The organism is Streptomyces sp. NPDC025651 (assembly GCF_055558735.1).
Window position 1 is genome coordinate 110,358 of record NZ_JBVHLZ010000015.1, and the last position, 57,671, is coordinate 168,028.

The following is a 57,671-nucleotide window of genomic DNA, read 5'->3' on the forward strand; positions in this document are numbered from 1 at the left end:
ACGTCGTGCGCCGACGGCCAGGACGTCCGCCAGCCGGCCGCGCCCGCCATGGCGGGTGTGGGGAGCGACGCGCGGACCAGGAGCGTCGGCGTGGCGACCGGCTCGGGGGCCCAGCCGAGGAAGATCCGGTTGTAGGCCCCCAGCGCGGCCAGGGCGCTGTCGTCGTCACCGGTGAAGTCGGCCTGCCCGACGGACTGTTGAGGTGGGGCGGCCAGGGAGAGCAGCCAGTCCTCGCCGCTGTTGTCCGGGGTGATGTGGTACGTGTCCAGCAGCACCAGGCCGGCCGGTGCCCGGCCCGCGCGCTCCAGCCGGTGGGTCACCAGATGCGCCACGTTGCCGCCCGCCGACCGTCCCACGATCACGAAGGGGCCGTCCCCGATGTGCCGCAGCACGTTCTCGGCCTGGGTGTGCGCCAGCGCGTCGAGGTCCTCCGGCACGGCGGGGCCGGTGCCGATGCCGGGGTGCGGGAACTCCAGGTCGTCCTGGAAGGCGTTCCGGAGGGCGGCGTGGAAGCGGGGGAAGTCCCCACCGGGCGACGCGTACGACGGGTGGTACGCCGGGAAGTAGACGACGGTCGGCCTGCTGGGGCCGGGTCCGCCGGGTCGGCCGGGTCCGTCGGGCTGGCCGGGACCGTCGGGACGTCGGCCGGGGGAGCGGCGGATCGGGGGCAGCACGTGTGCGTGGCCCTGGGCCGCCGTGAAGGTGGGCAGCGCCCAGGACGCGGTGACGAGCAGGTGCATGGCCGCCACCGGTTGCCCGGCGGCACTGACTGAGCGGAACAGCGAGGAGAGGGTGTGCGCGGGCCGCTCGGCGGCTGTGACCTCGGGGGCGGCGTCGACACGGCCCGCCGGGCCGACCTCATCGCCGTCCTCCATGCCGAGCAGGTGGCGGGCCAGGTCCTCTGCGGTGCGGTGCTCGAACACCACCGCGACCGGCAGCCGGACCTCGAGCGCCGTGTTCAGCCGGTTGCGGAACTGCACGGCGGTCAGTGAGTCGAACCCGAGATCGGCGAGGGGCCTGCCGGCCGGGAGGGCGTCGGCGCTCGGGTATCCGAGCACTGCGGCCACTTCGGCCCGCAGGAGCACCGTGAGTTCCGACTCCCGTTCGTCTGTGGGTAGTTGGCGCATCCGCTTGCGCCAGGCTCCCGGCTCAGGGTTCTGGCCGGAGCCGGAGCCGGAGCCGGAGGTCGCCGTCGCCGCGGTCGGCCGCTTCCGGCGGACGAGTCCGCGCAGCGGCGGCGGCAGCTGTCCCGAACTCGCCCGGAGCGCGGCCCGGTCCAGCAGGATCGGCACGAGGACCGGTCGCGTCGAGCGCAGGGCGGCGTCGAACAGGGCGAGGCCCTGGCGGGTGGACAGAGGCGCGAGCACCTCGCGCGGCGGCGGGCGCTGTCCGGGCCGTCCGGAGGACGACCCCGCAGCCATGCCGCCGGCGTGCTCCCACGGGCCCCACGCCAGCGAGACCGTCGGCAGCCCTTCGCCGTCGCGGCGCAGGGCGAGGGCGTCGAGGAACGCGTTCGCGGCCGCGTAGTTGCCCTGGCCCGTCCGGCCGAGCAGACCGGAGACCGAGGAGAACAGGACGAGCGTCGAAAGCCCCAAGTCCCGGGTCAGTTCGTGCAGATGCCAGGCGGCGTCGGCCTTCGGCCGGAGCACGGCCGCCATCCTCTCGGGGGTCAGTGAGTCCAGTACGCCGTCGTCGAGTACCCCGGCGGCGTGCACGACGGCGGTCAGCGGCGGGTCGCAGCGCTTGACCACATCGGCCAGCGCCGCCCGATCGGCCACGTCACAGGCGACGACGTCGACCTTCGCGCCCAACGACACCAGTTCGGCGCGCAGTTGCCGGGCTCCGGGCGCGCCCGGCCCGCGTCGACCGGCCAACACCAGATGGCGCACGCCGTGTTCGGCGACCAGGTGGTGTGCCACCTCCGCGCCCAGCGCGCCGGTGCCTCCGGTGATCAGCACCGTGCCGCCCGTGCCGAAGACAGTCGATCCGCCGCCTTCGGCGGCACTGGCCGAGGCCAGACGCGGGACGGTCGCCCGCCCCTCGTGCAGGCGGAGTTGGGGCTCTCCGGTGGCGACGGCACCGGCCAGCAAGCGCAGTGACTCGGGCCGCCCGTCGGTGTCCACCAGGACCACGCGGCCGGGCAGCTCCGCCTGGGCCGCACGCACCAGCCCCCAGACCGTCGCGCCCGCCAGGTCCGGCACGGGGGCGGTGGCATCCCGCGTCACCACCACGAGCCGTGATCCCGCGGCGTCCGGATCGCCCTGCCAGTCCTGCAGCGTCGTGAGGACCCTGCCGGTCAACTCGTGTGCTGCCGACAGGGGATCGGATCCGTTCGCGACCGCGGTGGCGGCGACGAGGCCGGGGCGCGCGGCGAGGGGCAGGAACGCTGCGAGGCCCAGGTGGTCAGGCCCCCGTACGGCCCAGGCACGATCGTCGGAGGCACCGGAGGCATCGGGTTCGTCGGCGGGGAATTGGAGGGCGACCCATTCAGGGTGCAGCAGAGACCTTCGTACGAAGTCCTCCGCTCCGTCACCCGCCACGTCGCGCCCCATCTCGCCCTGATCGGCAGGGAGTTCCCTGGTCGTCAGGGATTCCACACGGGCGACAAGTCGACCGGCCGGGTCGGTGAGGGTGAGCGACACCGTGTCCGCACCGGTCCGCGCCGTCCGTACCCGCAGGTGCGTGGCCCCGGCCGCGTGCAGACTCACCCCGCCCCATGCGAACGGCACCCGGATGACGCCTGCGTCGGCGGGCGCGGCGAACAGCATCGCGTGCGACGCGGCGTCGAACAGCGCCGGATGGAGCCCGAAGCGGTCCGCCTCCGAGGTCTGCGACGCGGGAAGGCGGACCTCCGCGAAGACGTCGTCGCCGCGTCGCCAGACCGCGTCGACCGCCTGAAACGCGGGGCCGTAGGCGAGCCCGGCGTCGGCGAGGGCGGCGTACGCGTCGGTGAGATCCAGCGCGTCGGCGCCCTGGGGCGGCCACGGGACCGGCTCGTCCTTCGTGGCATCGTCCTCTGCGGGACGCCCCCGCCCCAGGTGTCCGGAGACGTTCCGGGCCCACGGCGCGCCCTCGCCGCCCTCACCGGATGTCTCGTACCCCTCGTGCCTCTCGGATGTCCCGTGCCTCTCGGACTCCTCGGACTCCTCGAACTCCTCAGGCCGCGTATGGATGTCGATTGTCCGCCGCCCCGTGTCGTCCTGTCCGCCCACCACGACCTGGACACGCACGGCCCGTGTCGTGGGCAGGGCGAGCGGCGACAGCATCACCAGTTCGTCGACCGCCGCGCAGCCCACCGCGTCGCCCGCCCGCACGGCCATCTCCACGAACACCGTCGCCGGCACGATCACCTTCCCGGCGACCACGTGGTCGGCGAGCCACGGGTGGGTCGGGAGGGACAACTGCCCGGTGAGAACCGTCTGTTCCGTGCCCGGAACCGTGAAGGCCGGGCCCAGCGGAGCCGGGGGTTCGGTGGTCGTCTTCGCGCGGGGTGCGTCCAGCCAGTACCGCTGACGCTGGAAGGCGTACGTCGGCAGGTCCACGCGCCGTGCGCCGGAACCCGCGTACACCGCCGCCCAGTCGACGGAGACCCCGGCCACGTGCAGCCGCGCAACGGCCGACAGGAGCGTCTCCGGCTCGTGTTCACCACCTCGGGTGGCCACGGCGAGCACGGAGCGGCCGTCGGACGCGTCGGCCAGGCAGTCGGTGGCCGCCGCGGTGAGGGCGGGGCCGGGGCCGAGTTCCAGGTGGGCCGAGACCCCGTCGTCCGCGAGTCGGCGTACGGCGTCGGCGAAGCGCACGGGCAGCCGGGCGTGCCGCGCCCAGTAGTCGGGCGAGCACAGCTCGTCGGCCCCGGCGGGCCTGCCCGTCACGGTGGAGATGATCGGGATCCGTGCCGGTCGATAGGTCAACTCGCGTGCTGTGGCGCAGAATTCGTCCAGCATCGGATCCACCAGGGGTGAGTGGAAGGCGTGACTCACCCGCAGTCGCACGGCCCTGCGGCCACGTGCCGCGAAGTCGTCGGCGACCGCGAGGACCACGCTCTCCGCACCTGAGATCACCACAGAGCGGGGCCCGTTGACGGAGGCGAGGGCGACCCGGTCCGCGAACTCGGCGACCACCGGCAGGACGTCGTCCTCGGCCGCGTCGAGCGCCACCATCGCGCCGCCCTCGGGCAGGGCCTGCATCAGCCGGCCGCGAGCGGCGACGAGCGTCGCCGCGTCGGGCAGGTCGAGGACGCCCGCGACATGCGCCGCGGCCAGTTCCCCGACGGAGTGGCCCACCAGCCGGTCCGGGCGCACGCCCCACGACTGCAGAAGCCGGAACAGCGCCACCTCGAAGGCGAAGAGACCGGCCTGGGTGAAGTCCGTGCGGTCCACGAGAGCCGCTTCCCGCGTGCCCGGATCCGCGGACAGCACCGTGCTCAGCGGCCGGGGGAGCAGGTCGTCGAGGTGTCGGCAGACCTCGTCGAAGGATGCGGCGAACACCGGGAAGGCGGCGCGCAGTTCGGCCCCCATCCGCGGACGCTGCGCCCCTTGACCGGTGAACAGGAAGGCCGTACGGATCCCCGGATCGGCAAGGCCCTGGGCGACTCCCGGAGCGCTCCGCCCCTCGGCGAGTGCGTTGAGCGCATCCAGCAGCCGCGCCCGGTCGCCACGGGGCACGATGGCCCGATGGGCGAGGGCGGCCCGCGACACGGCGAGCGAGTGGGCGACATCGGCGGGCAACAGGTCCGGCCGGTCCGCCACTTCGGACGCCAGCCGACGAGCCTGGGCGCCCAGGGCGGCCGGATCGGCGGCGGAGAGCAGCCACGGGGCGGGCGGCGTCCCGGCGCCTTCCCCGCGGCCCTCCGCCCCGTGTCTGGGCGGCGGTTCCTCCAGGATCACGTGCGCATTGGTCCCGCCGATCCCGAAGGCGGAGACCCCCGCACGCCGGGGCCGCCCGGAAGCGGGCCAGGGCCGGGCCTCCGTCAGGAGCTCCACCTGGCCCGACGGCCAGTCCACGTGCGGTGTCGGGGCGTCGGCGTGCAGGGTCCGCGGCAGCTGCCCGTGGCGCATGGCCTGCACCATCTTGATGACGCCCGCGACGCCCGCGGCCGCCTGCGTGTGTCCGAGGTTGGACTTGACCGAGCCGAGCCACACCGGCCGTTCGCGGTCCTGCCCGTACGTGGCCACGACGGCCTGTGCCTCGATGGGGTCGCCGAGGCGGGTGCCCGTGCCGTGGGCCTCCACCACGTCCACGTCCCGGGCGCGCAGCCCGGCGTCCGCCAACGCCTGTGCGATCAAACGCTGTTGGGCCGGTCCGTGCGGTGCGGTCAGACCGTTGGACGCGCCGTCGGAGTTGACGGCGGAGCCGCGGAGCACGGCCAGGACCGGGTGACCTGCCCGCCGCGCGTCGGACAGCCGCTCCAGGAGGACGAGCCCCACGCCCTCGGCCCAGGCCGTGCCGTCGGCGGCCGCGGAGAACGACTTGCAGCGCCCGTCCGGCGCGAGCCCGCGCTGGCGGCTGAAGGCGAGGAAGGGCCTCGGCGTCGCCATCACCGTGACCCCGCCGGCGAGCGCCAGCGAGCACTCGCCGGAGCGCAGCGCCCGCGCCGCCCAGTGCAGCGCCACCAGTGAGGAGGAACACGCGGTGTCGACGGTGATCGCGGGACCGCGCAGCCCGTACACGTACGAGATCCGTCCGGAGGCCACGCTGCCCGTCGAGCCCAGGCCCAGGTGCGCCTCCAGCGCGTGGTGGTCCGGGAAGCGGGTGGCGTAGTCGGCGTACATCACGCCGACGAACACCCCCGTGTCGCTCTCGCGCAGCGACGCCGGGTCGATCCCGGCCCGCTCCCACACCTCCCAGGACGTCTCCAGGAGCAGCCGTTGCTGCGGATCCATCGCGAGCGCCTCGCGCGGCGCGATCCCGAACAGTCCGGCGTCGAACTCCGCGGCCCGGTGCAGGAATCCGCCGTGCCGGGTGTACGAGGTGCCGACGCGGTCGGGATCGGGGTCGTACAGGGCGTCGAGGTCCCAGCCGCGGTCGGCGGGGAACTCCGATATGGCGTCCCTGCCCTGCGACACCAACTCCCAGAGATCCTCGGGCGATTGGACGTCGCCCGGGTATCGGCAGCCCATCGCGACGATCACGACGGGATCGTCGTCCTCGTGGGAGCGGACCGGCCCGACGCGCGACCGCGGGCGCTCTACGGGCTCGGCCCCGAAGAGCGCGACGTGCAGGTACCCGGCCACTTCGGCGGGTGTCGGGTGGTCGAAGACCAGTGTCGCCGGCAGGCTCAGTCCGGTCAGGGCGCGGAGCCGGCCGACCAGCTCGACCGCACCCACGGACGTCATGCCGAGATCGGCGAACGGGCGTTCCGGAGCGGGCAGTTCACCGGGTGCGCATCGGCACACCTCGGCCGCCTCGGTGAGCACTGCCTCGTCCAGCGCGCGTTGCCGCTCCTCGCGGGGGAGAGCGAGAAGCCGCCCGCGCAGCGAAGTGCCACCCGTGTCTGACGTACCACCCGTGTCAGATGTATCAGTCGTGTCAGACGTATCGGCCGTATCAGTCGGGTCCGGAGCGGCCGGTGCAGGGGCGGCGAGGCGGTGCCGGGCGATCTTGCCGGACGCGGTGCGCGGGACGGCGTCGATCTCGTGGATCCTGGTCGGCACCTTGTGGTCGGCCAGCAGGGCGCGGCACTCGGCGAGCACCCGCCGTGCGTCGACCCCGTCCGGACCCGGGACGACGAAGGCGACCGGCACCTCGCCGAGCACGTCGTGCGGCGCGCCCACGACCGCGGCGTCCGACACGCCGGGGCACCGCAGCAGAGCCTGCTCGATCTCCGTCGGGTGGATGTTCTCGCCGCCGCGGATGATCAGTTCGCTGACGCGGCCGGTGAGCCGCAGGTGGCCGTGCTCCACGCGGCGGCCCAGGTCACCGGTGCGGTACCAGCCGTCCCGCAGCGCGGCGGCCGTCGCCTCCGGCTGCCGGTGGTACCCGATCATCAGGTTCGGCCCGCGCACCCAGACCTCGCCCTCGGCCCCGTCCCCGACGTCCTCGCCGCTCTCCGGATCGACGACACGTACGTCCACGCCCGGCACGGGCGGCCCGCAGGACCCCTCGACCCTCATCCCTGCCCTGCGGTTCGTCGTGATCAGACCGCAGGTCTCGGTGCTGCCGTAGGCGTCGAGCAGCGGCGCGCCCAGGCTCTCCTCCACGGCCGCGCGCAGCGCGGGACCGCTCGGCGCGCCCGCCACGAGACACATCCGCAACGCGTGCGGCGCCTCGCCAGGGGAGCCGAGGGAGCCGAGGGGGTCGGGGGAGCCGGAGGAGTCGAGCAGGCGGTCACCGGGGGAGCCGGAGGAGTCGAGCAGGCGGTCACCGGGGGCGCCGGATGAGTCGAGCAGGCGGTGATACGTCGCCGGCACCCCGGCCAGCACGGTGAAAGGGCCACCGAGCCCCTCGTGCCCCGTACGGAGCTCCTGCCGCAGGCCGCCCGGCGCCGGGAGATCGCCGGAGATCCGCGCGCTCGCGCCCACGGCCGTGACGCCCAGGACGGCAAGCGAGTGGCTGAAGCTGTGGAACAGCGGGAGCGGCCAGAGCAGCCGGTCGTCGGGGGAGAGGCCGAGGACCGGGGCGTAACAGGCGGCCACGGACCACAGCGCGGCCCGCTGCGTGGAGAGCACGCCCTTGGGCCGGTGGGTGGTGCCGGAGGTGTAGAGCATCCAGGCGGGTGCGTCGAGCCCGAGCAGGTCGATCTCGGCGGCGCCGTCGTCCTCGTCGGCCGCGCTCTCGAAGAGCTGGGCGCCGTCCGGAGCCGGTCCTGTCCCGGTGACCAGCACGCCCAAGCGGTCGTACGGCGTTCCCAGGCGCCGCAGTTGTGCGAGGTGCGGGGCGTCCGTGATGACGAAGGCGGCGCCGCTGTCCTGGAGGAAGTGGGCCAGTTCGGCGTCGGAGGAGCGCGGATCGAGCGGGACGCCGACCAGCCCGGCCCGCAGCACGGCGAGGCAACTCTCCACCGCCTCCACGCGGTTGCCGAGCCGGATCACCACCCGGTCGCCGCGGCGGAGCCCCGCCCGGGTGAGGTGCGCGGCCAGCGTGCGCGTGCGGCGCTCCAGTTCGGCGTAGGTGACACGGCGCGAGGAGTCGGCGTAGGCGACCCGTTCCGGCGTGTGCTCGGCGTGCCCCCTCAGCAGCTCCGCCACCGGCCGGATCAGCTCGTCACGGCCCATGCCTCCGCCTCTCATGTCCCTTGTGATGCTCCGGAGTTGAGCCTACGTGGAGACATGTCGGTCCTGTCCGTCCCGGCGCGCGGGGCGACTCCCGGCGCGCCGGGCGACTGTCGGGAATCGGCCACCCGGAAACGTCCCGTAGCGGACCTGATGTCCCTGTGCGTACGGATGTATGCAAGGAGGAGGGGACGGGGAGGAGGCCTGCCGACGCCGTGAGAGAAGGTGACCGAGCACTTCCGGTGCACCCCGCCGACCTCGCTCTCGTCGACGCGACGATCGAGTGCGTCAGGACCGCCCGGACAGAGACCGTGGTGAGGCGGTTCGTGCCCCGGCTGACCCCGCCCGAACGGGCGGACCTGGTCCGGCACTGCGCGCTCGCGCACGCCGCCGTCCTCGTCTCGGCCCCCTCGGCGGACGTACTGCGCGCCGTGCTGCGGGCCCGTGGCCTGGAGGCAGGGACGGCGACGCCGAGCGTGATCGTGCGGCGCCGGGTCGCCGAGCGGTACGGGCGCGCGCCGGACAGCCTGCGGGTGGACATCGTCCGGGTGCCCGTCACCGCCGATGACGGCGCCCCGCGCGCGGTGGAGATCTTCGTGCTCGAAGTGCCGCCGGGCTCGGGCCTCGACGCGGTCGCGGCACGGGAGCGGTCCGCGCGCCACGAGTCGCACCTCGCGTTCGAGGTGACCGCACCCGACGGCGTGGTCATGGCGGGGCTGTGCGCGACCCTGGTCGAACGCGGCGCCATGGTTCCCGACGGCGGCGGCTACAACGCCCACGAGAACGCCACCGCGCTCTACTTCCGCACCGGGCCGGGCGGACCGGCTTCGGCGGGGGCTTCTGCGGCGCGGGCCGAACGCCTCGAACTGCACGCCCGCGGAGACCACCGCCAGGCGCTGGCCGCGCACCTGGCGGCCGGGCTGAGCCGCGACCCCGCCCGGCGGCTCCTCGAACTCTGCACCGGAGCCTGGACGACCCAGGCGCTCGCCTGCGCGGTACGTCTCGGCCTGCCCGACGCGCTGCCGACCGACGGAGAACCCCCGGCGGACACCGCCGACGTGGCGGGCCGGACCGGCACGGACCCGGACGGGGTCGGACGGCTCCTGCGGTATCTGGCGAGCATCGGCGTGGCCGCCGCGGAAGGCGGCCGCTACCGGCTCGGCGCGCTCGGCGCCGTGCTGCGCTCGGACGCACCGCACTCCATGGCACCCCTCGCCGAGCTCTACGGCGGGCCCTTCTTCGGCTCGTTCGGCGAGCTCGACCACGCGGTGCGCACCGGCCGGGAGTCGTTCGAGCACCTCCACGGCCAGGGGCACTTCGCCTACTTCGCCGAGCGCCCGGAACTGGGCGCGCTCTTCCAGCGGGCGATGGCGGCCAGCGCCGCGATGTTCGGGCCCGTCGCGGCCGCGGTCGCGGGGTCCGGCGCGCGGGTGGTCGTCGACGTCGCCGGGGGCAACGGCGAACTGCTGGGCCAGGCGCTCGCGGCCGGACCGGGGCTGCGCGGGGTGCTGCTGGAGCGCGAGCACGTCCTGGCGGCGGCGCGCGCACGGCTGACGGAGGCCGGGGTCGCCGACCGCTGCGCTCTCGTGGCGGGCGACTTCACGGAGTCGGTCCCGGCCGGCGGCGACGTCTACCTGCTCTCCCGGATCCTGCACGACTGGGACGACGACGCCTGCCTGACGATCCTGCGCCGCTGCGCCGAAGCCATGCCGCCCGAGGCCGAACTCATGGTGGTGGAGCGCCTGTTGCCGCAGGACGACCGCCCCTCGCTGGCAACCGCGTGGGACCTCCACATGCTGTGCAACGTAGGAGGCAGGGAACGCACGGCGGACCACTACGGACGCCTGCTCGCCAGGGCAGGCCTCGCCCTCTCCTCGGTCGTGCCGCTGCCTCTGGACGGTTTCCTGCTGCGGGCGGGGAGGACCGACGGTCGCAGGGGCGCGGGCGGGACCGTCGTCGGCGGTCGACCATGGCTCGATGGCACCCTTGACCATGACGAAACGTGACAGCGAGTCTGTTCGAGGATCGAAAGCCCAGTAACGTACTCCAGTTTCACGTTCCACTCGCGCATGGAGGTTCCATGGACATCGAGATGAACACAGAGACCGACGGCGACCTCGGTGAACTAGAGGTACTCGAGATGGATGAACTCCAGGTCAGCGGTTCGTCCACGGCCTACAACTACATCGCCAGGAACGCGGACCGTTCTTCGGGCATGTCGGCGGGCTGACCGGTCTGACCGAATCGCTTCACGAGGAGCTCACACGGCCTTCCGCAGGCTCCGGCGTCCCGCTCGTGGCCGGAGCGCGCGAAGGCGAGGACGCCACTGCGGCCTCGTGGCAGGTGCCCGGTGCCTGACCGCCGCGAGACCGGAGCGCCGCCCGCTCGTGAGCTCCTTCGGTTCTCTCTCCGCGGTCGTCGGGGATCGTTCACGCCCCTCTCGGGCAGGTTGCCCTCCGGTCGGCTCCACCGTCCGGACCAGGACGGATGGCATGGATCTACTGCTGCTCTTTCCCCCGCTGACGGAGGCAACTCTCTTTCCGTACCTGAGTCTGCCCTATCTCGCCGGCCACGTACGCAGGGCCGGCTACAGCGCACATCAGGTCGATCTCGGCATCGAGCTGGCCCATCGGCTTCTGGACGGCCCGGCGCTCGCGCGGCAGGCCGAGGCCTTGGACGAGGCGCAGGACCTGCCCGCCTGGTACCGGGCGGCGGTGGCCGATGCCGCCCTGCGGCATCTCGGTGAGATACGTGACTTCGTCCTGACGAAGAAACCGGCACCCCGACTCGGTCCCGTGCGCGCGGTGCGACTGGCCCGGAACGCCGGCCAACTGATGCTGCGCGCATCGGCGTTGTCGCACGTGTGGGACGACTTCGACTCGCTCGACCAGGCGGTGCTCCGGCTGTCCGCGTCGCGGGCCGGCTCTCTCGACTTCGCGACCCGGAATCTGCACGGTCTGCTGACGGAGGCCCTGGACAGGTCCACGCCGCGGGCGGTCGGCATATCCGTCGCCTTCTTCAGCCAGTTGGCGCCCGCGCTGCTGATCGCTCAGTGGATCCGGCTGCTCCACCCGGGCATGCCCATCTGTCTCGGCGGACAGCAGGTCATGCTGCGCCACGACGAACTGGCCGCGATGGCCTCCGTACGCGAAGCGGTGGACGCGCTCTGCGTCACGGCGGGCGAAGAGCCCTTGGAGCGCTGGCTGGCCCATCTCGGCGGAAACGCGCCACGCTCCGACGTGCCGGGGATGAGGTGGCTGGGCCCCGAAGGCGTGACAGCCCCCGGTCGTGCGCCCACTCTTCGCTTCAAGGATCTGGGGGCGCCTGACTACGACGGGTTGAAGGTGCGCTCCTATCTCAATGACACCGTCGTCCTCTCGATGGTGTCGTGCGTGGGCTGTTACTGGGGACGCTGCGTCTTCTGTTCCTACGGCAACCGGTCTCTCGAACGCGGGGCCTATCAGCAGGCTTCCCCGGGGCAACTCGCGGACACGGTATGCCGGATCGTGGAGAGCACCGGAATCGACTTCGTCACCGTTGTCGACGAGAACACCAATCTGCGGTTGCTCGCCCGTGCCATGCGGCTGGTGCGCGAGAGCGGTCTTCGCGTCCGGTTCAACACGCGCAACCGGCTGGAGCCGATCCTGCTCGACCCGGCCTTCTGCAAGGAACTGGCCGAACTCGGCTGCGAGGGAATGGCAGTCGGCTACGAAGGCGTCGCACAGCGCCTGCTCGACACACTGGACAAGGGCGTCCGGGCCGCGGACTTCCAGGCCATCCTCGACAACCTCGCCGCGGCGGACATCCAGGTCAACCTCTCGGTCATGGGAGGCCTCCTGGACGAGACCGAGGAGGAGGCCGAGGAGTCACTCCGCTTCCTCGAACGCAACCGCGAGAAGTTCGCCGTCGACGCGTTCGAACTCATGGTGGCCGAGCCGGGAACCCGTCTGGTGGCCGATCCGCGGACCTTCGGCGTGGGCCTCGACAACTCCGGTCTGTTCGCCGACAACCGCGAACTGAACTACTTGGGCGGCAGGGTGGGCAGGCGACATACCGTCGTCGGCGGACCCAAACGCTCCGCCATGCTGCAGCGGCTGAAGCACGGCATGCGCCGGATCTCCGCGGCCGCACCCGGCGGCCCCGCCGAAGCCGCGGCGCACGGCGCAGGGCAGGGAGCGGCGCAAGCCGCGGCGCGGTCCCCGGTGGAGCAGCACCTTGCGCTGCTCCCGCACCCGTGGATCCGGTGGGCTCCGGCACGGTTCGCCCGGCACGGCCCGGGCGGCGGTTCCTCCCTGTTGGCCGATCCGGTACGGGAGCAGGTGTACTCACTGCCGAAGCGCCATGTGACCCGAAGTGCCACGCCTGGCGGGCCGTTGATCGCGACCAGTGCGCAGGGCCGGTCCCTGCTCGGCAAACTCGCCGCCGCGGATGTCGGTGTCCTGTGCGGCGAACCCCTGCCGGCCGCTCGTCCATCACGCTGAAGGAGTCGCACGGTGCACATCACCCTGGTCAACATGCCCTGGGCCTCGATCGACTTCCCTTCGCTGGCCCTGGGAATCCTCAAGCGTCGTGTCACGGACGAGTTCCCTGAAAGCCGCGTCGACGTCGTGAACGCCAATCTGGACTACCTCGACTGGATCACCGGGCGAGCAGGTCTCACGCGGGAGGAGTACACCTTCTGCTGGGACTCCTACTTCACCGGCTACAGCGAGTGGATCTTCTCCTCCGCTCTGTACGACGATCCGCACTGGCGCAACGCGGAGTTCGCGGACCTCGTGGCGGGCGCGGTGCCGGGGGACATGCTCGACAAGGGGCGGCAACTGCACGCGCTCGCCCCCGAGTACATCGCATCCCTCGTCGGTCGAATCCTCGCCGACCGGCCCGACGTCGTCGGCTTTTCGACGACCTTCGCGCAGAACAGCGCGGTACTTGCCGCGGCGAAGCTCATCAAGAAGGCCGCACCCGACGTGTGTGTGGTGCTGGGCGGCGGGAACTGCGACGGCTCGCAGGGTGCCGCGCTCCACCGCGGCTTCCCGTTCATCGACTACGTGAATCGCGGTGAGGGCGAGGTGTCGTTCACGCGGCTGCTCGCCTGCCTGCGCGACACGTCGAACCCGGCGGACGTTCCCGGGCTGTGCTGGCGCGACGCGGACGGCGCCTCGCATGCCAATGCCATGAGCGCGGCCCCGTTGCCGCCGTCGGCACTGGTCACGCCGGACTACACGGACTACTTCGAGCAGCACGCGGCCTCGCGTGCCAGTGCCATGGCCGAGCCCCACCTGGTGGTGGAGAGCTCACGCGGCTGCTGGTGGGGGCAGAAACACCACTGCACCTTCTGCGGTCTCAACGGCTCGTTCATGGAGTTCCGCAGCAAGAGCCCGGACCGGTTCGTCGACGAACTGCTCGCGATGACAGAGCACTACCAGGTACTCAACGTCGCCGTGGCCGACAACATCCTGGACATGACGTATCTGCGCTCGGTGGTCCCGAGACTCGCGGAGGCCGAATGCGACCTGCGCATCAGCTACGAGATCAAGTCCAACATGCGCCGCGAACAGCTCGCCTCCCTCGTCGCCGCGGGCATCCACTACGTGCAGCCCGGCATCGAGAGCCTCAACAGCCGTGTGCTGAAGTTGATGGACAAGGGGGTGACGGGCTGTCAGAACGTCCGCATGCTGCGGGACGCGGAGTCGGTGAGCCTCGGCGTCGTGTGGAACTACCTCTTCGGTTTCCCCGGCGAGACGGAGGAGGACTACGACGCGGTGATCGACCAGTTCCCCGCCATCCACCATCTCGCCCCGCCGAACGGCGTCACCCGCATCGCCATCGAACGCTTCAGCCCCTACTTCAACCGCCCGGAACTCGGATTCGGCGACCTGCGTCCCGCCGCTCACTACGCGGTGATCTACGACCTCCCGGAATCCGAACTCCGCGACATGGCCTACGTCTTCGACGCGGGGCACCAAGGCATCTCCACCGCTCATGCGGAGCACTTGGAGAAGGCCGTCGAGACCTGGCGGCACGAGTTCCCCCGGGGGCGGCTCACCCAGTGCGACCTGACCGACTCCATCGTCCTCACCAACACCAGGCCCGGCTTCGCCTGGCGGACCCTGAGCATCGAGGAACCCTGGGAGTCGGCCGCGTTCCGTCTGCTGGAACAGCCGTGCACAAGCGATGTCCTGCTGAAGAAGCTCCGGGCGGGCAGTCACGACGTCGCCGCGGAGGACGTGTCGACCCTGCTCGCCCGCTGGCGCACGCTGGGACTGCTCTTCGAGGACGGCGGCCAGACCGTGCACGTCGTCCCGCACGCCGCCAACCAGGACCTCCTGCGCTGGGTGACCCACGACAGCAGCCCGGCGCTGGTGCCCGCCCTGCTGCACGGCCCAGCGGGCCGGACCCCGGAAGCGGGCGGGGCGACGGCTCTGCGGTGCTGGCGGGAACGCGACGAGGAGACGCGCGAGAAGGACGGCGTCTACATCGGAGAGGGCCCCTTCGAGGACACCCCCGTACAGACCGCGGCGGACCTGGTCGCACGGGGCACCCGGCATGTGGCCCTCCCCGAGCCGGTGGTCCTCGGCCGGGGAGATCTCCCAAGCGACCGGCAGGCGGTCCGAGGGCTCACTCACGTAAGGGAGTTGACGGGGCACGGTCTCTCCGTCGACTGGGAGCTGGACCTCGGCGCCGAGATCGGACAGTGGCGGCTGCTGAGCCACCTGTATCCCCCGCGTTCGGTGGGTGGCCCCGACGGCGACGCCGTCCTCGACCAGTGGCGCACCACGTTCCACATGAACAAGTGCGGCTACCGGCGTGGCAGGGGCTTCGTCGAAGTCACCGACCTGCGCCACGGAACACAACGGCGCGTCATCATGCGCAAGGTACACAAAGGGAAACTCGCGTCACTTCTGGACGGTGCGCCCGCCTCGGATTTCCGGCGACAGGAAATACAGGCGTTCATCACGTCAGGTCTGGTTCACCAGGTCGGCTCTCTCCTGTGGTGGCTGCCCTCCCGCATCACCCGCTGGCCGGTCGTGGGGTGAGGGAGGAACCAAGAACCATGCTTCACGGCGAAGCCGCCTTGCCGCTGCGCTCCCTCAACGCGGCTGAATGGGACCGCACGTACGCCTCCACGGTCCCCGGATGGGACGAGGAGCCGCCACCGGTCCTCGGCGAACTCCTCGCCGAGCATGCGCCGCCGCCGACCCGCATCCTGGACGTCGGCTGCGGACTCGGCACCACCGCGCGATGGCTCGCCGACCGCTCGTACACCGTGACGGCCTGCGACTTCTCGGCCCGGGCGATCAAAGAGGCCCGGCGCCGCACACCGGCCGGTCCGGCGGTGCGGTACGAGGTGCTGGACGTCACCGGCCACACGCCCGTGGACCCCTTCCCGGTGGTCATCGACCGCGGCGTACTGCACACCTGCCCCACTCGTCGCGAGCGTCGGACGTTCGCCGCGGCGATGTCCCGGATGTGCCGGCCCGACGGGCTGTGGGTACACGTCGGTGCCGCCGCGCTGAGCGAGGAGGATGCCGTGGACCAGTCCGGCGGACCGTCCTGGACCACTGAGGAGGCCTTCCTCGACGCGGTGGCTCCCTGGTTCACCGTCCTCGACCTTCGGATCGCCGATTTCGGCCGGCGGGCGGGTGTCACGGACTGGCCGGCTCGGTACGTGGTGCTCCGGCGGAGCCGGAACGGCGACCGCGGAGAGTCCTCGGCCGCCAGAATCCCCGGAAAGTACGTATGAGTTCGGAGGGTACGCATGAGTGATGTGAGCACCGGCACCGGCTCCGGCACGGGCACCGGCAAAGTGGTCGTGAACAGGGTGATGTCGCTGGACGGCTACATCGCCGGTCCTGACCACGCGATGGGCTGGATCGCCGAGTACCTGACCGCGGACACGTTCCCGGAGGTCATGGCGGCCACGGGCGCGATGCTCGTCGGCCGGGGCACGTACGAGGTCGCCAAGGGGATGGCCGAACAGGACACCGCCTACGACGGGGGAGCGCAGTTCGTCCTCACCCACGAGCCTCCCGAGGAGCCTGACCCCACCGTCACGTTCCTCACCTGCGGGCTGGAGGAGGCCGTCGCCACGGCGCGCGGCGCCGCGGGCGGCAAGAACCTGGAGATCCTCGGCGCCGACGTGGCCGCCCAGTGCCTGCGGCGCGGGCTCGTCGACGAGATCCTCGTGTACGTCGTGCCGGTGCTGCTCGGCGACGGTGTCCGCTTCTCGCCGCCGGGCCTCGGCAGGATCGACCTGGAACCCTTCGGCAACGAACAGGCGGGCGCCGTCACGATGCTCCGCTTCCGCGTGCGGAGGTAGGCGCGGAGGCGGGTGGCGAGGCCGCGTCCTCGGGGGGCCTCGGCCGGGCGCGCGGGAGACGACGGGCGACCGGGCCGCCGCCACGGGGGGTGCGGCGGCCCTGACGGAGCCAGGGGCCCTCGGTTGCCGGGATCCTTCCTCAGGATCCGTGGATTTCGAGGGCAGCGCGTACGGCGGATTCGAGCGCGCCCTCGATCCAGGCGGGTTTGAGTGAGGTGTGGTCGCCCGCGAAGTGCAGAGGGCCTTCGGGAGTGGCGAGGTGGGGGAGGAGTTCGGTGTGCTGGCCGGGCAGGAGGACGGCGGCCTCGCCGTAGGCGTAGGGGTCGCGCATCCAGCTCTGGGTGCGGCCCGCGCCCGTGTAGAAGACCTCGATGCGCTGGCCGTAGACGTCCTGCAGGCCGCGCAGGGCGTGCGGGTAGCGGGCGTCGTCGTCGAGGCAGTCCCAGCGCAGGGCGTCGTCGGCCCAGCTGTAGGAGGCGAGGATGACTCCGCCCGGGCTTCCGGGTACGGGGTGGGAGGGATGGAACATGAACCGGTTGGAGTTGTCGGAGACCGAGCCGCCGCCGATGGCCCCGGTCGCCTCGGGCTGATCGCGCAGGGTGGAGCGGCGGGCGGCGTACTGGGCGCGCTGGTCGCCGTTGAGCCAGCCGTCGGGCACGGAGGGGTGGGCACCCAGCAGGGAGCCGTCGGTGGGGGCCTTGCCGGTGCGGTAGGCGTCGTAGAGCCCGGGGCGGAAGGCGTCGAGTTCGCGCTTCCACTCCGCCTCGGTCCACTCCCACCAGCGGCGCGAGAACTCCAACAGGACCTTGGTGGCGGCGTCGTAGTGCATCTCGGTGATCGCGCGCCGCTTCCCGTACGACAGACGCGGGGAGACGGGCAGTTGACGCAGCCCCGAGAACGGCACGGTGATGATCGCGGCGTCGGCGGTGAACTCCTCGCGTTCCACCGGCCCATGGCCCCCTTCGGAGACCGTGTCGACCCACACGCCCGCGCCCGCGGGGGCCTCCTCGCCGTGGGCGATGCGGGTGACGCGGCGATTGAAGCGGACCGCGTCCTTCACCCGGCCCAGCAGGGCGTCGGCCAACAGCCCGGTGCCGCCGCTGATCTCGTAGAAGCGGGTCTCGGGGCGGATGAGCGCCGAGCCCATGAAGCTGTGCAGGAAGGCGAGCGGCAGCCGGGAGGTGAGGTTCTCCAGGGTGCCGAGCAGGTCGATCGTGTGCGGGTCCAGCCGTGCGTGCTCGGACAGGAAGCGGTACATCGACCACTCGCCGAACTGGTCGATCACGCGGGTCCAGCCCGCCAGGCACTCGGGCAGGGGTTTGTCGACGCGCTGCCCCTCGGGTCCCCTGGTGGAGAACTCGTCACGGATCGGGTCCAGGGCCTTGCCCAGGATCTGTGCGGAGGGGACGTCCCACAGGTGCCGCGGGACGCCGAAGGAACGGTTCACCGCACGCGGGTTCTTGAGGTAGTCGGAGCGCCGCGTGCGGACGCCGTTGACGTACAGCCAGGTGCGGGCCGCCGGTTGGAAGTTGTGGTCCACGTCGACGAGGTAGAACCGGCGGCGTTCGAGGCCGAGCTGGTCGATGAGCCCGCTGACCAGGGGATGGCTGTCGGGGATGCGCATGGCGCCGGCCTCGGCGTACTGCTTCGGATCGGCGAACGGCTGTCGGGCCTTTTCGTGGCCGCCGGTGCGGAACGTCTTGATCCGCCCGCCGGCCCGGTTGCCGTTGGCCTCCAGGACAGTGACCTCGTGGCCTGCCTGCCTGAGCAGGGCGGCGGCGCTCAGACCGGCCACTCCTGCCCCTACGACCAGCACCTTCTGGGGGCGCTTGCCGGTGCGCGGCAGGCCCCGCCCCAGCAGGACGCTTTGGTGGAGGGTAGTCAGCGGTCGGCCGTCGCTGTCCAGGACCAGCAGGGCTCGGGCCACCGCTTCGCATACCTCGCGGGGCGGGCGGGACCCTGTGCCAGAACGTTTCTCCTGGGCCGCTGCGGACGGCAGACCGACAGCTGATGTGCCCATCGCCGCCAAGGCGGCGGATGCGGTGAAGGTACGACGGGAGAGAGGCTGGTGTGTCATCTTTCCGGTGTAGGGGCTGAGGCACGCGCGATGGCGGAGACGCACGGGCCACCGCGGCACGCGCCACTCGCCCGGGGGCAGGAACGCCGCCGACGCCACCCGGGCCCTCCGGTGCAAGGAGCGCGCCGGAGTGCGCCGATCCCTCGACCGGCACCCCTCCGGTTCCGGGCGTCTTCGCCCGCTCCGCCCATGATCACGGGGCGTTCACGAGCCCTCGGGAAGGGCGGGTGGGACGAGGGTGCCCAGTGCCGCTTCGAGGGTGTGGGCCGCGGCGAGCGCCCGGTCGTCGCGGTGGTGGGGCGCGACGAGTTGGACGGCGAGGAGTGAGCGGGGCGGCGGTGGCCAGGACGGCGGACACCAGCAGGGTGTCGTCGAGGTCGAGCCCGGTCTCGGACAGGAGCGTGGGCGTCCAGGTGTTGAAGAAGGCGTACGCGAGGAGTCCGGTCACCCACATCGCGGTGACGGTGAGGAAGGCGCGGCGGTCCTCACCGGTCCACAGGTCGGTGATCCTCGGTCTGCGGGGCGCGAGGGCGGTGGGCAGAGGCGGCGCGGTCGCGGCGCGGGCGTCGGGGGCCGGACCGCCGTGGTGTTCGGCGGCCCCGGTGCCGGGCGCGCCCCCGCACTGCCGCTCGATCGACCGGACCGTGGCCTCGGCCTCCTCCGTCAGCCCGCGCATGACCAGCCATCGGGGACTCTCCGGCACCCAGCGATGGATCAGCCAGGCGAAGACGACCCCCGGCAGCCCGAGCGCGGTCACCAGGCGCCACCCCCGGTCCCAGCGCGGCACCAGGAAGTGGCCCGCCCACGCCGCGAGGGGGATCCCCAGGGAACCGGCCGCCACTTTGTACGTCTGCAGGCGCCCCAGTGCGGTGGCGGGACACGTGACCTCCCGGAGAAGAAGGGGGAGTTGAGGGAAGGGAGGCGCGGGGTCAGATCACGCCGTCGGCGCGCAGGCCCGCGATGTCCTCGGCGCTCAGGCCGAGCAGAGTTCCGTAGACCTCCGCGGTGTGCTCGCCGAGCGCGGGGCCGGTGGACCGGATCCGGCCGGGCGTCCTCGACATCCGCGGCAGCGGCGCCACCATCGGGAGCTCCCCGAGCTCGGGGTCGTCGACGGTGACGAGTGTGCCGCGCTCCCGGTAGTGCGGGTCGGCCGCGATGTCGGCGATGCTCATGAGCGGCGGGACCGGGACGTCGGCGTCGCTGAGCAGCTTCGTCACCTCGTCGGCCGGGTGTCCGGCGGCCCAGTCCCCGATGATCGTGTACAGGGCGTCGGCGTGTGCCGCCCGTGCGGCCCGCGTCGCGTACCGCGGGTCCACCGACAGCTCGCCGCGTCCCATGACGGAGGCCAGCCGGGAGAAGAGGGCGTCGGTGCCCGCGTGGAGGGACACCCGCTGTCCGTCGCTGGTGGTGAAGTCGCTGGCGGGCACGATCTGCGGATTGCGATGGCCCATCCGCTCGAGGCCCTTCCCGGCCGTGCTGAAGGCCGCCAGGGCATCCTCGCTGGCCCGGAACCCCGCCTCGTACAGGGCGAGATCGATCACCTGCCCGCCGCCGCCCGCCGTGTCGCGGTGGTAGAGCGCCGTGACCACGGAGAAGGCGCCCAAGAAGGTGGCGGTGACCGGGGCGGCCAGCACCGTGGACAGGTCGAGGACGCGGATGCCCTCCAGCGGAAGTGCCGGCATGTGTGCCCCTTCGCGCTATTCACGAACCGTTATTAACGGAACGTTGTTAGTGCGTGGGATCGCAATGTGGCCATCGGCGCACGACAAGGGTTCGAGCGCGGTCCATCGCACTGCTGGAGCGGGACGGAGTTCTCGCCGGGGTCAACCTCCGCGAGATCGCCGCCGAGGCCGGCGTCAACCACGGGCAGATTTACCGGTACTTCGGCACGCGCCGGCCCCTGCTGCGCGCCGCGGCGGCCGACCTGGTCGAGCGGCACACCGTGCAGGCGGAGGGGGACTGGGAACTCCCGTTCGCCGAGCGGCGCCTCGCCATGCTCCGCCACCGCCTCGCCGAACCCGAACTCGTACGCCTGGAGGCCCTGCTCGCCCTCGACCGCGACGACACCTTCAGCCCGATGCCCCACTTCTCCCGTACCGCGCAGAGCCTGGAGCGTGATCAGAGCGACGGGTCACTGTCCGAGGACGCCGACGCGGTCGCCGCCCACGTCCTGACCGCCGCGACGCAGTTGGGCTACGCCATCTTTCGGGAGGCCTACGCCCGCGACACCGGTGTCCCGCTCGACGAACTCGACGAACGCGTCACCCGCGCCTTCAGCGGCATGCTCGCCGCGCTCGGCGCGCCGCAACCCCGAACCGCGGGCGAGTGACCTCGCTTCTTTCCGGCCGGGCCCGCCGAGGTGCACCACAGGAAGGCCAACGGACACATCCGGGGGCGTGTGCGGTTGCGCTTCGCCTCGCGTGCCGTCATCGGCATCGCGTGGGCGGTGGCTGTGCGGTCCGGCCGGGCGGTCATGGGCGTCGTCGGGGTGTACGCGCGGTGGTGGGGGCCGCGCGGGCACTCCCCCGGCGTCTTCGCGTTCCCGATGTTCCTCGTTCCTCGCGGATGTTCTTCGCGAGGCCGAGCGGGCGGACGGTGGCTGTATCGGCCGGATCAGGGGGTGGCGCGCTGAAGGCCGGGGGAACCGACGGCGGCGTCTCCTTCGGAGCCCATGGTGGTCATCCCCAGGTGCTTCTCGTCGGTCCCCATGAGGTACATCTGGGCAGGCAGGGAAGCGGGACAGGCGGTGTCGGCGGAGTCGTCCGGGGGTGATCCCGGCTCCAGGTTCGTGGTGAAGGGGATGTCCTTCTTCTCGCCGGACACCGAGAACACGCCGCCCTGGTAAGACCACCAGGCGGCCTTGCCGGGCTTCCCTGCCTTGACGGCGACTGCGACCTTGCTGTCGAGGAGCACCTCTCCCGGATCGATGGTGACCGTCTGGAGCCGGAGCCGCCGGTCTCGCGAGAAGCCGCCGTCGTCCTCCCCGAGTTGCCAGTGCCCCGTGATCGCTGCCGGCACCTTCTGCCGAACGGCCATCTTCGGCTTCTTGAGCAGCGTGACCGTGTGGTCTCCGAACTCCCGCCTGAGCGTCGTCGCCTCGCTGCTTTCCGCCACAAGGCTGCCGATCGCTCGGAGTCGACGGTCTGCACGGAGATCCTCTCGTCGCCGGGCAGGATCTCGACCCGTACGACGCGATCGCTCCTCATCGTGCCCTCCTTGGCGAGCTGACCCTCCCATGTGCCCGTGAACTTGCCCGGGACGGTGGCCTTCGCGACTCCGCCGGCCGTGTTCCCCTTTCCGGCTCTGCCGTCCTCGGTGCGCTCGGTGATCTGGGCGGGTGTGGGGCGCCGCCGTGGGGCCTTCGCCAGGCAGTCCCGCACGAGATCCACCAGTGAAGACGGCACTCCGCTCAGATCCGGCTCGTCCTCGGCCCCACTGAACAGCTGGGCGGCGAGCCCGCTGGCACGGAGGCCGACCGCGACAGGTTCGCACCGTGGCGGTGCAGCAGTGCATAGCGTGCAGCAGCGCACAGCGGTGCTCGCCGGGCACCTGCCGGCCGCGCGAGGGAGATGGGCTCCCCTCCCCACCTCCCTCGCCCGGGTGTCCCCTCAGTCGCACGATGCGCGGGAGTCACCGTGCGGTGTCTGGAGGGGATGGGGCGGGACCGTGGTGCGTCCGGAATCGTTCACGGCCCCGGCCCGCCTGGAGGGCGGGGCGGTTGCAGCGCGGTGGGCAGATCGGGGTGCACGGGGAAGAGGCGGTCGGCGCCGGTGATGTGCAGCACCCGGCGGGCCAAGCCGTGACGGGCACTGACCCGCAGCTCCAGGCGGCGTCGCGCAGCCTCGGCGTGCGTGTCTTCGAGGACTTCGACACCGGCCAGGGTGAGAACGGCCGGGCGCCAGTCGATGACGAGCGAGCCGGTGGGCGCCCGGCACACAAGGCGCGCGAACTCCGCGCGCAGAGGCGGGGCGTTGGCAATGTCGATGATGTCGTCGACAGGGACGATCAAATGGCCGGGGACTTCGTAGGGGGAAAGCAACACAGCTGCTCCTGAGCAGGATCTGTCTCAGGGACGGCCTCTTCCTGACCACTCCACGGCACCGGAATGTAGCCGCTCGCTGCCCCACAGTGAAGAGGGTGCTCCTTTTCTCCCGCCCCGTGTGCTCCCGTGCGCCCCCTGTCTTTGCCGACCTTGAGGAGTTCCTCCAGGAACTCGTCCGTATCGCCGCCGACTTGTTGCCCACCCCGGTGTTCCGCTGTCCCGCGGAGACAGACGGAACGTGCGGGGCGCCGTTGCGGGTCAACCGGGTTGCACGGGGCTGTGGGGCGAGTGATGTGGGAGCGGGGACGGGTCCTCCGCGTCCTGCTTGTGGGCGGGACGGCCAAGAACCCCTCCCCGCGTGCGTGTCGGCTGTCGTCGGCGACACCAACATCCCCTTCTTCAGGGCCGTATCGGCAGCCGGCGTCGTTCCCCAGCGGATGCCGGTCCTCACCGTCGTGATGAACGAGTCGGAGCTTGCCGCCATGGACCCGGAAGTGATCCGCGAGATGGCAGGTCACTACGTCTCCATGACGTACTCCCAGTCCATCCCCACCGCGGAGAACCGCGACTTCGTCCGCAGGTTCCAGGCCAGATTCGGTGCCCGCAGCGTTGTCTCCGACCCGACCGAGTGCGCCTACAACAGCGTCATGCTGTGGGCCCAGGCCGTGCGCAAGGCGCGGGACGCCGCGCCCGGCCTCTCGGTGCTCCTGGTCGACTCGGGCCTGCCACTGGCCCGTTACAGCGTCCGCGACGTACTCGTGGAGTCCAACAGTGCCGCCCAGGGCGCGGTGTTCGCCGTCATCGGCACCGTCTACGCCACCCTCGTCGTCTTCGCCGTCGTGGTGGTCTGGGAGAACTACGCGGACTCCGAGTCCACGGTCGCCCAGGAAGCCAACGCCCTGGCCGACGTGGAACGCATGTCGCGCGGATTCTCCGTGCCCGTGCGCCGCCAGGTGCAGGAGGCCGCCCGTACGTACGCCCTCATCGTCATCGACGACGAGTGGCGCACCATGACCGACGACGGGCCCGCCCCCCCCGCGCCCACGCCGCGCTCACCGAACTGTGGACCGTCTACACCGACATGGGACCGGCGGAGAAGGAGAACCCGCTCTACCAGCCGTCCGTGGAGCGGCTCAACCAGCTCGACGACAACCGGCGCGTGCGACTGCTCGCCTCGCAGTCCGAAGTCCCCGCCGTCGTCTGGATCATGCTCTACTGCGGCGGCGTGCTCTCCGTCGTCATGGTCTATTTCTTCGGGGTGCGCCGCGACTGGGTGCAGCGCCTGGTCGTCTCCCCGCTCGACCTCCAGTCCGCCTACCGCATGCCCGAGCGGGACGACAGCGGCACTCTGGAGTACAACGAGATCCACGCAGCCGTCATCGAGGCGCCCTTCCACCTCTTCGTCGGGAGACTGCCCCGGGCTTCCGAGCTGCAACGGATTCGGCTTCCAACAGGCGGGCGAAAGGCAGCGAAGGCCGTAGTGCGCCGTCGTGAACGTGGGGCTGAACGAGTAGTCCAGTGTGAACAGACCGCCGGTGCCGTTGATGGTGTACGTGACGTAGTCGCTGATGCCCTGGCCGTCACAGGCAACCAAGACCCACGTCACATTCTGTGCGCCTGGCGAGGTGATGCTCGTGCGCTGCGGATTTCCCGGGTCCGCAGGCCGGGGATCGGTGCGATGTCTGGTGCGGGGTGTGGTGGCCGCGTCCGGGGTGAGGGGGGCATGGCGAGCGCTCCTCGTGTGGTCCGTTGGCCTTCTTGTGGTCCACTGTGATGCTGCTTGGGTGGGCCGTTGGCTCAGTTGGAGCGGGGTCGGTTGAGCCATGGGGTGCGTAGGTGGTGTGATGTGTCTGTCGATGGCGCTGCGGATCTCCGCGGCGCCTTTTTCATGCGGACAGATCGGGCAGGTCGTGAAAGGGGCGGGGAAGCCGTGCTGAAGAGGGTGTTCGTGGCGCCGGATCCGGGGGGTGTGCGGTTGCGCTTCGCCTCGCGGGCCGTCATCGGCATCGCGTTGGCGGTGGCCGTGTGCGGTCTGGCCGGGCACTCGCTCGTCGCGGCGATCACGGGCGGGCTCGCCGCTCTGCTCGCGCTCTTCACCGTCACGGATCCGACGGTGCGCGGCCAGGCGGTCACGACCGTGCTGCTGCCCGCCGTCGGCTTTCCGGTGCTGGCGCTCGCGGCGCTGTTGCACGACTACCCGGTCGCCCGGGATGTCGCCTTCCTCGCCGTCATGGGCGCCGGGGTGTACGCGCGGCGGTGGGGGCCGCGCGGGCACTCCCTCGGCGTGTTCGCGTTCATGATGTTCTTCGCGACGCAGTTCCTGCACACCGTGCCGGGCCAGCTGCCCGAGCTCTTCGCGGCCGTTCTGCTGTCGCTGTGCGCCTCGTCCACCGTGCGGTTCGGTGTGTGGTGCTACGAGCGGCGCATGCCGGTTCCCGCCGCGCCCGTTCCACCCGCCGGTACCGGGCTCGCCCGGACGACCACGCGGCAGGCCGTGCAGGCCGCGGCCGGCGGTGCCTTCGCGCTCGTGCTGGGGCAGGTCCTCTCGCACGAGCGCTGGTACTGGGCCGTGGGCGCCACCTGGTGGGTGTTCGTGAACACCGCGTCCAGCGGGGAGACCCTGGTGCGCAGCTTCCGGCGGGTGCTCGGGACCGTGATCGGCATCGGTGTCGGGTTCGTGCTCGCCGTGCCGTTGCACGGGGCGCCCGTGCCCTCGGCGGTCGTCGTCGCCGTCAGCGTCTTCGGGATCTTCTACACCGCCGCCGTCTCGTACACGTGGATGATGCTCGCCGTGACCGTGATGGCCGGGGTGCTCTACGGACTCCTCGGGGTGCTGAGCCCGGGGCTGCTCGCGCTGCGCGTCGCGGAGACCGGCGCGGGGGCGCTCGGCGCGGTCCTCGCGGTGCTCTTCGTGCTGCCCGTGACGACCCACGCCACCACGAACGCCTGGATCCAGCGCGCCCTGCGGTGCGTGCACGCCTGCACCGCGGAGGCCGCCGCCCGGCTCGCCGGTTCCGCGGCCGCCGATCCCGCGCCGCGCGTCGCCGAGCTGGAGCAGCTCCTGGGCAGGGTGCGGCTTGCCCTCGCGCCCCTGGTACATCCGCTCAGCCCGCTGCGGGCCCGCAAGGAGCGCGCCCGTCAGGTGCTCGCGCTGCTCGACACCTGCGCCCACGAGGTGCGCGGGCTCGCCTCGATCGCCGCCGACCCCGTGGCCTCGCACGACGACCGGCTCGCCGCCGCCTGCTGGCGCGTCGAGGCCGCCGTGGAGGCGGCCGTGGACGGACTCACCGCGCGGGACTCGGCCCGTCGCCCGGACGCCGCCTCTGCCGCGTCGGTGCCGCACGCCCCGGCCGTCGAGACCGCGCTCGCCCATCTGCACGGCCTGGAGAAGGCGCTCGCCGAGCTGGCCGTGCCGCTGAGCCACCCCACGAGGGCACCGCTCGGCACGTGATCCGGATCCATGCCTTCCGGTCAAGGCATGTGCATCTGGCACATACAGGGTGGATCACGCCGCCCGTGGGGTACCTCCGCGGCTGACGGACGCGGACCGGGCGGGAGCGGTTCGCGTCGTCGCCGTCCGGGACCGTCCCCTCCGGCGGAGGCTTGGTCTAGACCGACTGCTAGCGTCGGCCGCACGAGCGGCGCCACGCACGCGGCGCCCCGGTCGAGAGGGGACAAGCAGTGGTCGTCGGCAGCCACGCCGGTCGGGCGTACATCGGATCCTTCACCGCGGCCGGAGGGCCGGGTGTCCTCACCGCGGCCGTCGACCCGGACACCGGCGCGCTGACCGTCATCGGCGCCACGGACGCGGTCGCCGACCCGTCCTACCTCGCGCTCTCGCCCGCGGGCGACATGCTCTACGCGGTCAGCGAGACCACCGACGGCGCCCTCGCCGCGTTCCGGACCACGGACGGCACGCCCGAGCTCGCGGCGCCCCTCGTCCCGGTCGGCTCGGCGCCCACCCACCTCGCCCTGCACGCCGGTCACGTCCTCACCGCCGACTACCGCTCGGGAAGCGTCACCGCCGTGCCGCTGGGCGCCGACGGAACCCCCGCCCCCGCGGCGTCGGCGCAGCTGCGGCACACCGGCTCGGGCCCCCACCCGCAGCGCCAGCAGGGCCCGCACGCCCACCAGGTCCTCTCCGACCCGAGCGGCCGCTGGGCGGTCAGCGTCGACCTCGGCACGGACTCCGTGCGGGTCTGCGCCCTGGAGGACGCGGGGGAGCTCACGCTGCGCCGCGAGGTCGCGCTGCGCCCCGGCTCTGGCCCGCGGCACCTCGCCTTCCACCCGCGCGGCGACCGCGCGTACGTCCTGAACGAGCTCAGCCCCACCCTCACCGTCTGCGCCTGGGACGCCGAGGACGGCACGCTCAAGCCGCTGGGCGAGGTGCAGATCCTCGCGGACGTCCCCGACGGCGACGTCTACCCCTCCGAGGTCGTCGTCGCCCCCGACGGACGGTTCCTGTGGACCGCCACACGCGGCGCGGACGTCCTCTCGGTCCTCGCGCTCGACGAGGCGGGCGACGCGCCCCGGCTGACGGCGACCGTGCCGTGCGGCGGGCACTGGCCCCGCGACCTCGCCGTCGACCCCTCCGGGCGGCATCTGTACGCGGCCAACGAGCGCTCCGGAGACGTCACCTGGTTCACGATCGACAAGGAGACGGGGATCCCGCGGCAGGCGGGGGCCATCGCGGCTCCCGCGGCCTCCTGCGTGATCTTCGACTGAGCCCTCGACCTGCCCCCTGGCACGGAGCCCACGGGCCCGCCCCGACGGGGGGACGCGCGACGGGCCCGCCCCCCACATCGGGGGCGGGCCCGTTCACGTACGGACGGAGGGGCTCAGTGCACCGGAGCGCCCGAAGGCTGCTGCGGCGTGATGCCCAGCGTCGTCGTGTACTTGGACAGCGCCAGCTTGCCGATCGCCGGGTAGGGGCCGAGCGGCTCGGCGACGGAGCAGCCCGCCTCCTTCGCCGCGGCGTCCAGCAGACCCGCGTCGAGCTCGGGGCCGATCAGGTACGGCGCGAGCGCCAGCTGGGCCGAGCCCGAGCCGCGCAGCTGCTCGGCGGTCGCCGCGATGGAGCCCTCCTGGTCGAGCGCGGCGGCCATCACCGGCACCGCGAGGCGCGCGGCGAGCAGCATGCCGGTGATCCCGGCGGCCTGCACGGCCTCCTCGCCGCCGACCGTGGCGAGCACGATGCCGTCCGCGGCGGTCGCCACGGTGAACAGGCGGGCGCGGTCGGCGCGGGCGAGCCCGGCCTCCGACAGGCGCACGTGCAGGGCCTCGGCGAGCAGCGGGTGCGGGCCGAGCACGTCGGTCAGCTCGGCGGCGGCGCGGCTCTCCATGACGGCCTGGCGGATGCGGCGCATCAGCGCGCTGTCGGGGCCCGCGAGCAGCGGCACGACGACCGCGACGGGGCCCTCGGGCTCGGCGACGTCGGCGCCGGCGGCGCGGGCCTGCTCGAAGCGGGCGGTGCGCTCGGCGGCCGCGCGCGCGAGCACGGACCGCAGCGAGGGGAACTCGGGGAACGAGATGACGGTGGCGTCTTCCTCACCGTCGACGTAGCCGATTCGGGCGTCGAGGCCGGGCAGCTCGGAGCGGGCGATGCTCACGACTTCCTCGGCGAGGCTGCGCGTGGTGGTGCTGGGGGCGCCCGGCACGGCGAGGACCAGTGCGGGCGCGCCCTCGGGAGCCGCGACGGGCTCCGGGCGGCGGTGCCGGCCCGGCTGACGGGGGCGCGGCATTCGTACGGGCAGGCCGGATGCGGGCCCAGTGGGGGAGCTCATGCGCCCGCATGCTACTGGCTTGAGGGCCATCGCTGTTCGGGGAGGGTGCAGGTGGGCGGTATAAGTCCGTTTTTGTCTGATCAGTTACGTAGAGGTCAACTGTCGTCTTCTCCATGGACGGAGAGCATGCGCGCGTCGAGCGGGAGCCGCAGCCGGTCGAAGGCCAGGTCAACCGCTATGCGCAGGGAGCCGTCGAGCGGATCGCCCGCGGCCGTGACCCGCCGTGCCCGCGGCAGTCGGTCCGTCAGTTCCTCGTGCAGCGGGGCGAGCAGCGGCTCGCCCATCTTGAACAGGCCGCCGGTGAGCGCCACTTCGCATCCCTCGCCCTCGGGGCAGACCGCGACGGCCGCATCGGCGATGTGGCGGGCCGCGTCCCGCAGGATGCCCTCGGCCACGGGGTCGTCCGCCGCGCAGGCGGCCACTTCGGGGGCGAAGGAGGCGAGGACCGCGGGCCGGTCGGTGCGCGGATAGAGCTGTCCCGGCAGGCCCGCGAGGGGGCCGAACATCTCCTCCGCGCGCGTGAGGAGCGCCTTCGAGCCGCCGCGCCGTCCGTCGAACGCCCGCATCGCCGCTTCGAGTCCCGCACGGCCGATCCAGGCACCGCCGCCGCAGTCGCCGAGCAGATGCCCCCAGCCGTCGGCGCGGCGCCAGGCCGTCAGGTCGGTGCCGATCGCGATCATGCCGGTGCCCGCGGCGACGACCGCGCCGGGGCGGTCGCCCAGCGCGCCCGCGTACGCGGTCACGGCGTCCGCGGCGAGCGCCAGGCGGCGTACGCCGAGGGCCTGTTCGAGCGCGGACGGCAGCCGGGCGCGCAGGTCGTCGCCGAGGGTCGCGAGCCCCGCGGCGCCGACGGCGATGGCCGTGATCCGCCCGCCGCCCGCCCGCGCCAGCAACTCCTCGGCCATGGGCAGGAGTTGCTCCATGAAGTGCCCGGCGTCGATGCCGCGCGTCCCCGTGCGCACCGGCTCGGCCGAGCGCACCGGGTCGACCGGGCGCACCGGGTCGGGGCCGTGCAGGCCCTGCGGTGTGCGCAGGGCCGCCCGCAGCCCGGAGCCGCCCGAGTCGACGCCCAGGACGAACACCTCCGGTGTCACGGAAGCCGCCAGTCGACCGGCTGCGCCCCCTGCTGGACCAGCAGGTCGTTGGCCCGGCTGAAGGGACGCGAACCGAAGAAGCCGCGGTCCGCCGACATGGGGGAGGGGTGCGAGGACTCCACCGACGGCAACTGCCCGAGCAGCGGCCGCAGATTGCGGGCGTCACGCCCCCACAGGATCGACACCAGCGGCTTCCCGCGCGCGGCGAGCGCCTTGATCGCCTGCTCGGTGACCTCTTCCCAGCCCTTGCCGCGGTGCGCGGCCGGCTTGCGCGGGGCAGTGGTGAGCGCCCTGTTGAGCAGCAGGACGCCCTGCTGGGTCCAGGGCGTGAGGTCGCCGTTCGACGGCGGGGGCAGGCCCAGGTCGCTGTTCATCTCGCGGTAGATGTTGATGAGGCTGCCGGGCAGCGGGCGCACGTCGGGCGCGACCGAGAACGACAGGCCCACCGCGTGACCGGGCGTGGGGTAGGGGTCCTGGCCGACGATCAGGACGCGGACGTCGTCGAAGGGCTGCTGGAAGGCGCGCAGGACGTTCGCCCCCGAGGGGAGGTAGGTGCGTCCCGCGGCGATCTCCGCGCGCAGGAAGTCCCCCATCGAGGCGATCCGTTCGGCCACCGGCTCCAGGGCCTTCGCCCAGCCCGGTTCGACGATTTCATGCAAGGGTCGTGGTGCCACGGCGTCACCCTACTGCCGTAACGTCCGGGGCCTTCAACCGATGGCCGCGGCCCGCACGCAGAGCACGTCCGGCAGGTGGGACGCGAGCAGCTGCCAGCTGTCGCCGTCGTCCGCCGACGCGTACACCTCGCCGTTGCGATTGCCGAAGTAGACGCCCGCCGGATCGCAGTCGTCGCTGCACATCGCGTCGCGCAGCACCACGCCGTAGTGATCCTCCTGGGGCAGGCCCTGGCTCAGTGGCTCCCAGCTCTTGCCCGCGTCCTCGGTGCGGTAGACGCGGCAGCGGCGGTCGGCGGGGACGCGGTCGCTGTCCGCGGTGATCGGGAAGACGTATGCCGTGCCGCCGCGGTGCGGGTGTGCGACCGCCGCGAAGCCGAAGGTCGACGGGAGGCCCTCGCCGATGTCGGTCCAGTGCGCGCCCGCGTCGTCGCTGCGGTACACGCCCCAGTGGTTCTGCAGGTACAGCCGGTCCGGGTCCGCCGCGTCCCGCGCGACCTTGTGCACGCACTGCCCGAACTCCGGGTTCGGCTCGGGCAGGAACACCGCGGAGACGCCCTTGTTCGAGGGGGCCCAGCTCGCGCCGCCGTCCCGGGTGCGGAACACGCCCGCGGTGGACACCGCGACCGTCACCGCGCGGGCGTCACGGGCATCGCTCAGCACGGTGTGCAGGCCCTCACCGCCGCCGCCCGGCACCCACTTGGAGCGGGTGGGGTGCTCCCAGAGGGGGCGCACCAGCTCGAAGCTCTCGCCGCGGTCCTCGGAGCGGTACAGCGCGGCGGGTTCCGTGCCCGCGTACACCACGTCGGGTTCGGCGGCCGACGGATGCAGCTGCCAGACCCGCTCCAGCGACGCCCCGGTGTCCTTGGGGAACTTCACGGCGGGCTTCGCGGGCTCCGTCCAGGTCTGTCCGAGGTCGTCGGAGTGGAAGACGGAGGGGCCCCAGTGCGCGCTGTCGCCGCCGACCAGGAGGCGCGGGGTCGGGCCGCGGGTGTCGATGGCGACGGAGTACACCGCCTGCGCGTTGAAGTAGGGGCTGTCGTCGAACTCCCAGGCGCCACCTCGCCTGCGGCCGATGAACAGGCCTTTGCGTGTACCTACGGTCAGGATGATGTCGGCCATGCCGACCACCTCCGGGACGTCGTTGTCTCAGGTACGGCCAGTCTGCACCCCGGCACTGACAGTCACCCCCGGACGCGGCGTCCTCGCAGGTCAGCGCCGTGTCTACGGCCCGGAAGAAGGCGAGTGGGGGGCGTCCGCCGCCAGCTCGGACGCCACCTCGGCGATCGTCGCTGGGCCCACCCGGCAGCACCCGCCGATCAGCCGCGCGCCCGCCGCCCGCCAGGCCCCGACCTGTCCGGCCGCGAACCGCGCCGGGCCGCGCCAGGCGCGGGTTTCGGCGTCCCACGTCTCGCCGCTGTTGGGGTAGACGACCACGGGCTTTCCTGTGACGCGGGCGGCGAGGGCCACCGCCGCGTCGGCGTCGCGCGGATCGCAGCAGTTCACGCCGGTCGCGATCACCTCGTCCGCGTCGGCGGCGAGCGTGAAGGCCTCCTCCAGGGGCTGCCCCGCGCGCGTGTGCGTGCCCGAGACGCTGTACGACAGCCAGGCCGGGACCCCGAGGCCGCGCACCGCCCGCAGCAGCGCCCGCGCCTCGTCGGTGTCGGGGACCGTCTCCAGGGCGAGGACGTCGGGTCCGGCCCCGGCGAGGGTTTCGAGGCGGGGCCGGTGGAAGCGCTCCAGGGCGTCCACGCTCAGGCCGTAGCGCCCGCGGTACTCGGAGCCGTCGGCGAGCATTGCGCCGTAGGGACCCGCCGACGCGGCCACCCACACCTCGCGCCCGGTCCCCGCGCCCGCCCGCCGTGCCGACTCCACGCTCAGGCGCAGCAGTTCGGTGGTGCGGCGCGCGTCGATGCCGTGCCGCGCGAACCCCTCGTACGTCGCCTGGTAGCTCGCGGTGATCGCGACGTCGGCGCCCGCCTCGTAGTACGCGCGGTGGGCCGCCTCGATCGCCGCGGGCTCGTCGGCGAGCAGCCGCGCGGACCACAGGGCGTCGCCCAGGTCGTGCCCGGCGGCCTCCAGCTGGTTGGAGAGGCCGCCGTCGAGCACGAGCGGGCGGTGGGCCAGGGCGTCGGCGAGTGTCGTTCTCACCCCGCCAGTCTCACACCGCCGCCCCGGCCGGTCTCACACCGCCGACGCCAGTCGGGGCGCCGCCAGCGGGAAGTGGCAGGCCACCCGGTGTCCCGCGCCGTTCGGCGTGCTGACCGGCGGTTCCGTCGTGGCGCACACGTCCTGCGCGACGGGGCAGCGGGTGCGGAAGCGGCAGCCCGACGGCGGCTTCGCCGCGGAGGGGGTCTCGCCCTCCAGCGGTGTGCGTTCCGTACCGGACGCCGCCTCGGGGTCGGGCAGGTTGACCGTGTCCAGGAGCCCGCGCGTGTACGGGTGCAGCGGATATGCGTACACCTGCGCGGCGGGACCCGACTCCACGAGCTTGCCGAGGTACATCACGCCGACGGTGTCCGCCAGATGTCGTACGACGGCCAGGTCGTGCGAGATGAACAGATAGGTCAGGCCGCGCTCGCGCTGGAGCTCCCGCATCAGGTTGAGGATCTGCGCCTGTACGGACACGTCGAGCGCGGAGACCGGCTCGTCGGCGACCACCAGGTCGGGGGAGAGCGTCAACGCCCTTGCCAGGCCCAGGCGTTGGCGCTGGCCTCCGGAGAACTCGTGCGGGTAGCGGTGCACGGCGCCGCGCGGCAGGCCGACCGCGTCGAGGAGTCCGGCGACCAGTTCCTCCTGGTCGGCGCGGCCGCCCACGCCCTGGATGACGAGCGGCTCGCGCAGGATCTCGCCGACCCGCATGCGCGGGTCCATCGCGGCGGTGGAGTCCTGGAACATCAGCTGGACGCGGCGCCGGTGGGCGCGCCGCCGCGACCGCGACATCCGCGACGGGTCGGCGCCCTCGAAGTGCACCGCGCCGCCGGTCGGCTCCGCCAGGCCCGCGACGATCCGGCCGAGCGTCGTCTTGCCGCAGCCCGACTCGCCGACCAGCCCGAACGTCTCGCCCTTGCGGATCGTCAGCGAAACCCCGCCGACCGCGCTGACCGTGCCCCGGCCGCGCGAGAACGGGCCGCCCTTGAGAGGGAACTCCTTGACCAGGGAGTCGAGTTCGATGAGGACGTCACCGGGGGTGGCGGTGGTGGGCGCGGGCGGGGGAGCCGCGACGTCGGTCCCGGGCGCGGCTTCGGCCGGCACCGGATGGAAGCACGCGAACCGGTGCTCCGCGCCCCGCGCTTCGTCGTCGATCAGCTGCGGCTCCGTGTCGTGGCACTCGTCCGTGGCGAAGGCGCAGCGCGGCGCGAACCGGCAACCGGTGGGCGGCGCCGCGAGGTTCGGCGGCAGACCGGGGATGGTGTGCAGCTCGGTGCCGCTGCCGGCGGCGCGTTCGGGCAGCGCGGCGAACAGCGCCTCGGTGTAGCGGTGGCGCGGGCGTGCGAACAGGCCGCGTACATCCGCCTGTTCGGCGACCTTGCCCGCGTACATCACCGCGACCCGGTCGACGCGGTGGGCGATGACGCCCAGGTCGTGGGTGACCAGGATCATCGCCATGCCGAGGCGGGCACGCAGGTCGTCGACGAGCTCCAGGATCTGGTGCTGCGTCGTCACGTCCAGGGCCGTCGTCGGCTCGTCCGCGATGAGCAGCTTCGGCTCGCAGACCAGCGCCATGGCGATCGCCACGCGCTGGCGCATGCCGCCGGACAGCTGGTGCGGGTAGGCCTTCATGCGCTCGGCGGGCTGTGGCATGCCGACCAGGCGCAGCGTCTCCTCGGCGCGCGCCCACGCCTCCTTCCCGCCGATGCCGGGTCGGTGCAGGAGGAGGGGTTCCGCGACCTGCGCGCCGATCGTCATCGTCGGGTTGAGGGAGGTCAGCGGGTCCTGGAAGACCATGCCGATGGTGTTGCCGCGGACGTCCTGGAGGAGGGGCGCGGGGGCGGCCGCCAGGTCCTGGCCGTCGAACAGGACGCGCCCGCCGGTGACGTGGCCGCCCGGAGGCAGCAGGCCGAGGACGCTCAGCGCGGTCATCGTCTTGCCGCAGCCGGACTCGCCGACGACGCCCAGGGCCTCGCCGGGGGCGAGGGAGAGGGAGACGCCGTCGAGGGCGTGGACGGTGCGCTCGCGCGAGACGATGTCGACGCGCAGGTCTTCGATGGAGAGCAGGGGCTCGGTCATCTTCGCGGTACTCCCTCTCACTTCCGCAGCCGTACTTCGAACGCGTCCCGCAGCCCGTCGCCGATGAAGTTGAACGCGGCGACGACAAGGACGATCGCGATGCCCGGCGGGAAGATCAGCCACCAGTAGCCGTTCTGGGTGTAGGTGATGCCGGACGACAGCATCGAGCCCCAGTCGGCCGAGGGCGGCGGGATGCTCAGGCCGAGGAAGGCCAGGTAACTCACGTAGAGGATGGCGTCGGCGACCTGGAAGGTCGCGTTCACGATCACGGTGCCGACGGCGTTCGGCACGATGTGCTTGAAGACCGCACGCGCGCCGCCCCCGCCCATCATCCGCATCGCCTGTACGTACTCGCGGTCGCGGAGCGAGAGGGCCTCACCGCGCACCAGTCGGGCGGGCGACAGCCAGGCCACCGCTGCGATGATCATGATGAGGACGCCCTTGCCGGGCGTGACGATCGCGGCGACCACGACGAGCAGGAACATCGCGGGGATGGCGAGCGCCGCGTCCGTGATCCGCATCATCGCGGCGTCGACCCAGCCGCCGAAGTAGCCGGACACCGCGCCGTACACGGTGCCGAAGAGCGTGGCCAACAGGCCCGCCGCCAGGCCGATTTCGAGCGACGTCCGCCCGGCGACCATCAGGCGGCCGAGCATGTCGTAGCCCAGGTCGGTGGTGCCCAGGAGATGGCCGGGGCTGCCCGGCGGCAGGTTCGCCTGCGAGAGGTCGGTGTGCACCTGCTCGGTGTCGTACACCCAGGGGCCCAGATAGCTGAACGCGAGGAGCAGGAGCAGGACCACCACGCCCGTCAGGGCGAGCTTGTTGCCGGTGAAGACCCGCAGGGTGCGCCGGGCGAGCGAGGGCGTGGCCTGCGCCGCCTCCTCCTGCCCCGGGGCGACGACAGGGGTGACCGCGGTACTCATGCCACGCTCCGTATCCGGGGGTCGAGGACGGCGTACAGGATGTCGGTGAGCAGTGAGCCGACGACGGTGGCGACACCGACGACGAGCGTCACGCCGAGCAGGACGGGGAAGTCGGAGCCCTGTGCCGCGTTCCAGAACAGCAGCCCCATGCCGGGGTAGTTGAACATCGACTCGATGACGAGGGCGCCGCTGAACAGCGTCGGCAGATAGAGGCCGAGCAGCGTCGCCAGCGGGATCAGCGCGTTGCGCAGGACGTGCCTGACCATGATCCGGCGGCTCGACTGCCCCTTGGCCATCGCCGTACGCACGTATTCCTCGGTGAGGTTGTCGAGCACCGCGGAGCGCATGTAGCGGCTGAACATCGCGACGATGCCGAAGGCCATGGTGACCACCGGCAGGATCAACCCGGTGAAGTCGCCCAGGAGTTCACCGACCGTCTCGCCCTGGGGGGCCTCCGCCGGGAAGACCGGCATCACCTGCGCGAACAGGATGATCATGATGAGGCCGAGGAAGAACACCGGCGTCGCGTACATCAGGAAGGCGAGGCCCGTGAGGGCGTAGTCGGACGCCTTGCCGCGCCGCACGGCCTGCAACAGGCCCAGCGGGACCGCGATGACCACGGCGAGCGCCGTCGAGAGCACGGTCAGGAGAAGCGTCTTGGGCAGGCGCTGTTCGAGCAGGTCGAAGACCGGCGAGTTCAGCTTGAAGGACTCGCCGAGGTCGCCCGTCAGTAGCCGCTTCAGATACATCGCGTACTGCATCGGCAGCGAACGGTCGTACCCCTGCTGGTGGTTGAAGTGCTCGATCTGCTGCGGGGTGCCCTTCGGGCCGAGGATGGCGCGCGCGGGGCCGCCCGGCAGCATGTGCAGGAGCACGAAGACGATGACCGACACCAGGAAGAGGACGACGACCGCCTGGAGGAGGCGCTTGACCAGAAAGCCGGAGAAGCCGGTCACTTCGCGGCTCCCTTCTTCTTGACGTAGTACCAGTGCTGGGGGGTGAAGGTGACGGTCGGGTTCTGCGAGACGCCGCGCAGGTCGTTGCGGATCACCGAGACCTGGTACGCCGGGTTGGGCATCCACATCACGGGCAGCTGCTCGGCGAGGAGTTCGCCGTAGGCGTGCACGGCCTTCATGTCGGGGGAGTACTGCACGCCCCGGATGACGCGGTCGGCCCTCTTGTCGCTGTAGTTGCCGAAGTTGGCGGACGCCCCGGTCGAGAAGAGCTGCTCTCCGCTGGGGTTGAGCGGGTAGTACCAGCTGCCGGCGGTCCCGAAGAAGGACATGTCCCAGTCGCAGCCCGGGTCCTTCGCCTTGCAGGGCACGGAGTTGCCGAGCACCGAGTTGAGCGGCTGCTGACGGACGGTCAGGTCGATGCCCGCCTTCGACAGGGACGACTTGAGCTCCTGCATCATGTTCGTCGTCTCGGTCGAGCCCGACTGGGAGAGCAGGGTCAGCTCCAGCGGTGCGTCCTTCCCGATGCCCTTGCCGCACCGGTCGGCGCCGGTGCCGGGGCGCACGCAGCGCGCCCTGCCGCCCTCGATGCGCCAACCGTGCCGCGTGAGCAGCCTCTTGGCGGTGGCGACCGAGAAGGGTTACCGGTTCTTCTCCATCGCCTTGGAGAGGTACTGGCTCTTCGGGGTCACCGGCACCGGGCCGAGCGTCGGAGTCGCGCTGCCCTGCCAGACGACGTCGCTCATCGCCTTCTGGTCGACGAGGTGCTGCATGGCCTGACGGATGTAGAGCTGGTCCATCAGCGGGCCTGCGTGGGTGGAGTTGAAGTTGTAGACGATGTACGTCGCCGCCCAGCCCTCCCACGGATCGACGCGGTAGCCCTTCTCCTCGAACTTCTCCTTCTGCGCCATCACCGACGGCGGGATGTAGCCGTAGTCGACGCCGCCCGAACGCAGCACGTTGTACTCCGAGTCGGCGGTCGTGAAGGGCTTGAAGACCACCTTGTCCAGGTGCGGGCGCTCCGACTTCGGTCCGGTGAACTTCTCGTTCGGCACGATCGTCACCTGACCGCTGTCCCGCCAACCCGCGAGCTTCCAGGGTCCGTTGACGGTCTTCCAGAGCGGGTCGGAGCCGTACGAGCCGAGGCTCTTCGCGTGCCGGGTGAGTCGCGCGAAGACCGCCTTGGCCCCTTCGGGGGTGCGGTCCCAGTCGCCGATCCGCCCGCCGTCGGTCTTCGCGTCCCAGGCGTGCTGGGGCAGGGCCCGCATCAGCGTGAGCTGGTTGGCGGTGAACCAGTCGGGGTTGTAGGCGCGCGTCAGGTGCAGCCGTACGGTGTGGTCGTCGAGCGTCTCGAACCGCTTGACGTTGTCCGGCATCGTGCCGACCGAGTAGTTGCCCCAGTCCGCCTTGTTGGCCTTGACCAGGTGGAACCAGAACTCCAGGTCGCGCGCGGTGACCGGCTTGCCGTCGGACCATTTCACGCCCTCGCGCAGCGGCACCGTGACGGTCTTGTTGCCGTTGCCGTACGTCGGCTCCAGGCCCAGCGTGCTCGGGCCGTGCGTGGCCAACTCGCCCTTCTCCTTGTCCTCCACGGCGTCGTACACCGGCATGAACAGGAGTGACTGGATGCCGTAGTTGTACGAGGCGCCGTAGCCGGGCGCGCCGATCGGGAAGATCCAGTTGGGCGTCGCGGCGGGCGGGAGCGCCATGGTGGCCGTACCGCCCTCGACGGGAGTGCCGCCGGTGGGCCCCATGTCGATGCGGCCGCCCTCACGGGTGCAGCCGGTGAGGGCCGCCGCGAGGACGAGCAGCGCTGTCGCCGCGGACCTGAGTGAGCGCATGGCGATGGGCCTCCAAGGGGGACGGGGCCTGCCCCATGCCGGGGAACGACGGGGCGGCGCCCGAACGCTAGGCCGCGGGTGAAAAACAAGTCAATAGGTTCGTTCGGCAAGAAGCCGAAAACCCGGCAGGGGTAGCCAACTTGGTTCGAGCAAACCTAGAGTTCATGTCGTTCTCGAACGAAAGCTTCGAAGTAAATGGGGGCGGCATGGCCGGAACACCACTCGGCGAACCAGGTTCGGCGCAGCACATCGTGCACCTGGTCTCCTCGGGGGCGGCCACCTCCCGGGCCGATCTCGTACGGGAGTTGGGCCTCGCCCCCTCGACGGTCTCCCTGCGGGTGCAGGAACTGGTCGACGCCGGGCTGCTCACGGAGTCCGGCGAGGGCGCCTCGCGCGGCGGCCGCAGGCCACGGCTGCTGCGGGTGGCCGCGCACGGCGGCGTCGCCCTCGCCGCGGACATCGGCAGCCACCACGCGCGGCTCGGCGTGGTCGACCTCGGGGGCACCGTCACGGACGCCGTCGACCTGCCGCACGACATCACCGCGGGACCCGAGTCCGCCGTCGACTGGCTCTGCGGCCAGCTCGACGCGCTCGTGGACCGCCGGCGCGAGGAGGGCCGCCCGGTGCGCGCGTTCGGCCTCGCCTTCCCAGGCCCCGTGCAGCCCGGCACCGGACGGGTCCTCAGTCCGTCCCGCATGCCGGGCTGGCACCGCTACCCGCTGCGCGACGTCCTCGCCGAGCGCCTCGGCATCCCCGTCACCGTCGAGAACGACGCCACGATGATGGCCGTAGGCGAGCACCGCGTCGCACGGCCCGGACTCGAACACCTCGTCGTGGTCAAGGCCGGGCGCGGCATCGGCAGCGGCATCATCTCCGCGGGCCGTCCGCACGACGGGGCCAACGGCAGCGCGGGCGACATCAGCCACGTCCGCGTCGACGCCGCGGGCGAGCGGCCCTGCAGCTGCGGCAACATCGGCTGCCTGGAGACCGTCGCGAGCGGCGCCGCCCTGATCCGCGAACTGGCCCGGCAGGGCGTCGACGTGGCCGACACCACCGGCCTGCTGCGGCTCGTCGCGGACGGCGACCCGCAGGCCACCACCCTGGTCCGCACCGCGGGACGGCACATCGGCACCGTCCTGTCCGTCGTCGTCAACTTCTTCAACCCGCAGGTCGTGGCGCTCGGCGGCGTGCTCGCCACCGCCGAACCGCTGGTCGCCGCGGTGCGCGGCGTGCTCTACGAACGCTGCCTGCCCGTCGCCACGGCCGACCTGGAGATCACCACCACCGTCACGGGTCCCGACGCGGGACTGCTCGGCGCGGGACTCACCGCGCTGCGCCACCACCTCCCCACGGCCCCCGCCCCGGCCGCCCCCGCACCCCAGGAAGAGAGCGCACCCGCATGACCCCCTCCGCGAGCCCCCGCCGCCTGCGCATCGGCATCGGCGGCATCGGCATCGAGTCGTCCACGTTCTGCCCGCACCGCTCCACCACCGACGACTTCCACCAGACCCGCGGACAGGAACTCCTCGGCCGCTACACCTGGACACAGGCCGGCTCCGACCTCGCCGCCACGGTGGAATGGGTGCCCCTGCTGCACGCCACCTCGCTGCCCGGCGGCCCGGTGGAGGCGGAGTCGTACCTGATCCTCAAGAACGAACTCGTCACGCGCATACGGGAAGCGGGCCCCCTCGACGGCCTCGTCTACGACATCCACGGCGCGATGAGCGTCATCGGCCTCACCGACGCCGAGGCCGATCTGACGGAGGCCGTCCGCGCCGCCCTCGACTTCGTCGGCACCCCGGACGGCACGGGCCGCCCGATGATCTCCACCGCCATGGACCTGCACGGCAACGTCTCGCGCCGCTTCGCCGAGCCGATCGACCTGCTCACCGCCCACCGCCTCGCCCCGCACGAGGACGTCTGGGAGACCCGCGAGCGTGCGGCCCGCAACCTCGTGCGCTGCCTCCTGGACGGCACCCGGCCGCACCGCGCCTGGGTGCAGGTGCCCGTGCTGCTGCCCGGCGAGAAGACCAGCACCCGCCTGGAGCCCGCCAAGTCCCTCTACGCCTCGCTCGCCGAGATCGAGCGGCTCCCCGGCATCCTCGACGCCGCGATGTGGGTCGGCTACGCCTGGGCCGACGAACCGCGCTGCAAGGCCGCCGTCGTCGTCACCGGCGACGACGCCGAACTCGCCGCCTCCGAGGCCGAGAAGCTCGCCCGCCGCTACTGGGACGCGCGCCGCGACTTCGTCTTCGTCGGCCCCACGGGCAGTGCGGAGGAGTGCGTCGAGAAGGCGGTCGCATCGGACAGGCGGCCCTTCCTGATCAGCGACTCGGGCGACAACCCGACGGCCGGCGGCGCGGGCGACCTCCCGTACATGCTGGGCAGGCTCCTGGAGAACGACGCGATCCGCACCGGGCGGGTCACCGCCGTCCACCCCGGCATCACCGACCCGGTCGCCGTCGCCCGCTGCTTCGAGGCGGGCGTCGGCGCGGAGGTCACGCTGAGCGTCGGCGGCAAGGTCGACGCCGGCCACGGCGGACCGTACGAACTCACCGGCACCGTCGTCGCGTTGCAGCGCGCCACCGACGGCAAGGACCGCGCGGAGGGCGGTGCCTACGACCGCGGCGTCGACATGGCGGCGGTGCGCAGCGGCGGGCTGACGGTGATCCTCGTCGAGCGCCGCAAGCCGTTCCACACCCTCGCGGACTTCACGGGCCCCGACGAGGGCGGCCTCGGCATCGACCCGCGCACCTACGACCTGGTGGTCGTGAAGATCGGCTACCTGGAGCCGGAGCTCCACGACATGGCGGCGGACTGGCTCCTCGCCCTCACGCCCGGCGGCGTCGACCAGGACCTGCTGCGGCTCGGACACCACCGGGTGGAGCGGCCGCTGTACCCGTTCGACGAGGACGCGTACGACAGGGGGGCACCCGACCTGACCCCGGTCCTGCTGCCGCCGCTCGCCAGGTGAGAAGGGGGTTCATCCGCGGGAACGGGTCTGGGAGGGTGATCCCTTCGAGCCGCCCGCCGTGCAGAGGAGCCCCCCGTGAAGCGTGCCGCCACCCTGTCCGCCCTGGTCTGTCTGCTTGCCGTCACCGCCGCCGCGCCCGCGTCGCCCGACGCGGGCCGGCGGCCGGACGGCAGGCCGGACCGGCACCAGGGCAGCCTCCTGGACACCGTCCCGAAGAAGGGGGTCCTGAAGGTCTGCACGACCGGCGATTACCCGCCGTTCACCGAACTCGACCCCGCCGACGGCACCTACAGCGGTGTCGACATCAAGATGGCGCACGACCTCGCCAAGAGCCTCGACGCCGAGCCCACGTTCGTGGCCACCACGTGGGCGAACCTCACCAGGGACGTGGCGGCGCGGCGCTGCGACATCGGTGTCGGCGGCGTCTCGATCACCCTGCCGCGGGCCCGCCAGGTCTCCTTCGGCGAGCCGACGCGCGAGGACGGCAAGACGCCGATCGTGCGCTGCGCGGACAAGGAGAGGTTCGGGGCGGGCGCGCTGGCGGACATCGACAAGGCGGGCACGACCGTCGTCGTCAACCCCGGTGGCACGAACGAGCAGTTCGCCCGCGCCCACATCAAGAAGGCGACGATCAAGCTGCACCCGGAGAACACCACGATCTTCCAGGAGATCATCGACGGCCGGGCGGACGTGATGATGACCGACGCGAGCGAGACGCTCTACCAGTCGAAGATCCACCCCGAACTCTGCTCCCTCCACCCCGACAAGCCCTTCACCTTCTCGGAGAAGGCGTACGCGATGCCGCGGGGCGACGACGAGTTCACGGCGTACGTCGATCAGTTCGTGCACCTTGCCACGCATGACGGGACGTACGCGAAGTACGAGGCGGAGTGGATGAAGTAGGCGTCCACGCTTTTGTGCGCGATGCGCGCGGGTACCCGGCGCGCATGACTGCTATCGGTGTGCGAGAAGTGCGAGAAGCGGGAGAAATGGCGGCATCGGCGCCGCTCGGCGGGCTCGCGCCGTTCCTCGCCGGTCTGGGCGTGGCCGCCCTGCTGGTCTGGGCCGTGTGGCTGGGGATCCGGGTGCGACGGAGGGAGCCGCGGCCGCCGAGGCCCCAGGAGCAGCCGCGGATGCCGCGGGGCGGGCCGGTCGGGGACATCGTGGAGGAGCGCGAGCCGGACGAAGTCCCGAAGGACGGCGGTCGGTTGACGCCTCATCGCCTGAAGGGCTCGGGCAACGTGGGGTCCCGACGGAAGTGAGGTCACGTGCGACGCGCCCGCCGCAGCCTTCTGTGCAGCGCCGCCCGTTCCTCCGCGCAGGTGCCGCCCCACACGCCCCAGGCCTGACCCGTCCTGAGCGCCCAGGCCAGGCAGTGGCTGCGCACCGGGCAGCGGGCGCAGACCCGCTTGGCGGCGGCGGTGTCGCGCAGGGCGGGCCCGGCCAGGCCGACGGGAAAGAACAGGTCGGGATCCTCGTCGGCACAGGCAGCCTTCGTCAACCACTCCATGGGCGCGCGAGTTCCCTCGGCCGGTGTCCGGAAACCGTGCTTCCTGTTTCGGCGGCGCGGCGCGGGGGACTCGCCCGCCATGACCGTCCACAAGAACACCGTGCTCGTACTGGACTGCTCGGAGCCCGAGAAGCTCGCCGAGTTCTACGCGGGACTGCTCGGCGCCGAGACCCGGCTGAGCAAGGACCCCGAGTACGTCGAGGTCACGAACGAGAACGGGGTCTGCCTGGCGGTGCACAGGGAGCGCGACTACATCCCGCCGAGCTGGCCCCGCCCCGAGGACTCGCAGCAGGCGCACCTGAGGATCATGGTGGCGCGGGGCGACATGGACGAGGCGGAGCGCGAGGCGGTCGGTCTGGGCGCGCGGCCCGTGGACACGAAGGACAACAACGGGCCGCGGGACACGCGGACGTACTCCGATCCGGCGGGGCACTCCTTCACGCTGGCGGCCATTCCCGAGTGAACGGTCTCCGAGTGAACGGTCTCCTGCACGCCGGCGGACCCGAGAGCGAACGGGGCGAGAGCGGGAGGGCCCGGGGGAGGGCCACGAGGCGGACTGCCGCACCCTGGACCCGTGCCGGGGCCAGTAGGGGCTACCAGTAGGGGCTAGGCGTCCCTCCGCCTGAGCGACCACCACCCGGCGAGCACCGCCGCGCCCGTCCACAGTGCCGTCACCCCGAGGCCCGCCCACGGCGCGAGGTCGCTCGGCGGATCCACGTACAGGACCTGTTGGCCCGCGCGGTCGGGGAGGAAGTCGGCGGCCGAGCCCGATGTCTCGCCCAGGACCATCGAGACGATGAGGATGAACGGGATCAGTATGCTCAGCACGGCGAGGCCGCTGCGCAGGACCGCGGTCAGGCCCGCCGCGAAGAGGGCCATCAGGGCGAGGTAGACGGCGCCGCCCAGGCAGGCCCGCAGCGCCTCGCCGTCGCTCAGGCTCAGCGCCGCGTCGCCCAGGAAGGCGCTGCCGCCGAGGAACGACACGAACGTCGTCACCAGGCCCATCGCCAGCGCGAGACCCGCCACGTTCGCGAGCTTCGCGGCGTAGAACAGACCCCGGTTCGGCACCGCCGTCAGCGAGGCGCGGATGGCTCCGCCCTGGTACTCGGACGACATGGCCATCGTGCCGAAGGAGATCGCCGCGATCTGGCCCAGGTTGAGGCCGAGGAAGACGGAGAAGAGCGCGTCGAAGTCGGCGCTGTCCGCCTCGGAGTCACCGGTCGCCGCGTTGGCCGCGACGGCGAACCCCGCCGTCAGCAGGAAGACGGCGAGCAGGGACCACGCGGTGCCGCGCAGGGTCCTGATCTTGATCCACTCGGAGCGGAGTACGGCCGTGGTGGACATCGTCAGGCCTCCTGCGGGGCGCGGGCGGAGAATTCCGTGGCGGCGGCGGTGAGGTCGAGGTAGGCCTGCTCCAACGTGGCCTCCTCGGCGGCGAGTTCGAGCAGGACGATGCCCTCCTGCGCGGCCAGCGGTCCGATGGCGTCGATCCGGACGTCGTCGATCAGCATGCGCCCCTCGTCCGAGTCGACGGGGGTGTGGCCGTGCCGCAGCAGCACCTCGCGCAGCCGCGCGGGCTCCGTCGTGCGCACCCGCACGCGCGGCTTGACGCGGGCCGCGATGAAGTCCTTCGTCGCCGTGTCCGCCAGCAGCCTGCCCTTGCCCAGGACGATCAGGTGGTCGGCGAAGGAGGCCGTCTCACCCATCAGATGGCTGGAGACCAGCACGGTGCGGTTCTCCCGCGCGAGGTCGCGCAGCAGCTCGCGGATCCAGATGATGCCCTCGGGGTCGAGGCCGTTGGACGGCTCGTCGAGCAGCAGCACCCGGGGGTCGCCGAGCAGCGCCGCGGCGATGCCGAGGCGCTGGCGCATGCCGAGGGAGAACGTCTTCACGCGGCGCGAGGCCGCGCTCGCGATGCCCGTGAGTTCGAGGACCTCGTCCACCCGCCGGTCGGGGATGCGATTGCTGGCGGCGAGCGACAGGAGGTGGCTGCGGGCGGTGCGGGAACCGTGCGGCGCCTGCGCGTCGAGGAGCGCGCCCACGTGGCGCAGCGGCTCGGCGAGCCGTGTGAACGGGCGCCCGCCGATCGTCGCCGTGCCGGAACTGGGGCGGTCGAGGCCGAGGATGAGGCGCATGGTGGTGGACTTGCCCGCGCCGTTGGGGCCGAGGAACCCGGTGACCTGCCCCGGCCGGACGGTGAAGGTGAGGCGGTCCACCGCACGCACCTGTCCGTAGACCTTGGTCAGGTCCTTCACTTCGATGGCTGTCATGGTGACGACGGTGCCGTTCGCAGGGGATGATCCGCTTCCCCCGGCGGAGGGAAAGTCCTCCCCCGCGCGGGGGAGCCAACTGCCGTACACCGCTGGGATCATGGCGGTATGAAGCGTCTTCATCGGTTGCTGCGGCCCATGTCACGTGCGGTCACGTACACCCGGTGGCTTCATCTGTTCATGGGCGCGGTGGCCGCGGTGGTGCTGGTCGGGGTGGCCTTCCCCGGCCTCGACAGCCCCGGCGCGGCGATGTGGCTGCTGCCCTTCGTGCCGCTCCCGCTGCTCGCGCTCGCCGCCCTGATCCCCGGCACCCGGGTCGCCGAGGCGATGCAGGCACGCTTCCTGCTCTACCCCGGGCCACAGGCCCCGCAGGAGCATCCGGCGCCGGAGATCGCCGGTTCGCCCTCGGCCACGCGGGGCGACCGCTGGCGGGTCTTCGTGTGGCTGACCGTGCGGCTGTGGCTCGGCTTCGGGGTCACCGTGGTCACGCTCAACGGCGTCGTTTTGACGCTGGGGTTGCTGATGCCGTCCCTGTGGCCGCCGTTCGGGCCCCCTTCCGCCCTGCTGCCCGAGCGGTGGGCGTGGTGGTTCCCGCTCCTGGCCCCGGTGTCCTGCGCCGTGGTGGTCGCCCTCGTCCGGGGCGCCGGCGCGCTGATGGCCGACCTCGCGCCCCGGCTGCTCGGCCCGACCCCGGCGGAGCGGCTCGCGGAACTGGAGGAGCGGACCGAGCGGTTGCTGGAGCGCACCCGGCTCGCCCGGGAACTGCACGACACCATCGGGCACGCGCTCACCCTCGCCGTGGTGCAGGCGGGCGCGGCGCGCGAGGCAGGGACGCCGGAGTTCACCGACCGGGCGCTGGCCGCGATCGAGGACACCGGCCGGGAGGCCCTGTCCGAACTGGAGCGGGTGCTCAGGCTGTTGCGCGAGGACGCCGACCCGACGGCGCAGCGGCCCACACTCGCGCAGGCCGGACGGCTCGTGGAGTCGGCGCGCGGGGCCGGGGCCGACGTGACCACCCGGATCGGCGGGGATCTCGACGCCGTGCCGGGGCCCGTCTCACGCGAGGGCTACCGGATGCTCCAGGAGTGCCTCACCAACGTACTGCGGCACGCGGGCTCGGTGCCGGTGACCGTGGAGCTCGAAGTGGGCGAGCGCTGGCTCGAGTTGGAGGTGCGCAACAAGCGGCCCGCCGAGTGCGGCGGATCCCGCGGCGGCGGCTCAGGGCTGCGCGGGCTGCGCGAGCGGGCCGTCCTGCTCGGCGGCGCGGCCGCGTACGGGCCGCACGAAGGGGCGTGGCGGGTGCACATCACCCTGCCACTACAGTGACCGGCATGCCGATCACCGTCCTGCTCGTCGACGACGACGCGCTCCTGCGCGCCGGGCTGCGCGCCATTCTGGAGGCGCAGCCCGACATCGAGGTCGTCGGTGAGGCGGCGGACGGCGCGGCCGTCATCCCCCTGGTGGTGAAGGTGAGGCCGGACGTCGTCGCCATGGACGTACGCATGCCGCTGATGGACGGCATCGAGGCGACCCGGGCCGTCCTGCGGACCGTCGCGGACCCGCCGAAGATCCTCGTCATCACCACGTTCGAGGAGGACGAGTACGTCTACGGCGCGCTGCGCGCGGGCGCCGACGGGTTTCTGCTCAAGCGCGCGAGGCCCGCCGAGATCGTGCACGCGGTACGGCTCGTCGCCGAGGGCGAGTCGCTGCTCTTCCCGCCCGCGCTGCGCTCCCTCGCCGCCGCGCACGGCAACGAGTCGGCGCGACGCGAACTGGCGGAGGCCGCCCTCACCGAGCGCGAGGGCCAGGTGCTGCGGTGCGTCGCGCGCGGCCTGACGAACGCGGAGATAGCCGCCGAACTCCACCTGGGTACCGAGACGGTGAAGACGCACGTGAGCGCGGTGCTCGCGAAGCTCGGTGCGCGCGACCGCGTGCAGGCGGTGATCACGGCCTACGAGTCGGGCTTCATCACCGCGGGGGAGCAGGAGCGGCGGCCCTGACCGTGCCGGGCCCACGGGCCGCGCGGGGAGGGGCACTTGAGCGTGTAGTCCCGCGACAGAACCGCGCACGACGACCGGGCTAGCCTCCGTGTCCATCGAGCCCACGACGCGACACGTGAGGAAGCAGATGAGCGGTGTGCGGGAACTCCCGGATGACTGCACCACGGTGGACCTGGCCGACCCCCTGTTCTTCCGGCTCCACGACCAGTACGAGCTGTGGCGCAGGCTCCGGGCCCACCACCCGGTGTTCTGGACGGAGCCCCGCGAGGGCAGGCCGGGATTCTGGTCCCTCACGCGCTTCGCGGACGTGCAGCACGTCTACCGCGACAACCGGCGGTTCACCTCCGAGCGCGGCAACGTCCTGACCACGCTCCTCGCGGGGGGCGACTCGGCGGCGGGAAAGATGCTCGCGGTCAGCGACGGCGAGCGCCACCGGGAGCTGCGCAACGTCATGCTGAAGGCGTTCTCGCCCCGGTTCCTGCGGTCCGTGGAGCTCCGGGTGCGGGACATGGCCGACCGGCTGATCCGTGAAGTGGTGGAGCAGGGCGGCGACTTCGCCGCGGACGTGGCGGAGAGGATCCCGATGGGGACGATCTGCCACCTGCTGGGCGTCCCGGAGAGCGACCAGCCCTACCTGCTGACCCTCACCAAGTCCGCGCTGAGCTCCGAGCACGAGAACGCCACCGAAGCGGCCGCCGTACGCGCGCGCAACGAGATCCTCGTCTACTTCCTCGACCTCCTGGACGGCATCAGGAAGAGGCCGCGCGAGGGCGCCATCACCGCGCTCGCCCAGGGAGCGGTCGGGGGCAGGCCGCTCACCGAGGAGGAGATCGTCTTCAACTGCTACAGCCTCATCATCGGCGGGGACGAGACCAGCAGGCTCTCCATGATCGGCGCGGTCCACGCGCTGGCCGAGCACCCGGAGCAGTGGAAGCTGCTGCGCTCGGGAGAGGTCGGGGCGGACACGGCGGTGGACGAGGTGCTGCGGTGGACCACTCCGGCCATGCACTTCGGGCGGACCGCGCTGGAGGAGGTGACGATCGGCTCCCGCACGATCGCCCCCGGCTCCGTCGTCGTGCTCTGGAACACCTCGGCCAACCGGGACGAGGAGGTGTTCGAGGAGCCCGACCGGTTCCTGCTGTCCCGTAGGGCCAACCGCCACCTCACCTTCGGCTACGGACCGCACTTCTGCATCGGGGCCCAGCTGGGGCGCGCGGAGGTCGGTGCGGTGCTCGACGCCCTGCGCACCCACGCCTCGGACCTGGAGCTCACCGGTGAACCGCCGCGGGTGCACTCGAACTTCCTCAACGGCTTCAGCGGCCTTCCGGTCGCCTTCACCCCGGCCTGAGGCGGTCCCCCTCCCGCCCCGTCAGGCGAACCGCTCGCGGGCGTGCAGCCTGGTGAGCACCGGGAACACATAGCGTCCCGTGGAGTCGGGGCCCTCCAGGAGCTGGTGGTCGACGAGGGTCTCCGCCACGTCCTCGGCGGCGACCAGGCTGCAGCCGAGCGAGGCGGCGGCGGCCCGCAGGGTGAACGAGCCCCCGCAGGCCCTCGCCAGCGCGAGCAGGGCCCGCCGCGAGGCACCGGCCAGGGACACGAGATGGGTGTCGAGGCGGGCGCGGACGTCGAGTTGGCCGTGCGACAGCTCCGAGAGCCGGCCCTGTTCGTCGGTGAGCCGCAGGACCATGCGCGACAGGGACCAGTGGGGGCGGGTGACGAGGCGCTGGCCCACGATGCGGATGGCCAGCGGCAGGTATCCGCACAACTCGGCGATCTCCTCCGCCATCTGACGCTCGGCCAGCAGCCGCTCCTCGCCCACGATGCGGCTCAGCAGCCTGACCGACTGCTCGGCGGTGAAGAGCGAGAGCGGGAAGTGCCGGGCCCCGGGGATCGTGGACAGCGGCGCCCGGCTGGTGAACAGCAGGGCACTGGTGAACCCGCCGGGCAGCAGCGGTTGCAGCTGCTCGTCCCGTACAACGTTGTCGACGACGACGAGGACGCGCCGCTCGGCGAGCAGACTGCGATACGCCGAGATCCGCTCGGTGAGCCCGCGGGGGATGTCGGCCTCGGCCACGCCGAGCGCCCGGAGGAAGCGGTGCAGCACGGTGTGGGCGACCTGGCTGTCGGTCCGGGCGTCGCTGCGCAGGTCGGCGTAGAGCACCCCGTCCACGTACCGCAGCCGGCACGAGTTGGCCACGCGGACCGCGAGGACGGACTTGCCGACCCCCGGCGGGCCGTAGATGGAGGCGACCGGCGAGGGGCCGAACAGGCCGCCGGGCGAACCGCTCTGGGTGAGGTGCTGCAGCACCTGGTGGTGCTCGCTGCGGCCCACCAGGTCGGGGGTGTCCGGCGGCAGCCCGTAGGGGCGCTCGGCCTCCGCCCGGGACGGGTCGGCCTGCGCGGCCTGGTCGTCCATGGTGCGGCTGACGCCGCGGAGCACGGTCAGCTGCGCGGCGCGCAGTTCGGGGCCGGGGTCGATGCCGAAGTCGAGCCGCAGGGTGCGGTCCAGTCGGCTGAACAGGTCGAGGGCTTCGACCTGTTGACCGGCTCCGGCCAGCGCGACCATCAGCTGGGCGTGCAGTCCTTCGTGCAGCGGATGGTGCCGCACCAGGGGCTGCAGCTGGTCGATCGCCTTCTCGTAGTGGCCGTAGGCGACGGCGAGTTCGGCCAGGCGCAGCGCCGCGGTGATCTGCCGCTGGTTGGCGTCCAGGGCGAGCGGATGCTGTTCCAGGCGCGGCGACGAGCCGTGCAGGACCGGGCCCGACCACAGGTGGAGCAGGTCCGTCAGGATCCGCACCTCGAGGGCGAGATCCCCGCCGGCCCGGGCGTGTTCGGCCTCCTTGGCCAGCTCGCGGAAGCGGAGCAGGTCCAACTGGCCGGATGCGATGCGCAGTTCGTAGCCCGAGTTGCGGCGCACGATCGTCGAGGCGTCGGAGCTCGGGTCGCTGTGCTTGGCCAACAGCGCGCGCAGCCGGGAGACGTACGTGTGGACCAGCTGGTTGAAGGAGTTCGGGGGCGTCTCGCCCCACAGCACGTCGACGATCTCCGCCTGGGAGACGCTCTCGTTCGCGTGGAGGGCCATCAGGCCGAGCAGGCTCTGCTGCATGGGGGTGCCGGCGTTGAGGACGCTCCTGCCGCGCACCGCGCTGAGCGGGCCGAGGACCCGCAGCGTCAGCCGGTCGTCCGCTCCGTAGGAGTCCTCGTCCAGCAGGGACTTGGCTGCCGCCTGGTCGAGCAGGCGGGGCTCCTGGAGTACTTCGGCCAGGCGCTGCATGGAGTGCCGCCGGGGCATGCGGACCCGGCCGTTCTCTATCTCCCGCAGTGTGCGGAGGCTGATTCCCGACCTTTCGGCCACCACCCGCTGACTGAGCCGGGCTCTGTCTCTGGCGTCTCTCACCACCTCCCCGAGATCGTCGGTCTGGTCGTGCAATGCGCCTTGGACCGCCATCAATCCCCCGTCCGTCGACGAGCAGCCATTCCTGACACCCATTCCAGACAGGTATTTCACACGCCTGTACGACGGTGCGGAAGAGGCAGATCGTTCATCCAGTGTCTATCCAGTGAGACGCCTGAGGCGCGTGGAAATATTTCTGCGGGTCGACGGAAATCCGCTTTGAAAATGAATGTGCTGGATGATCCCTTGTAAGCGAGGCGTCAGGGTGGGCGTGCCCGGGTGGGAGTGACTCAGCCATGCTGATTCGCGAAAGCAGTGCGCGACTGACCTTGATCGAACTGGGTGACCTCGCGCGAAATGATCTTCCAGCGGAGCTGGAGAAGTACGAGGAGCCCCTGCGTGAAATAGTCGAGTGGGCGTCCAACTACCTCGCCCGACCCCACCCCGAAGTGGGGCGAAGGGGGCATGTCTGCCCATTCGTCAAGTCGTCGATGAACAGAGGCCTGTTCTATCTGGCGGTGGAATCGGGGGTTCCGAAAAGCACGGCGGAGACCGCGGACGTGCTGCGCGGATACCGCGACTGGTTCGTCGAACTCGCCCGCAGTCAGGGGAGTGCAGCGCAGTATACGACGATTCTTGTGCTCTTTCCCGATCTGCCGAGGGACAGGGTGGTCGAAATTATCGACAACACCCAAGTGTTACTGAAAGTGGACTATGTCTCGCACGGCCTCATGATAGGCGAGTTCCATGACGGTCCACCGGCCAAGGGCGGCCTATGGAATCCAGAATTCCGCCCGTTGAACAGCCCCGTTCCGATGCTGGTGATACGGCACATGGTGCCCACGGATCTGCCGTTTCTGAAGGACGACCCGGAGCACCTGGCGGAGTATCTGCGCCGCCACGGCAAGGAAACGCCGCCCGCTCCCGAAGAGGGGCCCGCGGCGCGGTGAGGCGGACGGCCCCGGCCGTCAGCCGCAGAGCTCCTTGAGCCGCGACAGCAGCCCGGCCTCCGTCTGGCCGTCCCGCGGCACGGGGACGACCTGGAGGTCGGTCACCCCGGCCGCGCGGTACGCCGCGATCCGCTCCTTCACATAGCCCTCGGGCCCGCAGAGCGTGGTGGCTTCCAGGAGTTCCGCGGGTACGGCGGCCGCCGCCCCCTTCCGGTCGCCCGACCGGAACAGCCGCGCCACGGTCTCGGCCCGGTCCCGGTGGCCGTACCTGCAGACCAGGTCGTAGTAGTAGTTGTGGCCCGGTGCGCCCATCCCGCCGATGAACAGGGCCAGTTGGCCGCGCGCCAGCTCCCTGACCCGGGCCGCGTCCGGGCCGATGGCGAGCAGCCCGCCCGCCGAGATCCGCAGCGGGCCGAGTGCCGGGTCCCGCCGCGCCGCCCCGGCCCGCAGGTCCTCGCCCCAGACCTCCTCCCACCGTTCGGGGTCGAAGAACATCGGCAGCCAGCCGTCGGCGACCTCGGCGGTCATGCGGACGTTGCGCGGGCCCAGCGACGCCACCCAGACGGGGACGGCGGGACGCACCGGAGGGGAGAGCAGCTTCATGGCGGTGCCGAGCCCCGTGCCGCCGCCCTCGCCGGGCGGCAGCGGCAGACGGTGCACCCGGCCCTCGTACGTCACCGGTTCCTCGCGCCGCCAGAAGGCGCGCAGCACCGCGATGGTCTCCCGGGTCCGGGTCACGGGGTCGCGGTACGGGACGCCGTGCAGGCCCTCGACGACGCGGGGCCCTGAGGTGCCAAGTCCCAGATGGCAGCGGCCGCCTGACAGGGCGTCGACCCCGGCGGCGGTCATCGCGAGCAGCGCCGGCGTGCGGGTGTAGACGGACATGATGCCCGAGCCGATCCCCACCTTCCGGGTGCGGGCCGCGATGAACCCCATGAAGCTCGGGGCGTCGTGGCCGTAGGCCTCGGGCACCCAGATCAGGTCCAGACCGGCGCGCTCGAGCTCCGCCACCTGCTCGGCGGCGGCCACGATGTCGCCGTCGTACCGCAACTGCATGGAAATCCGCATGGTGCGCTCCGGGGTGAGACGAGGGTGAGACGAAGGTGAGGCAGGGGGCGGGGGAACGTGGGGAACGTGGGGTTCAGGAAGGGGAGATGCCGCTGTCGAGGCGCTCCAGGCCACCGCTGACGACGAGTTCGGCGACGCGGAACCGCTGGATCTTTCCGGACGCGGTGAGGGGGAGGTCCGCCGCCAGGAACCAGTGGACCGGGATCTTGTACGGAGTCAGCCGCCCCTCGCACTGGGACAGCAGCGCCTCCAGGCAGAGCGCCGCACCCGGCACGGGCTGCACCACGGCCGCGACCTCCTCGCCCCACACGTCGTCGGGGACCCCCACGACCACGGCCTCCCGCACCCCCGGCACCTCCGAGAGGACCTTCTCGATGGCGGCGGGCGCGATGTTCTCGCCGCCCCGGATGATGAGGTCGTCGATCCGCCCCGCCATCCGCAGGGCCCCGGTGGCGTCCATCGAGCCGAGGTCGCCGGTGTGCAGCCAGCCCTCCGCGTCCACCTTGCCCGCGGTGGCGGCGGGGTCTCCGTAGTAGCCGATCATCTGCTGGTAGCCGCGGGCGCAGATCTCGCCCTGGACGCCGAGCGGCTGCACGGCACCGGACTGGGGGTGGACGATCTTGCACTCGGCGTGCGGGAGCGGCCGTCCGACCGTACTGGTCTTGTCCTCGACGGTGTCGTCGGGCCGGGTGAGGGTGAGGACGGAGGCGAGCTCGGTCTGGCCGTAGAGGTTGAACACCGTGGTGGAGAAGAGCTGTTCGGTCTCCGCGATGAGGCGCGGGCGGACCGGGGCGGCGCCGGTCAGGACGGACGAGAGCACCGGGCGGTCGGGGACGTCGCGGGCGACCTCGTTGAGGGTGCTCAGCACCGTGGGCACGCTGGTGAGCACCGCGCCGGGCGCCTCGCTCAGCGTGCCGAGCAGCACCTTGGGATCGAACCGTTCGAGCAGCACGAACGTGCCGCCGCTCCAGAGCGGCCCCAGACAGGAGATGACGCAGCCGGCCGTGTGGAACATGGGGAGCGGGCTGACGACCGTGGCGCCCGGCGGCACCCCGAGGGCCTCGAACGTCAGCCGGGGGACGTTCACCACCGCCTGATGGGACAGGAGAACGGCCTTGGGGGCGCCCGTCGTTCCTGAGGTGAACTGGATCTGGGCAGGCTCCGACGGGGCCGGTTCGTGCGCCGCGGCCGGCGGCCGGTCGCCCTTGAGGTCCTCCCACTGGGCGAGGGAGACGACATGGCGTAGCCGCGGCAGCCCGGCGGCGACCGACGACGCCACTGCCGCCATGTCGTACGCGCGGCTGTGGTCGGCGTGGACCAGCATGTCCGCCTCGGAGACCCCGAGGGCGTGCGTGAGGTCGTCGGCGCGGAACGCCGGGTTCAGGGTCACCAGGGTCACCCCCGCGAGCGCCGCCGCGTACGCGAACACGGGCCACTCGGGGACGTTGGGCGCCCAGACGGCGACCCGGCTGCCGCGCGGCACCCGGGCGAGGATGCCGGACGCGACGCTCTCCGCCTCGGCGAGCAACTCGGCGTACGTCCACTGCCGGTGGGCGCCGCCGCCGTCGGGGACGCTGCGCAGGGCGACGGTCTCTGGGTGACGGGCCACGGTCTCCCGGAGCAGCGCGCCGATGGTCCGCTCGGCCAGCGGACGGCGTGCGTCCGCGCGCCGGACCGAGCCCGGCCGCGGTCTCGGGCTTCCGTTCACTGCGTGTACGGTTCCGCCGGTCACTGTGGCTCCTCACGTCGTCGGTCTGCGGCGTCGATCTCCGCCAGCACCTCGGCGGTGTGTTCCCCGTGTGCGGGAGCCGCGCCCCGCAGGGATTCCAGCCCCGCCCCGAAGAGCACGGGGAAGCGGACCTGGGGCTGCGGGGTGCCCCCGGGCGGGGCGGGCACGGTGCCGACGAGACCGCGGGCCGCCACGTGTTCGTCGGCGAGGAACTCGTCCGCCGACTCGTAGACCGGGGCCCAGGGCACGTCGAGGTCGGAGAGGGCGGCCGTCCACCAGGCGAGGTCGTGGCGCGCGAACACGTCCGTGAGCAGCGCCCTGACCTTCTCCTTGGCCCGGGTGCGGTCGGCCCGCCGGTCGTACGCGTCGTCGGCGAGCGCGGGGAACCGCGCGGCGAAGCGGCGCCGGAAGGCGAGCCAGAACTTGTCCTCGAAGGTGGCCAGGGCGAGCCGCCGCCCGCACGCCAGGACGAACACGTCGTTGTCCCCGGTGACCAGCGGATTCCCGCCGGGACCCGCCCGGCCGAGCCTGGACAGGGCGAGCGGGGCCGCCCAGGCGGCCGCGGCCTCGTGCAGCGAGACGTCGAGGTGTTGGCCCTCGCCGGTGGCCCGCGCCGCGGACACCGCCACGGCCGTGGAGAGCGCCGCGTACATCGCGCCCGCGGTGTCGGCGATCCGGACGCCGACCCGGTCCACGGGGCCCGCCTCGCGGTGCGGCACCGCGAAGAACCCGGACAGGGCGAGGAAGTTGAGGTCGTGGCCGGGCCGGGTTGCGTACGGACCGCTCTGGCCGAAGCCGCTGATCGAGCAGAGCACGATCCTGCGGTTGGCGGCGCGCAGGTGCGCGTAGCCGAGCCCCAGTGCGTCGAGGACGCCCGGCCGGTGGCTCTCCACGACGGCGTCGCTGCGCCCGACCAGGCGCAGCAGCGTGTCGCGGCCCCCGGGCTCCCGCAGGTCGAGGACGACCGAACGCTTGTTGCGGTTGAGCGCGGCGAACGTGTCGGGATCCACGAGCCTGCCGTAGTCGCCCCCTTCGGGGCTCTCGATCTTGATCACGTCGGCGCCGAGGTCGGCGAGCAGCAGTGTGGCGAAACCGCCGGGCAGCAGGCGGGACAGGTCGAGCACCCGCAGCCCGGTCAGCCCCGGCCACCCCGCGGCCCCTGGTGTCGCTTCCATGGCTGTTCCCCCGTCGGTGTCGGTTGTCAGTGCGCGAGCCGCGTGCCGAGGCCCAGTTCGGCCGCCCTGGTGTGCACCGCGGCGGCCACCGCGATGTCGTGCACGCCCATGCCGAACGGATTGATCACCACGCGGTCCCGGTCGCCGACCTGCCGCCGGTAGGCGCCCGCGAGCAGGTCGGGGAGCGCGGCGTCGACGGACCGGCCTGTCTCGGGGGCGGGTTCGCCGGGAGGGGTGACCCGGCCCGCGCCGGCGAGTACGCCGAGGAGGCGGTGGTCGTCCTCGGAGACCAGCCGCCAGTCGTCGACGAAGAGGTGGTCGCAGCCGAGCAGCAGGCTCTCGGCCGCGTCGTCGAGGGAGACGTTGACGAAGGTGGCGCCCTCGGGCACCCAGTCGAGTTCGACGTACGGCTCGGTCGTGGTGGTCACCGCGAAGGTCAACTCGGCGCGGGAGACGGCCTCTTCGGGGCGTGCGACCACGGACACCGTCACGTCGGGACGGGCCGCGGCCCAGGTCGCGGCGGCCTGTTCGGCGCGGGCCCCGTCCCGGTCGTGGAGGACCACCTCCCGCAACCCGGGGGCGTGGGGTGCCAGGAGGCCGTGGTGGACCTCGGCCTGCCGGCCGCAGCCGAGGAAGGCCACCCGGGCGATCCCGGCGAGGTCACGGACCGCGCCCACCGCGGCGAGCGAGACCCCGGCCGTGCGCAGGGCGCTGATCAGGGCGCCCTCCATGATGCACAGGGGGCGTGCCGTCTCGGGGTCGTCGAGCACGATCAGGCCCGCGGCCCGCGGCAGCCCGCGGGCCTGGTTGCCCAGCGAGGCGTTGATGATCTTGCAGCCGTAGCTGTCGCCGGCCCACCCCGGCAGGATCAGGCTCCGGGCCGAGTCCCCCGAGGGCGTGGTCCACCGCAGGGCGGCCTCGGGGGTGAGCCCGGCCTCGCCCGCCCGCACGGCAAGGAGCGTCCGGCGCACCAGCTCGACGACGGGCAGCCCGGCACAGACGCGGGCCACGTCGGCGCTCGCCAGATAGGTGATCGGGGGCGGACTCTGCGGGGTCATGGCTTCGCTGCTCCTTCGGTGACCGGGGGTGTCCCGGGGTGCGCGCACTCCTCGGCGCGGGCTCGCGCCAGGGCGTCGAGGGCCGCCCCGACCCCGGCGGCGGTCCCGTCCGGCAGCCCCGTCACGGCGCCGGTGAGCTGCGGGTACTTGTCGCCGCCGTCCGGGCACACGCAGGCCGCTTCCGCCGTGCCCGGGTGCCGGGCCGCGTCCATGACGGCGGCGAGCACCGCGGCGCCCGCGCTGCCGCCCAGCGACAGGCCGGTGCGCTCGCGCAGCCGCGCGCAGGCCGCGACGGCGTCCAGGTCGCGGACCCGGACCAGGCGGTCCCAGTGGTGGCGCGCCACGAACCGCGAGGCCCGCCCCGAGCCGAACCCCGCGAGTTTGTCCGGGCGGTGGGCCGGGCTCCCGCCGAGCGCCGCCGACCCCACGGCGTCCACCGCGACGATCCGGGTCGAGGGCCGGTGCGCCCGGAAGTGGTCGGCCACCCCGGCCAGCGTCCCGCCCGTGGAGACCGCCACGGCGACCGCGTCGAAGCCGCGGGGCGGGGCGGCGCGGGCCAGCTCCACGGCGGTGCGGTCGGTGTGGACGCGGGGGTTGGCGCGGCTCTCGTACTGATCGGTCCACACGGCGGTGTCGTCCCGCCGCAGGATGTCCCTGACCGCGTCGAGGCGGGCGTCGAGCGTTCTGCCGGACGGCAGTTCGGGCACGGTCACCACGTCCGCGCCGTACTCCGTCATCCGCGTGACGCTCGTCCGCGGGGTGCTGGGCTCGACCACGAGGGTGCAGCGGTAGCCGCGCTCCGCGCACAGGCCCGCCAGCGCGATGCCGAGGTTCCCCGAGGTGGACTCCACCACCCGGTCCCCGGGCCGCAGCCTGCCGGACTCCTCCAGCGCGTCGAGCAGCGCCTCGGCGGTGCGCGCCTTGATGGACCCGAAGCGGCCGTGCGCCTCCAGCTTCAGCCACAGGCGCAGCGACCGGCCGGCCAGGGGTATCCGGACGGGCAGCAGGGGAGTGGGTACGTGCGTCACGGTCCGCTCAGCTCTCCCGGTTCTCGGCGGAGGGGTGGCCGAGCGTGAGGGGGCCCTGGTGGGCGCCCCGCGCGTGCTCGGGGCCGATGTCGCTGATCCGGTAGCCGCGCGGGTATCCCGGGTACGTCCTGGCCGTCGGCCGGGTCATCAGCCGCGCCATCAGCGCGGGCGCCGCCCGCTCGGCCCGCGCGTGGGCACTGAGGCCGATCCGGTGCAGGGCCCTTGCGGGGTGCGACGCCCGCGGTATGCCGAGCGTCTGCCGGGCGTGGGCGTCCAGCCGGCACGGCAGTGTGGCGGCCACCAGGTCCGAGACGGGGCGCGGATACCAGGACGAGTACAGCTTCATGACGGCGCTGCCCACCCGCGCGCTG

General features: G+C 72.4%; 42 protein-coding genes and 3 pseudogenes (2 of these 45 cut by a window edge). 20 read left to right on the forward strand and 25 right to left on the reverse strand.

The features are described from left to right. A protein-coding gene (locus ACZ4D5_RS38200; protein ID WP_467777076.1) for a type I polyketide synthase crosses the window boundary here: on the reverse strand, nt 1-8,213 show its 5' portion. 109 nt of this gene lie to the left of the window's left edge; 8,213 of the gene's 8,322 nt are visible here — the first part of the coding sequence; it begins with the start codon at nt 8,211-8,213; its stop codon lies off the left edge, out of view. Between the two features lie 239 nt (nt 8,214-8,452). Here ACZ4D5_RS38200 and ACZ4D5_RS38205 point away from each other — a divergent pair, with 239 nt between their 5' ends. From ACZ4D5_RS38205 to ACZ4D5_RS38230, 6 genes are all read left to right on the forward strand, one after another. Beyond that, nucleotides 8,453-10,216 (forward strand): methyltransferase, encoded by a 1,764-nt coding sequence (locus tag ACZ4D5_RS38205; RefSeq protein ID WP_467777077.1) that lies wholly within the window; start codon nt 8,453-8,455, stop codon nt 10,214-10,216. Between the two features lie 86 nt (nt 10,217-10,302). Continuing rightward, a complete protein-coding gene (locus tag ACZ4D5_RS38210; protein WP_467777078.1) occupies nt 10,303-10,440 on the forward strand; it encodes a hypothetical protein in 138 nt (45 codons plus the stop codon). Between the two features lie 262 nt (nt 10,441-10,702). Next, nucleotides 10,703-12,691 (forward strand): B12-binding domain-containing radical SAM protein, encoded by a 1,989-nt coding sequence (locus ACZ4D5_RS38215; RefSeq protein WP_467777079.1) that lies wholly within the window; start codon nt 10,703-10,705, stop codon nt 12,689-12,691. Between the two features lie 12 nt (nt 12,692-12,703). Further along, nucleotides 12,704-15,247 carry a RiPP maturation radical SAM C-methyltransferase gene (locus ACZ4D5_RS38220; protein WP_467777080.1) on the forward strand — a complete coding sequence of 848 codons (2,544 nt, stop codon included), beginning with the start codon at nt 12,704-12,706 and terminating at the stop codon, nt 15,245-15,247. A 17-nt stretch (nt 15,248-15,264) separates the two neighbouring features. Next, nucleotides 15,265-15,954 (forward strand): class I SAM-dependent methyltransferase, encoded by a 690-nt coding sequence (locus ACZ4D5_RS38225; protein WP_467777081.1) that lies wholly within the window; start codon nt 15,265-15,267, stop codon nt 15,952-15,954. Between the two features lie 15 nt (nt 15,955-15,969). Next, nucleotides 15,970-16,530, forward strand: a complete 561-nt coding sequence (locus ACZ4D5_RS38230) for a dihydrofolate reductase family protein (protein ID WP_467777082.1) — start codon at nt 15,970-15,972, stop codon at nt 16,528-16,530. Between the two features lie 139 nt (nt 16,531-16,669). Here ACZ4D5_RS38230 and ACZ4D5_RS38235 read toward each other — a convergent pair whose 3' ends face one another. The 3 genes and pseudogenes from ACZ4D5_RS38235 to ACZ4D5_RS38245 all read right to left on the reverse strand — a co-directional run bounded on the left by ACZ4D5_RS38235 (nt 16,670) and on the right by ACZ4D5_RS38245 (nt 20,289). After that, nucleotides 16,670-18,607 carry a flavin monoamine oxidase family protein gene (locus tag ACZ4D5_RS38235; RefSeq protein WP_467777083.1) on the reverse strand — a complete coding sequence of 646 codons (1,938 nt, stop codon included), beginning with the start codon at nt 18,605-18,607 and terminating at the stop codon, nt 16,670-16,672. A 193-nt stretch (nt 18,608-18,800) separates the two neighbouring features. Beyond that, nucleotides 18,801-19,499 (reverse strand): annotated as a pseudogene (locus ACZ4D5_RS38240) (MFS transporter); the annotation flags it as partial. Nucleotides 19,500-19,536: 37 nt separating this feature from the next. After that, nucleotides 19,537-20,289 (reverse strand): CoA transferase, encoded by a 753-nt coding sequence (locus ACZ4D5_RS38245; protein ID WP_467777084.1) that lies wholly within the window; start codon nt 20,287-20,289, stop codon nt 19,537-19,539. Between the two features lie 53 nt (nt 20,290-20,342). On the opposite strand from ACZ4D5_RS38245, the gene ACZ4D5_RS38250 reads away from it, so the two are divergent. Further along, nucleotides 20,343-20,936, forward strand: a complete 594-nt coding sequence (locus ACZ4D5_RS38250) for a TetR/AcrR family transcriptional regulator (RefSeq protein ID WP_467777085.1) — start codon at nt 20,343-20,345, stop codon at nt 20,934-20,936. 284 nt (nt 20,937-21,220) lie between these two features. On the opposite strand, the gene ACZ4D5_RS38255 is transcribed toward ACZ4D5_RS38250, so the two are convergent. After that, nucleotides 21,221-21,721 (reverse strand): hypothetical protein, encoded by a 501-nt coding sequence (locus ACZ4D5_RS38255; protein WP_467777086.1) that lies wholly within the window; start codon nt 21,719-21,721, stop codon nt 21,221-21,223. A 571-nt stretch (nt 21,722-22,292) separates the two neighbouring features. Continuing rightward, nucleotides 22,293-22,649: an STAS domain-containing protein gene (locus tag ACZ4D5_RS38260; RefSeq protein ID WP_467777087.1), complete on the reverse strand. Its 357-nt coding sequence runs from the start codon at nt 22,647-22,649 to the stop codon at nt 22,293-22,295. A gap of 362 nt (nt 22,650-23,011) precedes the next feature. Here ACZ4D5_RS38260 and ACZ4D5_RS38265 point away from each other — a divergent pair. From ACZ4D5_RS38265 to ACZ4D5_RS38280, 4 genes and pseudogenes are all read left to right on the forward strand, one after another. Beyond that, a pseudogene (locus ACZ4D5_RS38265) lies at nt 23,012-23,602 on the forward strand (transporter substrate-binding protein); the annotation flags it as partial. A 47-nt stretch (nt 23,603-23,649) separates the two neighbouring features. Next, on the forward strand, nt 23,650-24,423 hold the full coding sequence (locus ACZ4D5_RS38270; protein WP_467777088.1) for a bestrophin-like domain: 774 nt from the start codon (nt 23,650-23,652) through the stop codon (nt 24,421-24,423). A 156-nt stretch (nt 24,424-24,579) separates the two neighbouring features. After that, nucleotides 24,580-26,100, forward strand: coding sequence for an FUSC family protein (locus ACZ4D5_RS38275; RefSeq protein ID WP_467777089.1), 1,521 nt, complete (start codon nt 24,580-24,582; stop codon nt 26,098-26,100). Between the two features lie 230 nt (nt 26,101-26,330). Then, on the forward strand, nt 26,331-27,374 hold the full coding sequence (locus tag ACZ4D5_RS38280) for a lactonase family protein (RefSeq protein WP_467777090.1): 1,044 nt from the start codon (nt 26,331-26,333) through the stop codon (nt 27,372-27,374). A 113-nt stretch (nt 27,375-27,487) separates the two neighbouring features. Here ACZ4D5_RS38280 and ACZ4D5_RS38285 read toward each other — a convergent pair whose 3' ends face one another. The 9 genes and pseudogenes from ACZ4D5_RS38285 to ACZ4D5_RS38325 form a co-directional block, all read right to left on the reverse strand. Beyond that, nucleotides 27,488-28,432 (reverse strand): sirohydrochlorin chelatase, encoded by a 945-nt coding sequence (locus tag ACZ4D5_RS38285; protein ID WP_467777091.1) that lies wholly within the window; start codon nt 28,430-28,432, stop codon nt 27,488-27,490. A 95-nt stretch (nt 28,433-28,527) separates the two neighbouring features. Further along, nucleotides 28,528-29,526, reverse strand: a complete 999-nt coding sequence (locus ACZ4D5_RS38290; RefSeq protein ID WP_467777092.1) for an N-acetylglucosamine kinase — start codon at nt 29,524-29,526, stop codon at nt 28,528-28,530. Further along, nucleotides 29,523-30,200: a uracil-DNA glycosylase gene (locus ACZ4D5_RS38295; RefSeq protein ID WP_467777093.1), complete on the reverse strand. Its 678-nt coding sequence runs from the start codon at nt 30,198-30,200 to the stop codon at nt 29,523-29,525. The genes ACZ4D5_RS38290 and ACZ4D5_RS38295 overlap by 4 nt, the downstream gene beginning before the upstream one ends. A 33-nt stretch (nt 30,201-30,233) precedes the next feature. Further along, complete coding sequence (locus tag ACZ4D5_RS38300; protein WP_467777094.1) at nt 30,234-31,319, reverse strand: WD40/YVTN/BNR-like repeat-containing protein; 1,086 nt, start codon at nt 31,317-31,319, stop codon at nt 30,234-30,236. A 102-nt stretch (nt 31,320-31,421) separates the two neighbouring features. After that, nucleotides 31,422-32,348, reverse strand: coding sequence for a homocysteine S-methyltransferase (gene mmuM, locus ACZ4D5_RS38305; protein ID WP_467777095.1), 927 nt, complete (start codon nt 32,346-32,348; stop codon nt 31,422-31,424). 33 nt (nt 32,349-32,381) lie between these two features. Further along, a complete protein-coding gene (locus tag ACZ4D5_RS38310; RefSeq protein ID WP_467777096.1) occupies nt 32,382-34,427 on the reverse strand; it encodes an ABC transporter ATP-binding protein in 2,046 nt (681 codons plus the stop codon). Nucleotides 34,428-34,444: 17 nt separating this feature from the next. Continuing rightward, nucleotides 34,445-35,350, reverse strand: a complete 906-nt coding sequence (locus ACZ4D5_RS38315; RefSeq protein ID WP_467777097.1) for an ABC transporter permease — start codon at nt 35,348-35,350, stop codon at nt 34,445-34,447. Further along, nucleotides 35,347-36,306 (reverse strand): ABC transporter permease, encoded by a 960-nt coding sequence (locus ACZ4D5_RS38320; protein ID WP_467777098.1) that lies wholly within the window; start codon nt 36,304-36,306, stop codon nt 35,347-35,349. The genes ACZ4D5_RS38315 and ACZ4D5_RS38320 overlap by 4 nt, the downstream gene beginning before the upstream one ends. Next, nucleotides 36,303-38,144, reverse strand: a pseudogene (locus ACZ4D5_RS38325) (peptide ABC transporter substrate-binding protein). The gene ACZ4D5_RS38320 and the pseudogene ACZ4D5_RS38325 overlap by 4 nt, the downstream one beginning before the upstream one ends. 206 nt (nt 38,145-38,350) lie before the next feature. Between ACZ4D5_RS38325 and ACZ4D5_RS38330 the strand changes: the two are divergent. From ACZ4D5_RS38330 to ACZ4D5_RS38345, 4 genes are all read left to right on the forward strand, one after another. Further along, entirely contained in the window at nt 38,351-39,547 is a 1,197-nt protein-coding gene (locus ACZ4D5_RS38330; RefSeq protein ID WP_467777099.1) for an ROK family protein, read from the forward strand. Next, nucleotides 39,544-41,118 carry a M81 family metallopeptidase gene (locus ACZ4D5_RS38335; RefSeq protein WP_467777100.1) on the forward strand — a complete coding sequence of 525 codons (1,575 nt, stop codon included), beginning with the start codon at nt 39,544-39,546 and terminating at the stop codon, nt 41,116-41,118. Before ACZ4D5_RS38330 ends, ACZ4D5_RS38335 begins: the two co-directional genes overlap by 4 nt. A gap of 75 nt (nt 41,119-41,193) precedes the next feature. Next, nucleotides 41,194-42,021: a transporter substrate-binding domain-containing protein gene (locus ACZ4D5_RS38340; protein WP_467777101.1), complete on the forward strand. Its 828-nt coding sequence runs from the start codon at nt 41,194-41,196 to the stop codon at nt 42,019-42,021. Between the two features lie 44 nt (nt 42,022-42,065). Further along, entirely contained in the window at nt 42,066-42,380 is a 315-nt protein-coding gene (locus tag ACZ4D5_RS38345; RefSeq protein WP_467777102.1) for a DUF6479 family protein, read from the forward strand. 2 nt (nt 42,381-42,382) lie between these two features. On the opposite strand, the gene ACZ4D5_RS38350 is transcribed toward ACZ4D5_RS38345, so the two are convergent. Beyond that, nucleotides 42,383-42,628: a WhiB family transcriptional regulator gene (locus ACZ4D5_RS38350; RefSeq protein WP_467777103.1), complete on the reverse strand. Its 246-nt coding sequence runs from the start codon at nt 42,626-42,628 to the stop codon at nt 42,383-42,385. Nucleotides 42,629-42,707: 79 nt separating this feature from the next. Here ACZ4D5_RS38350 and ACZ4D5_RS38355 point away from each other — a divergent pair, with 79 nt between their 5' ends. Next, nucleotides 42,708-43,091: a VOC family protein gene (locus ACZ4D5_RS38355; protein WP_467777104.1), complete on the forward strand. Its 384-nt coding sequence runs from the start codon at nt 42,708-42,710 to the stop codon at nt 43,089-43,091. Between the two features lie 143 nt (nt 43,092-43,234). Here ACZ4D5_RS38355 and ACZ4D5_RS38360 read toward each other — a convergent pair whose 3' ends face one another. Further along, complete coding sequence (locus tag ACZ4D5_RS38360) at nt 43,235-43,972, reverse strand: ABC transporter permease (RefSeq protein WP_467777105.1); 738 nt, start codon at nt 43,970-43,972, stop codon at nt 43,235-43,237. A gap of 2 nt (nt 43,973-43,974) precedes the next feature. After that, a complete protein-coding gene (locus ACZ4D5_RS38365; RefSeq protein WP_467777106.1) occupies nt 43,975-44,898 on the reverse strand; it encodes an ABC transporter ATP-binding protein in 924 nt (307 codons plus the stop codon). Nucleotides 44,899-45,006: 108 nt separating this feature from the next. Between ACZ4D5_RS38365 and ACZ4D5_RS38370 the strand changes: the two genes are divergently transcribed. The 3 genes from ACZ4D5_RS38370 (at nt 45,007) to ACZ4D5_RS38380 (ending at nt 48,246) form a co-directional block, all read left to right on the forward strand. Next, complete coding sequence (locus ACZ4D5_RS38370; RefSeq protein ID WP_467777107.1) at nt 45,007-46,224, forward strand: sensor histidine kinase; 1,218 nt, start codon at nt 45,007-45,009, stop codon at nt 46,222-46,224. Between the two features lie 5 nt (nt 46,225-46,229). After that, a complete protein-coding gene (locus ACZ4D5_RS38375; protein ID WP_467777108.1) occupies nt 46,230-46,898 on the forward strand; it encodes a response regulator in 669 nt (222 codons plus the stop codon). 115 nt (nt 46,899-47,013) lie between these two features. After that, entirely contained in the window at nt 47,014-48,246 is a 1,233-nt protein-coding gene (locus ACZ4D5_RS38380; RefSeq protein ID WP_467777109.1) for a cytochrome P450, read from the forward strand. A 21-nt stretch (nt 48,247-48,267) separates the two neighbouring features. Here the strand turns inward: ACZ4D5_RS38380 and ACZ4D5_RS38385 are convergent, their stop codons facing one another. Beyond that, a complete protein-coding gene (locus tag ACZ4D5_RS38385) occupies nt 48,268-50,388 on the reverse strand; it encodes a BTAD domain-containing putative transcriptional regulator (protein ID WP_467777110.1) in 2,121 nt (706 codons plus the stop codon). Nucleotides 50,389-50,588: 200 nt separating this feature from the next. Between ACZ4D5_RS38385 and ACZ4D5_RS38390 the strand changes: the two genes are divergently transcribed. After that, a complete protein-coding gene (locus ACZ4D5_RS38390; protein WP_467777111.1) occupies nt 50,589-51,242 on the forward strand; it encodes a DUF6875 domain-containing protein in 654 nt (217 codons plus the stop codon). Nucleotides 51,243-51,260: 18 nt separating this feature from the next. Here ACZ4D5_RS38390 and ACZ4D5_RS38395 read toward each other — a convergent pair whose 3' ends face one another. The 6 genes from ACZ4D5_RS38395 to ACZ4D5_RS38420 form a co-directional block, all read right to left on the reverse strand. Continuing rightward, on the reverse strand, nt 51,261-52,310 hold the full coding sequence (locus ACZ4D5_RS38395; protein WP_467777112.1) for an LLM class F420-dependent oxidoreductase: 1,050 nt from the start codon (nt 52,308-52,310) through the stop codon (nt 51,261-51,263). A 73-nt stretch (nt 52,311-52,383) separates the two neighbouring features. Further along, nucleotides 52,384-54,018, reverse strand: a complete 1,635-nt coding sequence (locus ACZ4D5_RS38400) for a class I adenylate-forming enzyme family protein (protein WP_467777113.1) — start codon at nt 54,016-54,018, stop codon at nt 52,384-52,386. 20 nt (nt 54,019-54,038) lie between these two features. Then, on the reverse strand, nt 54,039-55,214 hold the full coding sequence (locus ACZ4D5_RS38405) for a CaiB/BaiF CoA transferase family protein (RefSeq protein ID WP_467777114.1): 1,176 nt from the start codon (nt 55,212-55,214) through the stop codon (nt 54,039-54,041). Between the two features lie 26 nt (nt 55,215-55,240). Further along, entirely contained in the window at nt 55,241-56,272 is a 1,032-nt protein-coding gene (locus ACZ4D5_RS38410; RefSeq protein ID WP_467777115.1) for an ornithine cyclodeaminase, read from the reverse strand. Continuing rightward, nucleotides 56,269-57,300, reverse strand: a complete 1,032-nt coding sequence (locus ACZ4D5_RS38415) for a cysteine synthase family protein (RefSeq protein ID WP_467777116.1) — start codon at nt 57,298-57,300, stop codon at nt 56,269-56,271. The genes ACZ4D5_RS38410 and ACZ4D5_RS38415 overlap by 4 nt, the downstream gene beginning before the upstream one ends. A gap of 7 nt (nt 57,301-57,307) precedes the next feature. Then, on the reverse strand, nt 57,308-57,671 hold the 3' portion of the coding sequence (locus ACZ4D5_RS38420) for an oxygenase MpaB family protein (protein ID WP_467777117.1). The gene runs 548 nt beyond the window's last position; only the last 364 of its 912 coding nucleotides appear in the window; the start codon falls outside the window, past its right edge; its stop codon occupies nt 57,308-57,310.

Coding starts and splice junctions, on each gene's coding strand:
- ACZ4D5_RS38245 (WP_467777084.1), bottom strand. CDS start 20,289: ATGCCGGCACTTCCGCTGGAGGGCATCCGCGTCCTCGACCTGTCCACG.
- ACZ4D5_RS38405 (WP_467777114.1), bottom strand. CDS start 55,214: ATGGAAGCGACACCAGGGGCCGCGGGGTGGCCGGGGCTGACCGGGCTG.
- ACZ4D5_RS38335 (WP_467777100.1), top strand. CDS start 39,544: ATGACCCCCTCCGCGAGCCCCCGCCGCCTGCGCATCGGCATCGGCGGC.
- ACZ4D5_RS38365 (WP_467777106.1), bottom strand. CDS start 44,898: ATGACAGCCATCGAAGTGAAGGACCTGACCAAGGTCTACGGACAGGTG.
- ACZ4D5_RS38355 (WP_467777104.1), top strand. CDS start 42,708: ATGACCGTCCACAAGAACACCGTGCTCGTACTGGACTGCTCGGAGCCC.
- ACZ4D5_RS38235 (WP_467777083.1), bottom strand. CDS start 18,607: ATGACACACCAGCCTCTCTCCCGTCGTACCTTCACCGCATCCGCCGCC.
- ACZ4D5_RS38285 (WP_467777091.1), bottom strand. CDS start 28,432: ATGAGCTCCCCCACTGGGCCCGCATCCGGCCTGCCCGTACGAATGCCG.
- ACZ4D5_RS38350 (WP_467777103.1), bottom strand. CDS start 42,628: ATGGAGTGGTTGACGAAGGCTGCCTGTGCCGACGAGGATCCCGACCTG.
- ACZ4D5_RS38315 (WP_467777097.1), bottom strand. CDS start 35,350: ATGAGTACCGCGGTCACCCCTGTCGTCGCCCCGGGGCAGGAGGAGGCG.
- ACZ4D5_RS38345 (WP_467777102.1), top strand. CDS start 42,066: ATGACTGCTATCGGTGTGCGAGAAGTGCGAGAAGCGGGAGAAATGGCG.
- ACZ4D5_RS38390 (WP_467777111.1), top strand. CDS start 50,589: ATGCTGATTCGCGAAAGCAGTGCGCGACTGACCTTGATCGAACTGGGT.
- ACZ4D5_RS38395 (WP_467777112.1), bottom strand. CDS start 52,310: ATGCGGATTTCCATGCAGTTGCGGTACGACGGCGACATCGTGGCCGCC.
- ACZ4D5_RS38370 (WP_467777107.1), top strand. CDS start 45,007: ATGAAGCGTCTTCATCGGTTGCTGCGGCCCATGTCACGTGCGGTCACG.
- ACZ4D5_RS38230 (WP_467777082.1), top strand. CDS start 15,970: ATGAGTGATGTGAGCACCGGCACCGGCTCCGGCACGGGCACCGGCAAA.
- ACZ4D5_RS38330 (WP_467777099.1), top strand. CDS start 38,351: ATGGCCGGAACACCACTCGGCGAACCAGGTTCGGCGCAGCACATCGTG.
- ACZ4D5_RS38215 (WP_467777079.1), top strand. CDS start 10,703: ATGGATCTACTGCTGCTCTTTCCCCCGCTGACGGAGGCAACTCTCTTT.
- ACZ4D5_RS38360 (WP_467777105.1), bottom strand. CDS start 43,972: ATGTCCACCACGGCCGTACTCCGCTCCGAGTGGATCAAGATCAGGACC.
- ACZ4D5_RS38310 (WP_467777096.1), bottom strand. CDS start 34,427: ATGACCGAGCCCCTGCTCTCCATCGAAGACCTGCGCGTCGACATCGTC.
- ACZ4D5_RS38225 (WP_467777081.1), top strand. CDS start 15,265: ATGCTTCACGGCGAAGCCGCCTTGCCGCTGCGCTCCCTCAACGCGGCT.
- ACZ4D5_RS38385 (WP_467777110.1), bottom strand. CDS start 50,388: ATGGGTGTCAGGAATGGCTGCTCGTCGACGGACGGGGGATTGATGGCG.
- ACZ4D5_RS38410 (WP_467777115.1), bottom strand. CDS start 56,272: ATGACCCCGCAGAGTCCGCCCCCGATCACCTATCTGGCGAGCGCCGAC.
- ACZ4D5_RS38210 (WP_467777078.1), top strand. CDS start 10,303: ATGAACACAGAGACCGACGGCGACCTCGGTGAACTAGAGGTACTCGAG.
- ACZ4D5_RS38375 (WP_467777108.1), top strand. CDS start 46,230: ATGCCGATCACCGTCCTGCTCGTCGACGACGACGCGCTCCTGCGCGCC.
- ACZ4D5_RS38300 (WP_467777094.1), bottom strand. CDS start 31,319: ATGGCCGACATCATCCTGACCGTAGGTACACGCAAAGGCCTGTTCATC.